Here is a 57671-nt window from a genome sequence, read left to right as displayed (position 1 = left end):
GGCGTTCAACGCCCTCGTCGACGAGCGGACCTTCGTCGCCGTCGACGAGAGCACGTACATCAAGGGGCCGCACGCCTCCCGGACCCGCCGCGTCACCGACATGTCGAGGCGGGCGCGCTACCGGGCCGCGTTGACGGGGACACCGTTCACTCAGGGCGTCGTGGATCTCTACGGGCAGATGACTTTCCTCAGCCCAAAGATCCTCGGCTACAATTCGTTCTGGAGCTTCGCCAACAGTCACTTGGAATACGATACGGATCGCCGGACCGGCAAGCCGACGGGGCGCATCGTGCGCTCGCACAACACCGGCTACCTCGCCGCCAAGATCGCGCCGTACGTCTACCAGATCCGGAAGTCCGAGTGCCTGACGCTCCCGGAGAAGCTCTACGAAGATCACTGGGTCCCGGCCTCGGCCGAGCAGCGGGACGCAGCCGATGAGGCCAAGATGGACGTCCTCGAAGGCGAGGCGACCTACGACAGCCCGCACATCGCGATCTTCCGGCTGTTCAGCAGGCTCCAGGCCATCGCGTGCGGCTTCCATAAGGGCGCACCGATTCGTCACAACCGCATCGCCGGGCTTCTCCATGTCCTTGAGCGGATCCCCGAGGGCGAGAAGGTCATCGTCTGGACGAAATACCGGCAGGGCCTCGACCACGTTTCGGACGCGCTTAGGGCGGCCTACGGCACCGATTCGTGCCGGGAGTTCCATGGCGGCCTCGACGAGCGCACCCGCGGCCGCGAGGTCGATGCCTGGCGCAGGGAGGCCCGGTTCCTCGTCGCCACGCAGCAGTCCGGCGGCCACGGCCTGACGCTGACAGAGGCGAGCTTCGCCGCGTTCTACTCGACGGGCTTCAAGTACAGCGAGCGCGCCCAGGCCGAGGATCGCATCCACCGAATCGGGCAGGAGCGGCCGTGCACGTACATCGATGTCGCCGTGGACTGCGGCATCGACCGCCGCATCATCGCTGCCGTTCAATCGAAGGGCGCCACCCTCGCAAGCTTTCGACAGGAGCTCGACGCATGCCGGAAGAAGGGCATGCGGGAAAAGCTTCGCGCGCTCATCCAGACATTGTGAAAGGCACCTCATGCCCGCGCTTCGCCCGTTCACGCATTTGACATGGATCACCGGTCACAGCGTGGTCCAGGACCCCGGCAGGTATCTCGAACCGGCGAGGATGCCGATGCAGGAGCATCTCGCCTCGCTGCTCGCCCACGGTCGAGCCGAAGTTCCGAACTTTCCGGGAAGCCATGTCCGCCTGCGATCCGTCGGCAAGGGCTTTCTCGCCTCGGTGCACACCAGTGACGCCAACCGCGACATCAAGGTGGTGACCTTCGGCTACGCGCCAGACGACATCTGCGCCGGCGCGATATGGCGCGAGGTCAGCCAGGGACCGACGATTTGGCCCAAGCCTAAGCGTCCCTCCGTGCCCTGGTGCACCGTGGAACTGCAGATGTCGGACCCCATCGCATCGATGGAGACCGCGGCTTGGGTCGGCGATTACCAGCGTTGCCTCGTATTTGCGTGGCAGGACCGCTCAAACGCACATTAAAGCTTGACGTTAACCATTTCGTGTCCCATAGTTAGGGACGTCGCGGGGGCTGGCATGGGCCGCCCGGCACGGAGGCGAAAATGGCAATCAAAATCTTCATGGACGTGGTCACTCCTAGTGCGCGCGGCCGGGATTTCTATGCGGAGATCGGTCCGTTCTTCATGGACGGTGCCGTCCGGCGCGAGCTCCCCTACCTGAAGGACCTTCCGACCAAGACCTGGATCCTGGCCAAGGACATCGACGGTCGTGTCCTCGGGTTCGCCGGCATCGTCCCGCACGCCAACGGCGTGTCCGAGCTCTGCTCCCTGTACGTCGTCCCCAAGTACCGCTGCGCAGGCATCGCCGAGGCTCTCGTCGAGAAGCGCCTCGCGATGGTCGAGGGCGCCCGGGTCATTCGCGCGGTCTGCGCCCCGACGTCGGCCAGCCTCTACGTCGACAAGGGCATGAAGCAGGTCGCCAAGCGCGGCTCCTACGTCGTCCTGGAGCGCAAGGCCGAGAAGGCGACCGCCTGATGATCGCCGCCCACCTGTCCCCCGACGCCGGATCCCGGCGCCGGGCCGTCGAGGGATTCCTCGCGGCCTCCGGCGCCCGCCAGGCGATCTACGTCTGCCCCGAGGCGTCCGCCTGGCGGGCCGAGGACCTGCGCGACCGCGCGTTGGTCGTGCCGTTCGAGCGCATGGACGACCGCGACACCTGGCTGACGCTCAACGCCATGGTCGGCCCCGGGACGGCGCTGCTGATGGAGTGCGTGTCCCGCTACCCCAAGATTACTTCGACCAAGTTCGTCAACCTGCAGCGCCTGTCCAAGCAGGTCGGCCACCGCATGACCGCCGACATCGTGCCGTTCACGCTCGGGATCGAGTACGTCTACACGCCCTACAGCTACCTCGACCGCGCCATCCTCGGGTTCGCGCACTGGTACGCCTTCCGCGAGGGCAACCTGGAGGAGGGGCTGGACGGCGACCCGGTGTCGTCCCACGACCCCGCCGCCATCGCCCGCAAGCTGGCGACGGTCACGACCTGCGACGGCGCGACGATCCTACGGGATCGGTCCGTTCTCGCGGTCAAATCCGACGACGGCGAGCAGGTCGGATACGCGGCCAAGAAGGCGGCGCTGTTCGCCGAGCACACGAACCCGCTGAAGATCGTCACCCGCCTCGCCGACCATGCCCATGCCTTCCGGTCCCGGACGGCCGCCATCGTCGCCCACGTCCGGGGCCTGCCCGGGCGTTCCCTGGTCCTGACGAACCTCGGGTCCTATGCGGACCGCCTCGGCAAGGCCCTGGCGAAGGCGGGGGCGGCCGCCGTGGCGACGTCCTTCGCCCTGGCGGTGGAGCGCCGCGACCTCGGGGAGTTCGATCACGTCGTCTATGCCGAGGCGCCGATCGTGAAAAGCTACCTCGCCCTCGATGTCGAGGCGGGCATGCGCAGGGACAGCACCGCCACCCTCGTCCGGGGCGACACCCGCGTAGACGCCTTACTCCACGACCGCTGGGGCCGCGAGACCGGCGCCATAGACGCCGTCACCACCGCACTGCTGGAGGCCCGCCATGGCGCGTAAGCTGTACGTCAACAAGACCGTCGACGTGGCCCTCGCCGAGCGCATGGCCTGGATCTTCGACACCTACGGCAAGGTCGTCGTCTCGGTCTCCGGGGGCAAGGACAGCACCGTCCTGCTCGACGCCGCCCGCAAGGAGGCCCTGCGCCGGGGCACGACCGTGTTCGCGTTCTTCCTCGACCAGGAGGCCGAGTACGGGGCAACCGTCGAGCACGTTCGCCACCTCATGGCGCTCCCGGGCGTCATGCCCGTCTGGATGCAGGTCCCCCTGCGGATGACGAACGCGACGTCCTACGAGGAGGCCTGGCTTCACGCGTGGGAGCCGGGCGCGGAGTGGATGCGGCCCAAGGAGGCCCACTCGATCCACGACCTGCCGGGCGCGCCCGACCGGTTCCACGCGTTCTTCGAGTGGTGGGAGGCCCGCTTCGACGCCGACACCGCCTTCCTCGTCGGCCTGCGCGCCGAGGAGGCCCTCAACCGCTACCGGGCGGTCACCAAGAACCCGGCCGTGCCCGGCATCAACTGGTCGTCCAGGACCAAGGGGCCGGCGGTCAAGCTCTACCCGCTCTACGATTTCACCTTCGAGGACATCTGGACCTACCTCGGGAAGAACGGCGTCCCCTACAACCGGGCCTACGACTGGATGTGGGCCAAGGGCCACTGGATCCAGGAGCTCCGGGTCTCGAACCTCATCCACGAGCAGGCCTTCCACAGCCTCTCTACCCTGCAGGAGTTCGAGCACGACACGTTCGAGGCCCTGCAGCGCCGCCTCAAGGGCGTGCATGCGGCGGCGCTCTACGCCGGCGAGCAGTCCGTCTACCAGACCCTCAAGAGGCCCAAGGCCTACCCGACGTGGACGGCCTACCGGGACTTCCTCCTGCAGACCCTGCCGATCGACGTCGGGAAATTCCGCACCCGATTCGCCCGGCAGCCCGAGGCGGAGAACGTGGCCCGCTCGCAGTGCCGGGCGCTCCTGCTGAACGACCACGAGGGCAATTTGCCCATCGACACCACGGTCAAGGACCCGCGCGCCTCACTCGCCAAGTGGATGGAGATCCTATGATGAACCGCATCGAAGCCCTCGCCGCCGCCCTCGCCGTCGAGATCGAGGCTCTGCCCCTCGCCGAGAAGGTCGAGGCCCTCAACGCGGCCCGGCGCGCCCTCCACGCGGTGTCCCCGTTCCGGTCCGAGCCGGTGGACCTGGTGACGTGGGTGCCGAACGACACCGTCGTGGCCAACGAGTACAATTCGAACAAGGTCGCCTCGCCCGAGATGGCGCTGCTGCACCGCTCGATCAAAGAGGACGGCTACACCCAGCCCATCGTGACGTTCCCCGCCGGCGACACCAGCATCGTCGTCGACGGCTTCCACCGGCACCGGGTCGGCAAGGAGAAGGCCGACGTCCGCGAGCGGGTCCACGGGTACCTGCCGGTCGTAGGGATCGACAAGCCCATCGCCGAGCGCATGGCCTCGACGATCCGTCACAACCGCGCCCGCGGCAAGCACCAGGTGGACCTCATGAGCGAGATGGTCGTGAAGCTCGTCAACCTTGGCCAGTCGGACCAGGCCATCGCCCGTCAACTCGGCCTCTCGGCCGACGAGCTCATCCGGCTCAAGGCGCAGACCGGCCTCGCCGCCCTGTTCGCGAACCAGCCCTTCAGCCGGTCGTGGGTTGCCATCGACGGCGAGGCCGCCCCGGCCGACGACACCATCGAGATGGACGCCTGAGATGGAGGTCAGGATCATGCACAGGGATCACCCGCAGTTCCCGGACGGCGACCGCGACTGGAAAGCCCTCGGGCTCGTGCCGATCGGCATCGTGCGCGACGGCGAGGACGACTGGCAGGCGCTGGCCATCGACGGCAAGCGTCGGCTGTTCTCGCTCGGCGCCGAAGCCGACGAGGCCGTCCTGCTCGACCGCGAAGCGCTTGGGCCACTCGTCTACGAATCCCTCGACGAGACCTGCCACTCCCTATGGGGGCACAGCTGGAACTCGTCCATCGGCGAGATCTTCCGGCTCAACCGCCGAACGACGCAGCGCGACCGGGTAGCTAGCTACCTGCTGCCCCCACGCGTCCTGCAGATCATCGCCTACGTGGCGAGCGCCGACGACCGCGAGGAGCTCGCGGGCATGCTCCTTAGCATCGCCCGGTACGCGGCTCGGTTCCCGAACGAAAAGCTCGTTCACCGCTACGTGGCCAACGCTCTCGAAATCTTCTTCGGGGACTTCGACGAACACATGGGCATCGAGGCAAGTCAGAAGGGGGAGCCAACGTCATAAGCCCACACCGATCCATCGAGGCCCCGGCATCCCCGGGGCCTTCGTTGTTTGAGGACGAGCCCTGCGCACTCGGACTCCGCGACGGCCGGACGCGAACGCGTTATCCGTCGACCTGCGGCGCTATTGGAACCGGCCACGGAATGCGTCAGCGTCTCCCGATGAGCGCGAAGCCGACCTACGAAATCCTGCTGTCCACCGACGTCGCCCGCCAGGCGAGCGACGGCCGGATGTCGCTCGCCGAGATCGCCGGCGACGACGAGCCGATGGGGCTCGAAACCGCCGCGTGGGCGCCGGAGCTCCGGTCGGGGCTGATGGGATTCCCGACGTTTTCGGTGGACGATCTCCGGGGCGCGATCCGCCGGGGCGAGCTCGGCCACCACCGGCGCGGCCGGTGCATCGAGGTGACGCGCCGCCAGCTGCGCGAATGGAGAGAGCGATGCCACAGCCCCGCAAGCCCCGAGCGGCCAAGCCCAAGTCCCTCGGCAAGCAAGGCCGCGGTCTCCCCTACCTCTGGTGGCGCCCAGGCCGCGTCGACACCGACGGCATCGAGCGAGGCGGCGTCTGGTGGATCGTCCACAAGGGCAAGCAGGTTCGAAGCACTGGCTGCGGTGCGGGCAAGGACGAGGAACGCGGCGCGCTCCAGGCCCTGACCGACTACACCGCCGGGCTGGCCGTCATCGCCCCGGACGAGACCGCCGGCGCCCGAAAGAATCGGCCGGCCAGCGAGGTCCTGGTGGCCGAGGTCCTCGACCGGTATCGCGACGCCAAGAAGGGGCGCATCGATCCCGCGACCGGCGAGGTGAAGGGCGGCGTCGCCAGGCATCACGAGCTCGCGCAGCGGATCTCCACGCTTCTGGACTGGTGGGGGACCCGCACCCTCGACGAGGTCGATAGCGCCACCTGCGCCGCGTACGTCACCTCGCGCGTCGGAACGCCGTGGAAGGCGCATGCCCGGGCCGGGCTCGGCCGGGACGGCGAGCCACGCGTGGGCGACGGCAAGCCGCTGCGCCGTGGCCACAGCAAGCCGGCGAAGGCCCGGGTCGTCTCCGAGGGCGGGGCCCGGCGCGAGCTTGAGGACCTGCGCGCCGCCATCAACGACGCGATCGACGACGGTCTGACGCGCGACGCCGTTAGGGTCACCCTGCCGGCCAAGGGCGAGGAACGGGACCGCTGGCTCCTCCCGACCGAGGCCGCCCGGATCCTGCTCGGCGCCTGGCGCAAGCGGGAGGTGCAAACCGTGCACGCCGGCCCCCGCAAGGGCGAGCGCGTCGTCGGCCGCCGCGTCGGCAAGCATCTGGCCCGATTCGTCATCGTGGGCCTGCGCACCGGAACGCGCTCCGGCCCCATCTGCAACGCGTCATTCGAGAAGGTCCCCGGCAAGCCCTGGATGGAGCTCAAGACCGAGAAGTCCATCGAGGAACGGGTCGAGCGGGTCGTGGTCGACGGTGTCGAGTACGAGCGCCGGATAGAGGTCCCGGTCGTGAAGCGGGTGGCAATATTCCACCGCAAGGCACTCGGTACCAAGGAGAAGGAGAACAAGAAGGCCCCGACGGTCCGGATGCCGGACAGCCTCGTCGCCCACCTCTGGCGCTGGCGCCACGTCCTCGGCCAGACGTACGTCGTCGAGTGGAACGGCAAGCCGGTGGGATCGACGAAGCGATCCTTCGCGAACCTGTGCCACGACCTCGGCTTCGGCGATGACGTCGTCCGGCACTCGCTCCGGCACACGGCCGTGACGTGGGGCATGCAGGCCGGCGTCGATATCTGGGAACTCGCCGGCTACGTCGGCATGACCGTCGAGATGATCGAGCGCCGGTACGGACACCATTCCGCGGCGCATATGGAGGGCGCGCGGGCGGCCCTTGGCGGGCGGGGTCGGAAGCGGGCTGCGTAAGGGTTTCGCGGTTAAGCGGTTGCGCGCATCTGCACCAACCTGTGGCCGAACCTGTGGCCGAACCTGTGGCCGGGCAGATGCTCTCTGAGCCGGGAAGACCGTTTCCCCTAGGGAAATTTGGTCGGAGTGGCAGGATTTGAACCTGCGACCCCCACGTCCCGAACGTGGTGCGCTACCAGACTGCGCTACACTCCGACGTGCCGGCGGGTTGCACCGGCGAGCGGACGTATAGCGAGCCCGGTCGGGCACCGCAAGCGGCGCGTCGCATTCCAAGGGATCGATTTTGCCAAGGGATCGATTTTGCCAATGGATAGATTTTGGTGGCGCGCGAACTTTCCAGCAGCGGTGCACCTCCGCTCCCGCGTCAGGTTTCTTCGGATCCGCGATACTCCAACGCGCTGGCATGCGGCCGAGCGGGCATCGATGCGGCACCTCCGATCGTATCCACGAGCCGGGCGAACCGCATCGTCTCGGAGCGCAGGCTGGTGTCGATACAGACGACCCTGCCCTACCGCGATAGGGCCTTCAAGTAGTCGTCGATACGTCCGACATCGGCGTCGGTGGCTACGCATGCCACGTAGCCATCCGGTCGGACGAGCCACAGACTGTCGTCCGCCAGTGGTGGCCGGAGGTCCGGCTCCAGCAGGTCGCCATGCTCCCGCAGCAGGTCGTCGATCGCCGGATCGGGACGGCCAAACAGCGCAAAGCGCGGCATCGCACCCTCTCCGATGGGGGCTTGATCCGGTATGGGACGCACACGCTCGCCAGGTGCCGGGCCGTCGAGCCCGTGGAGACCTGGCCCTGTGAGCGGGCTGTGCGGGTAGCCGATGGAGATCTCCGACAGGGTGTTGGCCATGGTGCGACGGACCGGGCTGAGGCCGAACAGCAGGCCGCCGATCCAGTTCCGGACCGCCTGGGCGGCGGGGTTCTTGATCACCGCGAGCGCCGTCATACGGCTCGCGGCAGTAAGCACCTGAGCCCCGACGGTGCTGCGTTCCACGCCGTAGCTGTCGAGCAGCCGGTCGCCCGCCACCGTGCCCCGGCAGATCAGCGCCAGTTTCCAGGCGAGGTTGAAGGCGTCCTGCATGCCGGTATTCATGCCCTGTCCGCCGGCCGGGCTGTGGACGTGGGCCGCGTCGCCGGCCACGAACACCCGCCCCGCGCGATAGGTCTCGACCTTGCGTTCGTTGATCCGGAAAGCGGACAGCCAGATCGGGTCGGAGAGATGCAGGCCATCGGGGCCGCGCCGGTCGACGATTCTCTGGACCGCATCCAGCGTCGGATCGGCGGGCGCCAGCCCTTCGGACCGGCCGACATCGGCGATGATCCGGTAACGCCCCGGCGTGATCGGAAACAGCACCAGCACGCCGTCCTCGTGGAAGTAGATCACGAGTTCGTCGAATGGCGTCTTCATCCCGGTGACATGCACGTCGGCCAGGATCCAGTCGCTGCGCAGCGTCTCGCCGCCGAAAGGCAGACCGAGCGTATGGCGCACCGTACTGTGGGCGCCGTCGCAGCCGATCAGCCAATCGACGGTCAGGGTCTCGGCCGATTCGTCCGCCCGAGTCAGGTTCGCCGTGACGCCTTCGCCGTTGTCGGTGAAGCCGGCCAGTTCGACCTCTCGTTCCACGCGGATTCCGAGGCTGGCGAGATGCGCTTCGAGCAGGCGCTCGGTTTCCGATTGCGGCAGCATGAGCGCGTACGGGTACGGGCTATCGATGGCCGCCAGGCTGACATGCCCGACGCGCCGGTCCCCCGCGATCAGGTTGGCGGCCTCGACCCGATGCCCGGCCGCGACGAAAGCGCCGCTGCAGCCGGAGCGATCGAGCAGTTCGAGGGTGCGGCTCCAGAGGACCAGCGCCTTCGATTTGTCCGTCCGCTGCGCCGCCCGATCGATGATTCGGATGCCGACGCCGTAGCGCGCCAGTTCTGCCGCCATCGTCAGACCCACCGGGCCTGCACCGCAGACGAGGACCTGAGGGTTCATGGGCGCCTCCGGAGATCAGCGACTGTCGGCATAGTAGGATGTCCGGTCAAAGAATGTGTCAATATTCATGGAGATTTATGACACGGTTTCCGGTCATCCTGAATTGCGGATCGTTGTCGAATCAATGCTCATCGGCCGAAGACGCGGGATAGTCGCTCGACGTCGCTTGTGCAGCGTCGGGCCGCGAAAAGCATCGGGGGAGCGACGGCCGTAGCTCCGAAGGCGCGATGCCGCCGGACGTGAGGGGCCGGCGCCGAGGATCGACAGCGGGACTGCCCTTCCGCTGGTGCGCCGCATGACGTAAGGGCGCAGGGCCTTTCCCGGCCCCCGTTTTCCAGCTCCCGTGGACGCATGATTCGCCTCGAAAAGATCGGCAAGCAGAACGGCCGGCAGATCGTCTTCATCGAGGCGTCCGCCGCTCTCCAGAAGGGGGAGAAGGTCGGGCTCGTGGGCCCCAACGGCGCCGGCAAGACCACCCTGTTCCGGATGATCACCGGCGAGGAGGAGCCGGACGAAGGTCAGGTCGCCTCCGATCGGGGCATCACCATCGGCTATTTCAGCCAGGATGTCGGCGAGATGGCAGGCTGCAGCGTCGTCTCCGCGGTGATGGACGGGGCCGGCCCCGTGAGTACGGTGGGCGCGGAACTGAAGCAGCTGGAATTGGGCCTCGCCGATCCCGACCGGGCGGACGAGATGGAGGCGCTGATCGAGCGCTACGGCGAGGTGCAGGCCCGCTTCGAGGAACTCGACGGCTACGCCCTCGAAGGCCGGGCCTACGAGGTTCTCGCTGGCCTCAGCTTCAGCCAGGAGATGATGGACGGCGACGTCGGCAAGCTGTCGGGGGGCTGGAAGATGCGCGTTGCACTCGCCCGCATTCTCCTGATGAACCCGGACGTAATGCTGCTCGACGAGCCGAGCAACCACCTCGATCTCGAAAGCCTGATCTGGCTGGAAGCCTTCCTCAAGGGCTACGAGGGTGCGCTCCTGATGACCTCGCACGACCGCGAGTTCATGAACCGGATCGTCACCAAGGTGGTTGAGATCGACGGCGGCCAGCTGACGACTTTCTCGGGCGATTACGGCTTCTACGAGCAGCAGCGCGCGCTGAACGAGACGCAGCAACAGGCCCAGTTCGAGCGCCAGCAGGCGATGCTCGCCAAGGAGATCAAGTTCATCGAGCGCTTCAAAGCGCGCGCGAGCCACGCCGCCCAGGTGCAGAGCCGGGTGAAGAAGCTCGACAAGATCGAGCGGGTGGAGCCGCCCAAGCGCCGGCAATCGGTCACGTTCGAGTTCCAGCCCGCACCCCGTTCGGGCGACGACGTCGTCATGCTGAAGAACGTGCACAAGCGCTTCGGCAGCCGCAGCATCTACGAGGGGCTCGATTTCTCGGTGCGGCGCAAGGAGCGCTGGTGCGTGATGGGCATCAACGGCGCCGGCAAGTCGACGCTGCTGAAGCTCGTGACCGGATCGGCGAAGCCCGATGACGGCACAGTGGCGATCGGCGGCAGCGTGAAGCTAGGCTATTTCGCGCAGCACGCCATGGACCTGCTCGACGGCGAGCGCACCGTGTTCCAGTCCCTGGAGGATTCCTTCCCCCAGGCCGGGCAGGGTTCGCTGCGGGCGCTGGCCGGCTGCTTCGGGTTTTCAGGCGACGACGTGGAAAAGCGCTGCCGGGTGCTGTCGGGCGGCGAGAAGGCCCGTCTGGTGATGGCCAGGATGCTGTTCGACCCGCCCAACTTCCTGGTGCTCGACGAGCCGACCAACCACCTCGACATGGGCACGAAGGAGATGCTGATCACGGCGCTGTCGAACTACGAGGGCACCATGTTGTTCGTCAGCCACGACCGGCACTTCCTGGCCGCCCTGTCCAACCGCGTGCTCGAGCTCACCCCCGACGGCATTCACCAATATGGCGGCGGCTACACCGAATACGTGGCGCGCACCGGGCAGGAGGCGCCCGGCCTGCGGACCTGACCGGCTCGCAGTCGGAGCACGCGAGGCCATCGATCGATGGCTTTGCTCGCCTGACGCGTGACCGCAGCGGCCATCCGTTGCGGTTCAACCCCATCCTTCGAGGGTGCCGAAACAGACAAATTGGGAAGAGGCGGCGACCCCGAGGGTATCGTAATCCTCCCGGTGGCCGTGCCGGTCGCTTGCCCATGGCAGGAAACCCATGCCGGGACGGGGACGCCCATGCACGTCGATGACGATGCCTCGAAAAGCGTCACCCTGCGGGAGCGCATCGCGCATCGCCTCGGCCGCCATGTTCCCCTGGCCGCCACCCGCATCAGGCCGTCGGAGCCCTTCGTCAGCCTCTCCTTCGACGACGTGCCCGACAGTGCCTGCACCATCGGGGCGGACATCCTCGATGGCTTCGGCGTCAAGGCGACCTACTTCGTCGCCACCGGACTGATGGGCCTGCGCACGCGGTACTGGCGGAACGCCGACCGCGCACGGATCGCGGCGCTTTTCGCAGATGGGCACGAGATCGGCTGTCACACCCATTCCCACCCGATCCTGACCAGCCTGTCCGCACATAGCATCCGAGCCGACATCGAGGAAAACCGAAGCAGGCTGGAGGCCATCGTGCCGGGGGCTCCCCGCTCCAGTTTCGCCTATCCGTTCGGCTACACCTCTCTGGCGGCCAAGCGCATCGCGGGCCGGACCTTCGCGTCGAGCCGCAGCGTGGTGCCCGGTCTCAACGCGGGCTTCACAGACCCGCATATGCTGCACGCCAACCCCCTGGTGGACGCCCGGCTCGACCCGGCGACCCTCGAGCGACTGATGCAACGGGCATTGGCGCGGCGCGGCTGGTTGATCTTCTTCGGGCACGACGTATCGGACGATCCTAGCCCTTATGGATGTACGCCGGGACTTCTGACCGCAGTGCTGGCCGCGGCCGCGCGTCGTGGGATCGCGTGCGTCACGATCGCCGAAGGCCTTCGCCGGTCGACCCTGGCGACGGGTGGAGACGAATCGGCTTCGGCCTGACGCCTGGCGTGGCTGCACCGGCCACTCCGCAGTGCGTCATCGCGCTGTTTTTCGCACGATGCTGTCGGCGAGCAGGGCGCGGCTTTTCCGCATCAGGCCCATGAGCCCGAAGCCCAGTGCAGGCCGGGCAGCGCGTCCCGTTCCGAGGGCGCCGGAGGCGGCCTCCAACGCGTGGGATGCCGCGACCGCCGCGCCGAAAAGCTGCAGCAGGGTTCGCGCCAGCATGCGCCGGTCGTGCAGGTCTTCCACCTTGGCCCGGCCCACCGCACCCTTGGCGTCGAGTTGCTCGGGAGAGGCGACGAGGGCCGCCTCCATCGCCCGCTCCAGCGCTTGGCCATCTCCAGGCGGGATCAGCCAACCACAGGTGTCGTCGAGGAGTTCTGGGATTCCGGCGATGCGTGTCGATATCACCGGGCGGCCCAGCGCGAAGGCCTCCATGATCACGATGGGAAGCCCCTCGGCGAAGCTCGGGAGCAGCAGCGCGCGGCTCGATGCCACCAGGGCGCGGACCTCGGCGTTCGAGGCCCAACCCTGTAGGACGACCCGGTCGCTGACCGCGTGCGCCCGACAGGCGGCCTCGATCTCGGCGCGACTCTCGCCGTCGCCCACGAGGATTACCTTGATATCCGGAAAACGGCCGCGCAGGGCGGCGACGGCGGCCGGGATCAGAGCCTGACCCTTGGCGGCGCATAGGCGTCCGACGCAGACCAGGAGCTGATTCCCTAGGTTGGGTCGGGGCTTAGCCTCGAACTCCTCGAGGGCGATGCCGCATCGCGCGATGCGGATTTTGTCGTGATCCTCCGGGCGCGCGAGGCCGACGAGCCGGGTTTGGCAATAACGCGAGATTGCAACGCAGAAGCGCGCATGCGCGATCTTGGCCCGGAAGCTCAGCCGCTCGGGCGCCGAGAACTCGTCCGGGCCATGGGCGGTGAAACTGTAGGTCGGCCCCCCCATCAGATGCGCCAACAGGGCGACCGCCGCGGCGTTGGTGGCGAAGTGCACGTGGATGTGGGTGATGCCATCGGCGTCCGCGCGTTGGCGGAGGTAGGCCGCCTGCATCAGGTAGGCTATGGGCCGGACCAGCCCGTTGCGGGCGTTCCAGCTCAGTCCGAACCAGGGTCCGAGACAGCGGGCGACCCCGAATGGATTGCCGGCGAGTTCGCGGATGCAGGCGCGCAGGAGCCCCCGGAGGTTGCCGGTCAGCAGATAGTGCGTCACCTCCCGCTCGGCGCGGTCGCGCGGATCCACCAGATCCTGGTCCCACACCCGGACGGCGTAGCGCTGAATCGGTTGACCCAGCGCCTCGATCGCCTCGATTTCCCGACGGATGAAGGTCGCGCTGGTCATCGGGTATGTATTCATCAGATACGCAAGCTTCATCGACGCATATCCTTCGAAACACGATCCGCGATGACGTGGAAAACGGTCACGGCCCCGGCCGATTCCGGGCCCGCTCAGGACTTGATCGGGCGCCCCGGCCCCGCCCGACGCAACGCCCCGAGGGTGGCGAATTCGATCAGGACGAGCCGCCCGAGCGGGAGGATCCGCAGGAGGTAGCGGCGCCACAGCCGCCGAGGCTCGGAGCCGAGGCGATGCAGCCATTCGAGGCCGGCGCGCTGCATCCAGATCGGCGCACGGCGCTTGCGGCCGAGCAGAAATTCGAGGGAGGCGCCGACGCAGAGGCCGATGCCCTTGGCTTCGGGATCGAGCGAGGCCTGGAAGGCGATCCGCTCGGAGCGCGGAGAGCCGATCGCGATGAAGGTGAAGCGGGCCGTGCTTCCGGCGACGAAGGCGGCACAGGCCGACAGGGCCGACGGATCGCGATCCACGTTCGGAGGCGCCACGAAGGCCTGGAAGTCGATGCCGGGGAAGGTAGCCTGCATGGTCGCGGCGATCTCCGCGTCGCCGACGACCAGCGCGATGCGGTCGCCCGGTCTGATCAGGTCGCGGAACAGAATCTCCGTGAGGGTCGATCCGGGCAGATGCAGGAGCTCGCCGCCCCGCAGGAGGCGCGACAAGGCGACGATGGGTTTGCTGTCGCACAGCGAGAGCCAGGCGCCTTCGTAGCAGGGGACCAGCGACGGGTCCTCGCTGAGGCGGACGACATGGTCGACATTGGGCGTGACGATGTAGCGGAATTGCGTCGGGCCCGTTCGCTGGGCCAGCAACGCGAGGGCGGTCGACCGTCCGACGCTGTCGAAGGGTGCGTTGAGGAAATGCTCACGGACAGTGACGGCACTGATCAATCCGACCGACATCGTGCGGCTCCTGAAATACAGCTCCCAATATGCCGATCGATTTCTAATCTTGATCGCCGCTGTCGCTATCGATCATGTGGTCGATCGTCGAATTGTCCGATCTGGAGTGGAGCCGCCCCATTTTAAAAAATATTCGAGGTTCGACTACTCAGTCCGGATAGAGGGACCTACGAAAGTTTGCTCGGCGCGCCGGCATCGAGGTCGATGTCCCACGCCCCTCAGGCAATATCGGTAAGCCCGCAAACCTTTGGAGACGGCGTTCCGCATTGTTTGCCCGCCTGTTCGGCGGAAGCCTGCGCGGGAGCGACGTCGGCGTACGACGGCTCCGCTCGACGAAGCGCACAAAGGCTCGTTGACCCGATGTCGTCACTCCTCCTCTTGCCGCTGTCCGCGCTTCTCTGCGTCGTCGCCTTCGTCCTGGCGGTTCCGGTTGCGATGTTCTGCCTCGAGGCCGCCGCCGCGCTCTGGGTGCGGGGACAACCGCCTCGCAAGCCCCAGGGGCGGATCGGCGCTTCGGCGGTTCGGCCACAGCTCGCCGTCGTCGTGCCGGCTCACGACGAGGAGCGCCAGCTCGGCGCGACCCTGCGGAGCGTGCTGTCGCAATTGCAGCCGGGCGATCGCCTCATCGTCGTGGCGGACAATTGCACGGACCGGACGGCGGAGATCGCAGAGCGGGCGGGTGCCGAGGTGATCGTCCGCGTCAATCCGATGGCACGCGGCAAGGGCTACGCCATGGACGCGGCGGTCTCGTACCTGCGCGCGGCACCGCCGGCGCTGGTGGTGTTCGTCGACGCGGATTGCCAACTCGGCGATCGCGCCCTCGACGCGCTGGCCGTCACCGCGCTCGCCCGCCAGCGTCCGGCCCAGGCCCGGTTCCTCTGTCTTGCCCCCCACGGTGCCCGCCACGCGCTCAAGGTCGCCGAGTTCGCCCATGTCCTGAAGAACGAGATCCGGCCGCGCGGCCTCACCGCACTCGGGCTTCCGTGTCAGTTGACCGGCAGCGGCATGGCCTTCCCCTGGCCGATCATCGCTGCGGCCCAGCTCGCCAGCGGCGAGATCGTCGAAGACCTGAAACTCGGGCTCGATTGTGCCCTTGCCGGCCACCCGCCGGTCCTGTGCGACGCCGCCGTGGTCACGACGGAGTTTCCGACATCGCGCCAAGGTGCCGACAGTCAGCGCGAACGCTGGCAGAGAGGGCATCTGCACCAGATCCGCAGTGCGCTGGGACCGTTCACGATCGGCCTGCGCCGGGGCGATCTGCCCCTTATGATGCAAGTGCTCGACATGCTGGTGCCACCCCTGACCCTGCTTCTCATGGCGAACGCGGCCCTGGGGCTGGTCGGTGCCGTGGCGGCGCTGGCGGGGGCCTCGATCCTCCCGGTCCTGATTGCGATGGCGAGCAGCGCGAGTCTGTCAGGCGCCATCGCGGCGGCCTGGTGGATGGCCAAGAAAGGGGGGCACGCGCCGAGCCAGGTCTCGGCCTTCGCGTCCTACCTAGGCGACAACGTCGCGCTCTACCCGCGCCTGATGTCCCGTGCGCCCCTGAGCTGGATCCGGACCGATCGCGGTGAGACGCAGTGACCGTTCCCGTCGCCGGCTCCTGATCGGCTTCATCGGCGTGACCCCGGTCAGGGCGGGGTTCGCGCAGGAGCGGGACACCGGGGAGGTCATGCCGCCGCCGCGAGCGCTCTTCCTTTCCGGGCACAGCCTGACCGTTCGGCCGATCCCGGCCGATCTCGCGGCGATCGCCGTCAGTCTGCCTCAGGCGAAGGCCACCAGGGATGGGTGGCGGGTGGGAGCGAGCGGTGCTGCCTCCGCCTCCGAGAGCTGGCGTTGAAGCCTTGCCGCGAGCACCCGGACGTTCGGCTCGAGCACCATGCTGTCATGGTCACCCGACACGCCGACGATATCGAGGTTCGGCGCGTAGGGCGACCAGCCGTTATCCTCCAGGATGAGCGACCGGTTCGCGTCGAGTCGGCGGCCGCCCGAGAGACGGTGCGCCACCTGCACCTCCGGCCGGAAGAGGACGATGCGACCGGAATAGGGGCGCATCGCGAGGTGGTCGAGCGCACGGCGGAACGCCGCCTCGATCGCATCATTGTGGAATTCCTCGCCGGTGGGCGCGGCTTGCGGCCCCATCCGGTCGCGCAGCCGGTTCGCCTCCCAGGTGGCGCGCCGCTTCACCCAATTGCCCAGGAACGCGCTGCGCTGCGCCTGCAGATCCTGCATCTTCATCGCGAGGCGGTCGGAGACGGACAGCGTCATGCGCTGGGGCACCGGTGTGTCGAGGAGAACGAGAACCGGGACGTCCTCGCCCTCGGCCTGAAGCCGCTGCGCCATCGCGTAGGCGGCGAGGCCACCGCCCGAGAAGCCGCCGAGGAGATAGGGCCCCCGCGGCTGAACGCTGCGAATCTCGGCGCAGTAATCCTGTCCCATCTCCTCGAAGGTCTCATGCGGCGCGTGCTCGCCATAGAGTCCCCGCGCCTGGAGGCCGTAGACCGGCCGCTCGGTCCCGAGATGCAGGGCGAGGTGGCGCAGGTTGAGCACGTTGCCGAACATGCCCGCACACAGGAAGAACGGCGTCCGGCCGGCATCGGTCCGGACCTGCATCGGGACGAGGTGCAGGCGCCGGGGTGTGGGTGGGGCCATGACGCCAGGCTCCGCCGCGGCGCCCTCCTGTCCAAGGCCGTCCGTCCCGTCGTCGCCGAGCAATGCGGCGAAAGCGGCGATCGTCGGCGCCTCGAACAGGACCGAGATCGGCAGATCCGTGGAGAACCGCTCCCGGATCTTGCGGAAGAGGCGCACCGCGATCAGCGAGTGGCCGCCGACATCGAAGAAATTGTCGTCGACACTGACCCGCGCGATCCCGAGGAGGTCCGTCCAGAAACCCGCGAGGGCGCGTTCGATCTCGGTTCGCGGCGCGACGAAGTCGGTCTCGGTCTCGGCCCGCTCGAACAGGTCGGTCCTGCCGGCCGGCCGTGGTGCCGGTGCGGCGGCGCGCACGCGCAGGGCGTCCAGATCCATCGAACTGACGATGACCTGGGACCGACCGGTTCCGATCGCCCGGAACAGGGCGTCGACGCCCTCGGCCGGCAGGATGCCCTGGCGGACGATGGCGGCGAGATTCTGGACCGCCGCCGCGGAGGCCGCCGGGGCCGCCTCGGCGTGGGGAGCCGCCATCTCGATCCCCGCTTCTGCGATGCCTCCAAGGCCTGCGGCGCCCCCCAGGCCGGCGCGGTCATCGAGACGCTTCACCGTGAAGTGCTCGACCTCCAGCACTGCGATGCCGGCCGGGTCCGTGATGGTGATGTCGAAGCTCGCAAAACCCTCGCCCTCGTCGGTCGGGCTCAGCCTGACCCGGCTCAGCACGGCCGCCGGTAGCGGGCGGTGGACCCGGACGCGTCCGTAGGAGACCGGCACCCAGAGCGCCGCCCCCGGCGCGTAGCCGGGCACGAGCTCCATGGCACAGCCCGTCGCGATGTCGACGAGGGCCGGGTGAAGCTGGTAGCCGGCGTCGAGATCCGGGTGGAAGGCGGGATCGAGGGCGAGGGTCGCCGTGGCCTCTCCGTCGGCGATTGTCATGGCGCGCAGGACGCGCCAGCGTGGGCCGAACCGGAGATGCGCCTCCTGAACCGAGGGCCGGGCAGGGGGGATCGGCGTCGCCGCGTCCGGCACGGCAAGAGGGGAGGACGGCAGGGCCGCCGGGCCGAGCAGGCGAATCAGACCCTGGGCGTGACGCCGGAACCCGGTCTTGCCGCCCGTTGCCACGAGGCTGCGGATGTCGAGGCGGAAGCCACCGGGTCCCGGTTCGAGGCGGACCTGCACCCGGCAGGTCTCGCCATCCGGCACGTGCAGGGGCCGTAGGAAGACGAGATCCTCGATCTCGAAGCCGCCCTCCAGGCCGTGCGCCCGAAGGGCCTGCGCGGCGATCTCGAGGTAGCCGGTGCCGGGCCAGATCGCCTCGCCCGAGCGCATGCGGTGCTCGTCGAGAATCCACTGGCTCGCGGCATTCCAGTGGCCTTCCAGGCAATGGCCGCCCGCACCGTCGTCGACCCAGGCCGCGAAGAGCGGCCCGCGCGGCGCCGGCCGCTGCGGCACGGCGCGCGGATGCGCCACGGCGCGCGCCGCGAGCCCGATCTGATTCCAGATGCCCCAGTGGATCGCGATGGTCAGGCAGCCGGTACGGCCGCTTTGCGTCTCCGCGAAGGCATTCAGGTAGGCGTTGGCCGCCACGTAGTCGACCTGTCCGGCCGGGGCGGTGTCGGTGCTGGTCGAGGAGAACAGCACGAACAGATCGAGGGGATCGTCGCGCAGCAGCGTGTGCAGGTTGAGGGTGCCCTGGATCTTCGGAGCGAAGACCGCCTCGATGTCCGCCTCGGACTTCATCGCGATCAGGCTGTCGCGGACGAGGCCCGCGGCGTGGATCACGCCGTTGATCGGCCCGAACGCGGCGCGCGCCGCGCGGATGATTCCACCGATCTCCTCCGGGTTGCTGACGTCGGCGTAGCCCTGGAAGACTTCGGCGCCGAGGCCTTCGAGGCGCCGGATGAGGTCGATCGCGTGGCCGATCCGCTCGGACGTCCCGTGGACCCGCAGGTGATCGTCCCAGACCCGGCGCTCCGGCAGCAGCGTGCGGCCGACGAGGATGAGGCGAGCCCGGAAGCGTCGCGCGAGGTCTTCGCAGACCAGTCCGGCGAGATCGCCGAAGCCGCCGGTGACGAGGTAGACGCCGCGGTCCCTGAAGCGGGCGCCGCCCGCCTCGGCTGCCGCGAGGGACAGCGGCGCAAATCCCTGCGACCAGCGCCGCGCGCGATGATAGGCGACCACCTCGTTGCCCGGATCGGCGAGGAGATCGTCCCACAGCCGATCGAGGTCGCCGCCCGGTGCGACCGGGCCGGTCGGCACCACGCTGAGATGGCGCCGCACCTGGCCGAGCCGCGACACCTGCGACGGCTCGGGCAAGGCGATGTCGATGGTGCGGATGGTGACGCCCGCCATCTCCTTCGGGATCACCTGGGCGGGGCCGAGGATCGTGGCCTTGCCCGGCGCCGTCGGCGCCCGGTCGGCAATGCGCTGCATCCCGTTCGTCACGATCGTGGCGTGTAGCGGGGTGGCATCGCCGAGCGCCTGCATCAGCCACAGGAGGCAGTGGAAGCCACGCTCCAGGGTCTGGTGGAAGGCGCTCGATCCGGGGCGGAAGCGCTCTTCCCGCGTCAGCAGCCAGAGATGCAGGACGCGGTCCGGCAGCCGGCCCTCCGCCGTGAGGGAGCGCACCAGGGCCTCGTAGCCGGTCCGGCCTTCCTCCGCGCAGAGGGTGTAGGTGTCCGGACCCCGCCGACCGAACTGGTCGCCTGGCACCACCTCGGTGACCCGGTGCCCGGCCGTTCGCAGCCGGGCGACGAGGCCGTACCCGATGCCGGTCTCGTCGAGGAAGACCAGCCAGGTCCGCCGCACGCTCTCGGTCTCCGCCTCGATGGGCGCGACGGATTGGCGCCAGACCGGCTGGTATCCCCAGGCCGCGATGTCGGCGTGCTTGGCCGGGACGGCCTCCGACGGGTCGGTGACGGTCCGGGCGACCGCATCGAGGAAGTAGCGCTTGTGCTGGAAGGCGTAGGTCGGCAGCACCACGCGCCGGCAGTGCCGCCCCGTCCACAGGCTGCCCGGATCCACCGGCAGGCCGGTGGCCCAGGCGCGGCCGAAGGCGGTGAGGAACGACACTGCGGCGTCGATCGCCTCGTCGGCATGGGGGAGGGTGTTGAGGATCGCGTTCGCGGCGATCGACCCCTGCGCCCTGGCGAGGGACGACAGGGCCCGGCCCGGCCCGGCCTCCACGTAGATTCGCGTACGATCGGCGGTCAGCCGAGCGAGTCCGTCGGCGAAGCGGACCGGCGAGCGCAGGTGACGGACCCAGTAGAGCGGATCGCAGGCCTGCGCGTCGCTGAGCCACTCCCCCGTGAGATTCGACACGATGGGGATCGCCGGAGGCCGCAGCCGCACGGTCCTGAGATAGGCCTCGAAGGCCGGCAGGATCGGATCGAGCATCCGGGAATGAGCCGCGATGTCGATGGCGACCGGCACCGCATCGATGCCGTCGGCGGCGAGGCTTGCGCGGAACGCCGCGATCGCCGCGGCAGGGCCGGAGACGACGCAGAGTCCCGGCGCGTTGATCGAGGCGAGGTCGAGGTCGTGCGGAAGCCGGGCGCGGAGAGCATCGGCGTCGAGCGCGACGCTGAGCATGCCGCCGCCCGTCACCGTGTCGAACAATTCGCCGCGTAGGCGCACCAGGCCGACCGCCTCGCGGAACGTCATGATTCCGGCGACGCAGGCGGCGGCGTTCTCGCCCATGGAATGCCCGATGAGGGCCTTCGGCGCGAGGCCGCGGCTCTGCCACAGCCGCGCCAGGGCCACCTCGACGATGAGGATGGCGGGCAGCTGGCGCGAGGGGCGCAACAGCCACGCCGCGGCCTCCGGCCCGTGCGACTCGGCCCCGAGCCAATGCGCCTTGATCTCCGCCGCCACCGGACCGGCCAGATAGCCCAGGCCCTCGTCGACGGAGGCCCGGAAACCCGGCTCTCCGTCATAGAGCGCGCGCGCCATCCCGGGATGCTGCGCGCCGCCACCGGGGAACAGGAAGACCGCACCCGAGGCGTCCGGCACCACCGCATGGGTGTGGACGCTCCGGTTCTCCGACGCATCGAGGAGCACGCAGGCTTCGGCCCGATCCGCCACCGCCAGCACCCGGCGGTGCTCGAAATGCCGCCGGCCGGAATAGAGCGTGTAGGCGACATCGGACAGGGGCAGGTCGGGGTTGCGCGCGAGTTCGCCCGCGAGCGAGCGGGCGGCCGCGTCGAGGGCCGTGCGGCTCTTGGCCGACAGCAGGATCAGTTCCGGTCCGGCACTCGCCGCCGAGCGTGAGCGTGCCCCTTGGGCGGGCACCTCTTCCAGGATGGCATGCGCGTTGGTGCCGCCGACGCCCAGCGCATTCACCGCCGCGCGGCGCGGACCCGCGCGGCGCGGCCACGGGGTGAGCCGGTCGGCGACGACGAAGGGGCTCCCGGCGAAATCGATCGACGGGTTCGGCTTCTCGAAGCCGAGGCTCGCGGGAATCTCCGCATGCTGCAGGGCGAGCGCCGTCTTGATCAGCCCGACCACGCCGGCGGCGGTATCGAGATGCCCGATATTGGTCTTGACCGACCCGACCCGGCAGAAGCCGGTGGCCCCGGTGCTCTGCCGGAAGGCCTGCGTCAGGGCGGCGATCTCGATGGGATCGCCGAGATAGGTGCCGGTGCCGTGGCATTCGACGTAGCCGATCGAGTCGGCCGGGATGTCGGCCAGCCCCTGCGCCTCCACGATCGCCCGCGCCTGGCCATCGATGCTCGGGGCGAGATATCCGGCCTTGGCGGCCCCGTCGTTGTTGATGGCCGTGGCCTTGATCACGCCCTGGATCGGGTCGCCGTCGCGCACGGCGTCCGAGAGCCGGCGCAGGACCACTACGCCGACGCCGCTGCCGAACACCGTGCCGGCGGCCCGGTGGTCGAAGGCGCGGCAGACCCCGTCGGGCGCCAGAATTTCGCCCTCCTGGTACAGGTAGCCGCGCCGGTGCGGCAGCTCGATGGTGACGCCGCCGGCCAGAGCCATGTCGCATTCGCGGGCGAGCAGGCTCTGACAGGCGGCGTGGACGGCGACGAGGGAGGTCGAGCATGCGGTCTGCACGTTCACGCTCGGACCCTTCAGGTCGAACAGGAACGAGGCGCGCGTGGTCAGGAAGTCCTTGTCGTTGCCGGTGTGCCGCAGCAGGAACAGCCCGGTCTGCTCCACGAGATCGCGGTGGCTGCAGACGTTGTTGTAGAAGTAGCTGCCCATTCCGCAGCCCGCGAACACCCCGATGGGGCCGGGCTCGCGCTCGGGCGGCCGGGCGGCGCTCTCCATGGCCTCCCAGGCGCATTCGAGGAAATGGCGGTGCTGCGGGTCCATGATCGCCGCGTCCTTCGGGCTCATTCCGAAGAATTCGGCGTCGAACATCTCCATGTCGGGCAGTTCGGCGCAGGACGGGACGTAGTTCGGCAAACCGTAGCGCGCCGGCGATTCACCCGCCGCATCGAGTTCCTCCGTGGAAAGCGTGCGGAACGAGGCGACGCCGCGTCTCAGGTTGTCCCAGAAGTCGCGCGGGTTGGACGCGCCGGGCACACGCAGCGCCATGCCGATGATGGCGATGTCGGTCTCGGACGCATCCGGCTCCGGCAGATGGGGCTCCGGCAGATCGTGGGCGGATTCGGCCATTGGGGCGTACGCGCTCCGGGTTGGTCATGTCCCTGCGGGCGCCGTCCCGGGAGGGGGTCAACCGCGCCGCGCCCCAGCGGCGGACGAAACCGCCGGCAAGGTGATGCCGGACAGTATCGAGAGCATCCTGGCGGGCCATCCGACCCAAAAAGGCAGGCAGCCTCAGCCAATGCGGAGGGGCGCCGTATCCATAAGGCTTAGTCCTCGGCCGATTGAGTGTGTGGAAGCGCGAGCTCGGCCGCTCCTAGACCTGAATCCGCGTCTCCACCGACGCGCGTCCCGGGAGCCGTCCCGTGGGCCGAGGACCGCCGACGCGGTCTGCACGCTTCGATCAGGAACCGATGCGATGAGGGCTTCTCCCGAGTTTCGATGCGTGCTCATGGGCGACCAGTCGCTGCTGGTGCAGTGCGGTCAGATCGCGCTGGCCCGCGGGCACCGCGTGGACATGGTGGTGACCGACAACCCGGCGGTCGCGGCCTGGGCGACCGGCCTCGGACTACCGGTGGCGGCCTCCGCCGGCGATTATGCGGGCCGCCTCGCGGACCGCACCTACGATTGGTTCTTCAGCATCGCCAACCTGCGCATCGTGCCGCGCGCGGTCTGGGGCCGGGCCACCGAGGGGGCCGCCAATTTCCACGATGGGCCGCTGCCGCGTTACGCCGGCCTCAATACGCCGGCCTGGGCGATCCTCAACGGCGAGACGTCGTACGGGATCACCTGGCATGCGATGACCGACGCCGTCGATGCGGGCGCGGTCCACATCGCGCGCACCTTCGATCTCGCCCCCGACGAAACCACCTTCACCCTCAACACCCGCTGCTTCGAAGCCGGGATCGCGGGCTTCTCCGAACTGATCGACGCGATCGCAGAAGGGCGGCTCCAGAGCCGGCCGCAGGATGCCGGCAGCCTGGCCCTCTTCGGTCGCAACCGCCGCCCCGACGGTGCCGGCCTGCTCCGCTTCGACCAGCCGGCGCCGAGCCTCGACCGGCTCGCCCGCGCGCTCGATTTCGGGCCCGGCTACGCCAATCCGCTCCTGACCCCCAAGATCCGGATCGGTGCCTCCACCTACAATGTCGCCACCTTGGTGGTGTCCGAAGTCCTCACCGTCTCCCAACCCGGCACGGTGCTGGATGTCGATACCACCGGTTTGACCATCGCGGCACTCGACCGGGCCGTGCGGGTCGAAGGGCTTCGCGACGCGGACGGGATGCCGGTATCGCCCTCCGACCTCGTCGGCGCCGGGGATTGCCTGCCGGTGCTCGGCCCGGAGGAGATCGACCGCCTCTCCGCCGTGACGGAGGCTGTGGTTCGGCACGAGACCTGGGCGCGGGCGCGTTTCGCCGATCTGTCGCCGCTGGTCCTGCCGGCGATCCGGCCTGCCGCAGCCGTCGAAGGCGCCCTGCGCACCCGCTCGGTCGCCCTGCCTGCCGGGCTGTCGGGAGATCGCCGGATCGCGGCGCTCGCGGCTTATCTTGCCCGCGTCGCCACCGAGTCCCGTTTCGACGTCGCCTATGCGGATGCGACCGTGGGGGCCTGCGCGCGAGACTATCCGGGCGTGTTCGCGCCGGCCCTGCCGCTGCGCATTCTGGCCCAGGATTCCACTGTGGGGACAGATGTGACAGTGGGGACGCTGGAGCGCTCCGTCACCGCCGCGCTCGCCGAACTTCGCGTGGTCGGGAGCCACCTCTGCGACCTGCCGTTGCGCTGGCCCGGCCTCACCGCGCCGCGCTACGGCGTCGGGCTGGTGCAGGCCGCCGCGCCGTCGCGCGCTCACGCGATCGCCGGCTGCCCCCTGACGCTGGTGGTCCCGGCGGACGGACCGGACCTCCTGATGGTCTACGCGTCCGAGCGACTGCCCGAAGACGAGGCCGAAGCCCTCGCCGATCGCATGGCGGTCTTCCTGGCTGCGTTCCCCGGAGAGTCCGACCGGCTTCTGATGGACCTGCCGCTGATGTCCGCCGCCATGCGGGAGCGGATGCTGGTGACGTGGAACAGCACTGCGGTCGCGTACGACGAAACCGCCTGCATCCACACCCTGATCGAACGTCAGGCCGACCGGACGCCGGAGGCGACCGCCCTGGTCTGCGGCCATCGGACCTTGAGCTTTCGCGAACTCGACGAGCGGGCGAACCGGGTGGCGCATGCCCTGCGCGCGCGCGGCGTCGGGCCGGACCAGCCGGTGGGGCTCTACGTCGCCCGCGGGCTCGACCTCGTGGTCGGCGCCCTCGCGATCCAGAAGGCGGGCGGAGCCTACCTTCCCCTCGATCCGAACTACCCGACGGACCGTCTCGCCCTCATGATCGCCGATAGCGGCCTGTCGGTGGTCCTGACGCAGCGCGCCCTCGCCGGCGCCGTCCCCGGCGATCCGGCCACCCTCCTGTGCATCGAGGATGCCGCCACGCCGGAGGCGCCGCGGACACGGGTGGTCTCGGGGGTCACCGCCGCGCATGCGGCCTACGTCATCTACACCTCGGGCTCGACCGGTCGGCCGAAGGGCGTCGTCATCGAACATCGCAACGTCGCGAACTTCTTTGCCGGGATGGACGAGCGGGTGGCGCGGCACGAAGATCCGAATCCGGTCTGGCTCGCGGTGACCAGCCTGTCCTTCGACATCTCGGTATTGGAGCTGTTCTGGACGCTGTCGCGTGGGTTCAAGGTGGTCGTCGCGGCGCCGCCTATCGGCGCGGGCGTGGCGGCGGCCGGGCCGATGGCGTTCAGCCTGTTCCACTGGGGCCAGGCCGACCGGGCCGATGCGCAGATGTACCATCTGCTGCTCGAGAGTTCGCGCTTTGCCGACACGCACGGCTTCACCGCCGTGTGGACGCCGGAGCGCCACTTCAACGATTTCGGTGCGCCTTATCCGAATCCGGCGGTGACCGGGGCGGCGGTGGCGGCCGTGACCCGCAATGTCGGAATTCGGGCGGGCAGCTGCGTCCTGCCGCTGCACCATCCCGCCCGCGTGGCCGAGGAATGGGCGGTGGTGGACAATCTCAGCGGTGGCCGCGTTGCGATCGCCTTCGCATCGGGGTGGATGCCCGAGGATTTTCTCCTGCGGCCCGAGAACGCGCCGCCGCACAACAAGGACGCCTTGCTGCGCGACGTCGAGACCGTGCGCCGCCTGTGGCGCGGCGAGGCCGTGCCGTTCGCCGCGCCCGGTGGCCTCACCGTCGACGTGACGACGCAGCCGCGTCCGGTCCAGGCGGAACTGCCGGTCTGGATCACCACCGCCGGCAACCCCGAGACCTTCCGGGAGGCCGCCCGCCTCGGGGCGAACGTGCTCACGCATCTCCTCGGGCAGACCATCGAAGAGCTGGCGGCCAAGATAGCGGCCTATCGCGAGGCGCTGGTGGAGGCCGGGCGCGACCCGGCGGATCACGCGGTGACGCTGATGCTCCACACCCTGCTGGGTACGGATCGCGAGACGGTGCGCACCCAGGCGCGGGAACCGATGCGGGCGTACCTGCGCAGCGCCGCCGGGCTGATCAAGCAATACGCCTGGGCCTTCCCGGCGTTCAAGCGGCCCGCCGGGATCACCCAGCCGATGGCCATCGACCTGCGGACCATCGACCCGGAGGAGATGGACGCGATCCTCGACTTCGCCTTCGAACGCTACTTCGAGGAGAGCGGGCTGTTCGGCACCCCCGACGACGCCGTGGCGCGGGTCGCGCAGTTGCGGGCCATCGGTGTCGACGAGATCGCCTGCCTGATCGATTTCGGCCTGCCGACCGCGACGGTCCTCGGCGCGCTGCCCCCGCTCGCCAGCGTGGTGGCGTCCTGCAACTGCCCGGCTGCGGAGGCCGATGAGGGGCTCGGGGCGCAGATCCGCCGGCATGGGGTGACGCATCTCCAATGTACGCCGTCGATGGCGACCATGATGCTGATGAACCCGGAAGAGCGGGCCGGGCTCGCGGGGCTGCGCCACCTCTATGTCGGTGGCGAGGCTCTGCCGGGGCACCTGCTCGCGGCGTTGCTGGAGGCCGGAATCGGGCAGGTCACCAACATGTACGGCCCCACCGAGACGACGATCTGGTCGTCGACGCAGGTCGCCGTGCCGGGGCCGGGCGTCGTGCCGCTCGGGCGCCCGATCGCCAATACGCAACTCTATGTGCTCGATGCCGGCCTGCGGCCGGTGCCGCCGCATTGCCCCGGCGAACTCTACATCGGCGGCGCCGGGGTGGCGCGCGGATACCTCCACCGTCCAGAACTGACGGCGGAGCGATTCCGCGACAACCCGTTCGTACCGGGCGGGCGGATCTACCGGACTGGCGACCTGGCGCAGTTCGATGCGGACGGCACCCTGCATTTCCTCGGGCGCATCGACCATCAGGTGAAGGTGCGCGGCTACCGGATCGCGCTCGGCGAGATCGAGGCCGCCCTGCGGGCCTGCCCGCGCATCCGCGAGGCGGTCGTCACCATCCGGGAGGACCATCCGGGCGACCAGCGCATCGTCGCCTACGTGGTCGCCGACGGGACCGCGCCGTCCGCCGAGGAGGTGCGTGCCGAACTCGCTCGGACGCTGCCGGACTTCATGGTGCCGGCCCACGTGCTCACCCTCGACCGGATGCCGCTCACGCCCAACGCCAAGATCGACCGTAACGCACTGCCGCCGCCCGGAACCGTCCCGGCCACGGCTCCGTCCGCAGTGGCCGAGCCCGATGGCGGCGTCGAGTCGGCGATCGCCGCGGTTTTTCGTACCGTGCTGGGGATCGATCACGTCGGGGCGGGCGACAACTTCTTCAACCTGGGCGGCCACTCGCTGCTCGCCGTCCAGGCGCATCGCACGCTGAAGGCCGGCATCGCGCCCCAGCTCGGCATCACCGACCTGTTCCGCTTCCCCACCGTTCGCGCGCTCGCCCGCCACCTCTCCGCGGCGAGCGGCGCCAATGCGGACCTCGCGGGCGTCTCGGACCGCGCCGCCCTGCGCCGGAACGCCATGCGGGCGCGCGGCAATCCGGTGCGCGAGGTCCGCGGCGCGGGCTGAGCGGCCCACCGACGGTTACGGCGGCTACCTCCCAGGCGGTAGGCGGCCGATGATTTTGGGGGTGCGCTCCCACCCCGTTCGATGCCCCGTTCGCGGAAGAAGCCCCGAATGGCGGATTCGAGCCGCGACCTTGGCCGGACCTATGGTTCCTCAGCACACGGGATCGACGCGATGGTTGTGATGAGTTCAGTGACGGACTGGGTTGGCCTCCTCGGCATTTGTCGGACACAGGCTGTCCGCTGCGCGAGGCTGTCCCTCCTGGCGGTGTCCCTGCTGGGGCCGGCCCCCCTCTCCGCCGCGGAGATGCAATACAAGCTCGGGGCGCAGGATCGGCTTCGGATCCATGTCTACGAGTGGCCTGCGCTCACCGGCGAATTCACCGTGGGCGCCGAAGGGCTCATTGCGCTTCCGCTGATCGGCGACATTCCGGTGATCGGGCTCCAGCCTTCGGAACTGGCCCAGGAGATCTCGATCCGCCTGAAGTCGCGGGCGACGCTGACGGAACTGCCCAATGCCGCCGTCGCCGTCACCCAGTATCGCCCGTATTACATCATCGGCAGCGTCGAGAAGTCCGGCGAGTACGCGTATCGCCCGGGCATGCTGGTCCTGAACGCCGTCAGCATCGCAGGCGGCGCCTACCGGCGGCCGGACATGATGAACTGGGCCTCGATCCAGGAGCGGATCAAGACCGAGGGCGAGTTGCAGGTGCTCGGCCTCAAGAAGAAGGATCTCCTGGCCAAGGAGACCCGCCTCAAGGCCGAGATCGACCAATTGGGCAAGCGCCCCGTCCAGATCGCCGGGCCGCTTCCCGAGGGGTTGAGCGTTTCCGGCGGCGAGAAGTCCCTGTTCCTCGCCCAGCGCGAGCACCAGCAGAACGAGGTTCGCGCGCTGCAGCAGGCGATCACCCTGCACGAGGACGAGATCCTGTCGCTCAAGGCCCAGCGCGATGCCGCCGACAAGCAGCGCATCGCCGTCCAGCGCGAACTCGGGGAGGTCCGCGACAACGTCGCCCGTGGCCTCGCCCCGACCAACCGGGTGCTGCCGCTGGAGCGCACCGTCGCCCAGATCGAGCGCGAGCAGAAGGAACTCGACACCCAGGTTCTGCGCGCGCGCCAGCAGATCAACACGGCGGAACGGACCATCGCCAGCGTGCACGACGACCGCACCATCGTGGTGATCCGCGACCTGCTGGAGGTCCAGACGCTGATCCAGGAGACCAACGGGAAGCTCGCCAGCGCAGAGCGGATCATTCAGGAAAGCGCGGCCTATAGCGGCGAGGGCAGTGGCGGCGCATCCGATCCGCCCGTCCGGTTCGCCTTCGCGATCGTGCGGGTCGAGGCCAGCGAGACCCGTGAGTTCGAGGCGTTCGAGACGACGCCGGTACAGCCCGGGGACATCCTCAAGGTCCACCTGCAGCGCCGTGACGAAGCACCGGCCCATCTCGCCCAGATGAAATCGTCGCTGCCGCGCCTCACCAACGAGGCCAAGGCGATGATCTCCGGCGACCGGGACCGCTGACGCCGCGCGATCCGCGACCGGGACCGCCGCTTCGCGGACCCCATGAAGCCAAACCTGGTCCCCCGAACCCACCGCGAAGGGGCGTCGGGGCCGGCGGACGAAAGACGGCAGGGACCGGAGGTGAACGCCGATGTTGCATGTCAAAGGGTCCCCGGCCAGCTTCGTGGGCAATCCGCTCCTTCTCGGTGCCGAGCCCGAGTTGATCGATTGGCGCTGGATGATGAGCGCGATCCGCCGCCGGCTCGGGACGATCATCAAGCTGACTCTCGTCTGCGCCGGGCTCGCCGCCGTCTATGTGGTCCTGCGCCCGGCGGTCTACACGGCCCACACCCATCTGCTCCTGACGAACCTGAAGCTGACCTTCAGCCGCGACGACGCGTTGTTCGCCGAATCCCTGCCGGACCCATCCTTCCTCGAGACGCAGATGCAGATCATGCGCTCGGAGAAGATCGCGCTTTCGGTGGTCGATCGCCTTCGGCTGAACGAAGCCGAACAGCCCGATTCCGAGGGGGTTCTCCAGCGCCTGCGCGCCACGGCCGTCGCCCAGGTGACCTCGCTCCTGTCCCGCGAGACGGCGCGGGAGGGCGAGGAATCCGGTCCCCTCACCGACATCCTCAGAAGTGTGGCGGGCTATCTCACGCCAGCCATGGCCGCCGCCGAGCAGGGTGAGGGCGAGGCGCGCCGCGACGCCATGCGGCGCCTGCAATCCGATACCAGTATCGAGCGCGTCGGCATGAGCAACATCGTCATGGTCCGCTACACGGCGGCGGACCCGGAGCAGGCGGCACAGGTCGCCAACGAGATGGCCCGCGCCTATGTCGACGATCAGGTCGCGGCGCGCATCGAGGCGGCGCAATCGGCCAGCATCTGGATGCGCGAGCGCCTGCGCGACGTCGGGCCCAAGACCCGCATCATTGCGCAGGCGGCCTCCCCGTCGGAGAAGAGCAATCCGCGCGGTCTCCTCATCATCGCCATCGCGGCCTTCGCCGGGTGCGGCTTCGGTATCTCGTTTGCGCTCCTCAGGCAGATGCTCGATCTGACGGTCCAGAGCCCGGAACTGGTGGTGAAGGCGACCGGGGTCGAGTTTCTCGGCGTCGTTCCCCTGCTTCGGGGCTGGCGGTTCAAGCAATGGCGCATGCCTCTCCGGCGCGACGGCGCCACGGTGCTGCGGACGCCGCCGATCACCGCCTACGCGTCCACCCATCCGCTCTCCACGGTGGGCCAGACCCTGAACCATGCGAAGGTCGTCATCGATGGCGTTCTCGGCAGCCAGACGCCGCGCCTGATCGGCGTCACCGCCACCTTCGCGGGCGAAGGCAGCTCGACGATCGCGGCCAACCTCGCCCACGTCATCGCGGCGCGGGGCGAGCGCGTCCTGCTCATCGATGGCAACAGGGTGGACGGTTCGCTCTCGTCCACGCTGCTGCGCCGGCCTCGCGAGGGCCTGATCGCCTGCCTAGCGGCCGGCCCGGATGCGCTGCAGGACCATGTCCAGGTCGATCCCGCGGACGGGATGCACTTCCTTCCCATCGGCCACACCTCCAAGCGCGGGACGGTGCCGCCGATCTGGACGGAGGCGATGCAGGGCCTTCTGAAGGCGGCGGCGGATTCCTACGACTACGTCGTTTGCGATCTCGCTCCGCTCTCGTCCGTCGCCGAAGTCCGCGCGGCGGCGCGCTACCTCGGCGGAATCCTTCTGGTCGTCGGGTGGAGGCAGGTCGAGGCGGAACACCTGCGCGTCGGCGTCCTGTCGGCCGGCATCGTCCGGGACAAGATTTTCGGGGCGGTGCTGAACAAGGTCGACGTCCAGGCCCTGCGCCGAACCGGCTCGCCGACGGGAGCCTTCCTGTGGCGGGCGACCGGGCGCGCCGGCGCGCGCGGCTGACCCCGACGTATCCGACCCGATCCGGTAGGCGAAGGCCGGCCGTTCCGGGCACGGTGCGGATTGCGCCGCGCGTTGGGCCGCAGGCCCGCTTCTCCGGCTGGTTCAAAGCAAGCCGATTCCGGGCGTGGTGAGTCTCAGCTACAAGCCCGAGCCGTGCTCAATGGTGCGCGCGACGCGATCTCCACCGTCATGGATCGGGGTTGGCCATCGTGGCGTGGTTTGCGCGCCGTCCGATCGATTCGGAACGCTGGCGATGAGGTGGTCGAACGGCGCTGGCGATCGGGTTTATATTATTTTCTGTTTTTTATTATTTGATAATTTGCGAAGTTGAGCTTGATAAGGGGCTGTCCTTTTGGAGATGACCCTCAAAAGATACGGATTAAGATCGGCTGGTAATCCCGAATCGATATTGGATGTGCGCAGGTTGCCGGCCCGGGTCTGCGGATCGCGCGTCATCGACGCCGCCATACTCTCGGATTAAGTCCAGAGACTGATCTTGCTGGCGTGCGGATTGGCGAATACGCAGAAATATCGGGACTCATCAGGAATGGCGTCAAAGCCTGGAGGCCAACGTGCCAGCGCGCTATTTTTTCGATCTTCAGAACGGCTTGGAGATGATCCGCGACGAGGAAGGCGTCGTGGCGGACGACATCGATCAGGCGGTGGTGCAGGCCGCCGTCGAAATCGAGGCAATGCGCCGGGGCGGTGAGCTGGAGGGAATGAGCGCGGGCTGGGAGTTCGTCGTGCGTAGTAACAGCGGCGTCCTGCGGAAGCGTTTGGCGCTTTGACGCGCAGAATGCGGCAACGGCCGCGTCGCAGCCGTGCCGCTCAGATGGCCGTGACGCGGGTGGGCAGGCGCCGGGATTGGATCAGCGCGCCATGCAGCGGGTGCTCGATCCAACGGTAGGCGTAGCCCGATACGGCGCAGCAGCAGGCCACGGCCAGCACGGTCCAGGCCCAGCCGAACCGGTGCGGGGTGCCCGCCGCGACGAGGGCGACGAAGACCCCGTCGAGGATCAAATTGTGGAGCAGGTACAGGGAGTACGAGGCGTTGCCGAGGGACGATAGCCGCCGCACGAACCCTGGGGTGCGCTGCTGGCGTTCCTGGACTGCCAAGCCGAGGACGAGCAGAGCGCTGGGCACGCCCCAGAGGATCACCGTCGGGATCTGCGCGACGTCGACGATGGCCGGTGCCACCAGGCCCACGATCCCGGCCGTGAGTGCCACAGGCGGAAGCAGCGCGGGAAACGGGCGATCGGTCGCCACGAAGACCGCGATCCAGACGCCCGCCAGAAACTCGATCAGCAGCGTGCTGGTGAGCACCTGGGAGACCGGTCCTTCGCCTTCGATCAGGCCGCCGAGGAGCATTGCCGCCAGCATCGATACGGTCAGCACTTTGAGCGAGGCGCGGGCGCCAAGTGGAATGCAGGCCGCGAAGCAGACGTAGAAATAGACTTCGTACGACAGGGTCCAGCCCGGACCGATGATCGCCGACGATGAGCCGGGGATCAGGAGGACCGCCTCCATCACCTTCCCGGCATCGAGGTCGTAGGGGCGCAGCACCGAAGCATGGAAGACCGCATAGAGCCCGCAATAGATCCAGTAGATCGGATAGATCCGGGCAAAGCGGCGGTAGAAAAACGTTCCGGCCGCTCGCCAGTCGCGCTCCGACCGTCGCGTCGCGTAGACCATGATGAAGCCGCTGATGACGAAGAAGATGTGCACACCACTCTTCCCGATCTCGGAGGCGTTCAACACGCCGTCGTAGGCGGGACCGAGGAAACCGTATTGCCGTGCCGCAAAGCCGGCATGGAATACCACCACCATCAGGGCGGCCGCGAATCTCAGGAACTGGAGGGAGTGGACTTCGCCGTCGAAAACGGGGCGTGGATACGCGGCTTCGGACAACGGAACCCCCTCTCGTCAGTGGTCGTCAGCCCCGCACGTGATCCAAGGCATGGCGTATCGCGCGGCCCGTCCGGCGAAGCTCGTTCTTCAGGCGGCGTGCGGTGCCGATCGGGCCGGTGAAAGCCGCAGCGCGGTCGAACCATTTAAGCCGCCCGATATCGGTGCGGGAGGCGCGCTGGTGGGCGAGCGGCGGCATGGCCGCATAGGTCGTGAGCCCGAGTTGCCGCCGCGCGATGTTCAGCGCGCCGTCGACCGGCATGCGTCCGCCCGCGGGGTGCCCGTGCGGCCGGGACAGGAACTCCTCGGCGGCGGCTACGAGCGCGGGAAGCGCCCGGGCGCTGATTCCGTAGCAATGCAGACCGATGAACTCCACGGACGAATCGATCCGCACGAGCCCGGTGTCGCTCCAGGTCCGCTTCAACTCCGGGAGCTGCATGTGGCCGGCATAGAACACGTCCCAATCGGGCGGCAGCGCGTCGATCAGGCCGGAGCGTTCCGTGAAATCCGGTGCGAAGGCGATATCGTCCTCGAGAACGAGGACCGAGCCCGTGTCGACCGCGGCTCGCCATACCGCGAGGTGGCTGAGATAGCATCCATACTCGCCCGGGGAGCCGAACCCCGCCGGAATCGAGGGCCGAATCGCGTCGAAGAACGTCGCGGTGTGCGCATGCCCGATGCGGGTCAGCTCGCGCTGCGTCTCGCGGCGGCGGTCGGTGCGATCACGCAGGTTGACGACGACGACGCTTCCGAAACGCTCCAGCATCGCTGCCCTCCGATCCCCGTGGCGACGGCGATCACTGTATTGGCGCGACGCGGAGCGCCGACCGGTAAATTCTAGTCTTCGGTCATACCAAAAAGGAGTAGATCAGAACCGACATGCAGCGGCGGCGGCAAGGCAGTTTTCCCGCGATGGTCGGCGTCGGAGGGATGCGGGCGACACCGCTTTGAGCCGATCCGGACGAGGCTTCGGCCACAGCCCGAAGGACATTCACGCATCACCATTTCGAAGCTTGGCATAGACGATCGAGCGTCTGCATAGATGTTCGATAAGTTTTTATTCTCTGTTCGCAAGGTTGAACGCCGGTATCGGCTCAGCTTGCAAAAACATCAAATGTTCGTTGCGACTCTCTCGCCGCAGCAACAAAATCGACAGAGAATTGAATTTCACCGAATACTGCGGATACCCCAAAGGCGGTAAAAATTGCAGTTTACAAGATGATTAATTTTCTGTTAATCAAGTTTCAAGACGTCGTGGGCGGCGCCTGCATTTGAGCATGTTTCGCTCCAGTGCAATCATAAAAACTCATGCATAAACTCGGGTTGACGGATTTTACTTCGCATTCAGCAGAGTATGCTCCCATGAATAACGTAGATGTCCGCCATCAGTACGACGATCCGAGCCAATCGCCGCTCGATTACTCGATCGATTGCAGGACGTCGAACGGCCAAAAGCCGAGCTTGCCGAGCGCCGAGGACGCCATCGTCCTTCCCAGCTCCGGGGGGGCAATTTTTCTCATCGATAGCCGCCCGCTGATCGGGCGATGCTTGCTGTCGTCGCTCCGCATCGCCGACGAAGGCTCGGCATTCGAGATGTATGCGAGCCTCCACGAGTGGAAGCACAAGGCCGCGCGAAAGTCCGCCGGTCTCCTCCTGCTCTGCACACCCGGCGGGTGGACTGCCGATGCGGAGGTGGCGGCCTTGAGCCGCGAATTGGACGAGGTCCGCAGCTGGAACTACGATCTTCCGATCATCGTGATGTCGGACAACGAGACCGCTGCTTACGTCGTCAAGATTCTCCAGCTCGGCGTGAAGGGGTACATCCCGACGAGCAGTTCGCTCGACGTTGCGGTCCAGGCCATTCGTCTGGTCCGGGCTGGCGGCGTCTACGTGCCCGCGGCCTGCATGCTGAGCGCCCTCACCACCCTTCCGAGCGAACCGCAGGTCGCCAAGGGGGACGACGATATCTTCTCGCCCCGGCAGTTGAGCGTCGCACGCGCGCTCCGGCGGGGAACTCCGAACAAGATCATCGCCTATGAACTCAACATGTGCGAAAGCACGGTCAAGGTTCATGTCCGCAACATCATGAAGAAGCTCAAGGCAAAAAACCGGACCGAAGTCGCCTATTTGACCAACAAGTACTTTATCAATGACTAGTATCGATCCGAAATCTATCCGACCGCTATGTATGATTTCGGCCTCGGCGGGGTGCCTATAACGGCACCCGGCCGATCATGTTATGGTGCTATCGACACGACATCGCTGAAGCGCGACGCCTCTCGCGCCGGATGTCCGCCCAACGCTGTAATCCCACATGTCGAGGACGGACCCAGCCTCCCGGTGTCGGAAGCCGGCGTCCCGTCGCCGCTATCCGACTGCGCGGAGTGGTGCGGCGCCTTCTTTCGCATCGGGTGCGATGAGCGCGCCGAACGCCGCATTGTGGAACATCAGCGGGCGATTGTCGGCAGTCCGGCTCGCGGTCTCGACGGCGCCGACGAACAGGAGGTGATCGCCGACCGGGATTGTCGCGTGCAGGCGGGTGACGAAATGGGCCTGCGCTCCGCGAACGATGGGCAAGCCGGCGACGTCATCGAAGGCCGGCACGGTGGCACCGCTGCCGCGGCCGGCGAAGTGCCACGCCAGATCGGCCATGTCGTCCGATAGAACGCTGACGGCGAAGCGCCCCGTCGCCTGAATCCGCGTGAGCATCCGGGCGCGCAGCCCGATGCAGATGCCGATCAACGGAGGATCGAGGGAGAGCGACAGGAAGGCATTGACGGTCATGCCGTAGTCGCGATCGGCCTCGCGGGTGGTCACGACGGTCACCCCGGTCCCGAAGGCCGCGCAGGCTTTCCGCAATTCGGCCGGTGTCACCATGGCGGCATCCCTCATGTGCGCGGTGTGATCGGAATCGTGCCGTCGCGCGGCCGGCCGGCGTTGGCCATGCTTGGCGCGAAGTGAGCCGGTATCAGTAGGCGTTCTTCGCGACGATCAGGGCGCGGACGGTCTGCACCATGATCCAGAGGTCGAGCCAGAAGCTCCAGCGTTCGATGTAGCGCAGATCGAACTCGACGCGGCGGGCGATCGCCTCTTCCGTCCGCGTCTCCCCGCGGAACCCGTTCACCTGCGCCCACCCGGTGATGCCGGGTTTGACGTGGTGGCGCATGGCGTAATCGGCGATCTGGAGCGAGAAATCCCGGTCGTGGATCATCGCGTGGGGCCGGGGGCCGATCAACGACATCTCGCCCTTCAGGACGTTGATCAGCTGCGGCAGCTCGTCGATGCTGCTGCGCCGCAGGAAGCGCCCGAGCGGCGTGATCCGCGAATCACCCGGTCGCGCCTGGACCACGGCGGCGCCATCCTCCTGCACCGTCATCGTGCGGAATTTGTAGATCTCGAACGGGTGCCCGTTGAAGCCGTTCCGGGTCTGCCGGAACAGGACCGGTCCCGGTGAGGTGAACCGGATCAGGATTGCGACGAAAGCCAGCAACGGGAAGAGTAGAAACCCGATGATCACCGCCATCACGCAATCGAAGCAGCGCTTCAGAGCCCGTTCCGCGGCGTTGAGCGGGGGCCGCTGGATCTCGAACGCGAAGGAACCGCCGCTCCGCGTGATCGGGCATTTCAGCAACTCAGCCTGGATCGGGTCGGCGACCAGACGCACGGGAAGCGGCACCTTGCGCAGGGCGTCGAGAAGCTCGCGGCACTCGCCGAGAGAGCGTCCGCGGCAGACGAGGCGGATTTCCTCCGCCCCCGAGGCGCGGATCCGCGCGATCAGGCGATCGCGGCTCCCCGCATCGAGGGGATTGAGCCAGCAGACGCTCGCCGCATCCGGCTGCTCGAAGAGGCCCGCCTCGCCGCCGCTGTCCTGGGATTCGGTGATGGTGAAGACGCGACGAAACCGGATTTGTCCGATGTCGAGCGCGCGCCGCGCCGCGCGGGAACAGGCATAGCGCTGGAGCAGAAGGAGGCCCGGTCCCGCCACGGCGAAGAGCGCGAGCCCTCTCAAATCGAGCGTGTGCGCGATCTTGAGCCCATGGACGAGAATCCAGAGAAAGATCAGCGCCCCGGTCCAGATCGGGACGAGGTGGCGGCCGACGCTGCCCGGCCTGGCCGCCGCGTCGGGATGATAGGCGCCGGCGAGAGACAGCAGCGGGATCGCCAGTGCGATCGGGATCGCCGCGATGGCGGCGAATCCGCCGGGTTCGTCGACGCCCGCCACCGTGAACAGGGTCGAGCTCGTCAGGCTGACCAGAGCGGCCGCGAACAGCGCCAGCATGTCGAGGACGACCAGGAGCGTGCCGAGATATTCATAGGAAATCACCCAAGGCCGCCGGCGCGCCGGGACGTTCCGCGTCGGTCCGATGACCTCGCCACTCATGACCGACCTCGACAGCAAAGCTCTTGCAAAGGCCGACGTTCGGTCGGTTGGTCCTTCGGGACAATTCGATCGAATGTAGTATAGCGCCAACAGATGCGAGGCTGAAAATTATCCGAATAGGCTTCGCGCCACAGGTCGAAAGTCGGGGCGGCGCCACGGCTCGGATCACTTGTACTCGATCAGGCCGGTGGATCGGCCCCGCAGCCAGTTTCCGTAGAACATCGCCATGCCGCAGAGTTCCGGCACCTTTCCCATGACGGTGAAGCAGGCATAGGACCAGGAACCGGGCCGCCGGACGCCACGCCGCAGGGCGATCCGGCAGATCTGGGCCGGGTAGAGCAGCGCGAGAAGCGCGGCGCCTGGATGCAGGAAAGTGCCAGCCAGTACCAGCATCGGCAGGCCCGCGCCCCAGAACAGCGCGCGCGGGATCGCGGTCCGCCAGATCCCGTATTCCGACCGGCGATGAAATCGCGAGACCTGCGCGAAGGCGTGTCCGCCGCGCATCATGCGGCGCCACCATTGGGAGAAGCGGGTCATCGCCGCATCGTGGAGCGCCATCTCGTCCGCGATGCGCCAGATCGTCCAGCCGCGCGCACGCAGGCGCACGCACAGTTCCGGCTCCTCGCCGGCGATGAGGCCGCCATCGAATCCGCCCACCCCCGCGAAGGCATCGGCGCGGACGAGGAAGTCGCCGCCGCATTCCAGGGTTTCGCCGGGCGCGCTGTCCCATTCGAGATCGCACAGCCGGTTGAAGATCGAGCGGTCGGGAAACCGTTCGCGCCGCCGGCCACAGACCAGTGCGACGGTCGGCGCATCGGCGAGGAACGCCACCGCGGTGGCGAGCCAGCCGACGGCGAGTTCGCAATCGCCATCCAGGAATTGCACGTGGGTGAGACCTGGCGCGAGGCGGCACAACGCGGCGAAGCCTTCGTTTCTGGCCCGTGCGGCGCTGAAGGGCTGCGCCATGTCGAGATGGAGCACCGACACGCCGAGGCGCGTCGCGATGGCGACACTGTCATCGGTCGAGCCCGAATCGACGTAGACGATCCTGTCCGCCGACGGGAACACCGCATTCAGGCAGGTTCGCAGCCGTTCGCCCTCGTTGCGGCCAATGACGACGATTCCGGGGGAGACCGACTGGGCGAGGGCCGATACGGCGCCGTCCGTCGTCATAGGTGCCATAGCCCGTCGAAGGGCGTCCCCAGGGAGAGCGCGTCCCGCAGGGCCGTCAGGGCCAGGAGCGTCGCGAACAGCGCCAGCGTGGCGAGCAGATCCTGCCTGCCGAAGCTGACCCCCGCCCGCAACTGGACGAACAGCAGGACGGCGTACCGCACGACATCGGCGGTCACGAGGAGCAGGATCGCCCCCAGCATGCCGCCGGACTGAAACGCCAGCGGCAGGCCGATCACCAGGTAGGCGAGCTTGAAACTGCTCGCAGCGGTTCCGTATTGCGGTTTGCCCCGGCCGATCAGGACGTATTCGTTGGTGGTGCAGAGAATGGTCGCCCAGGCACCGAGCAACAGAAGCGGCAGCATCGATGCGGCTTGGGCGTAGCGCGAATCGTAGATCGCCCGGATGACGAAGTCGCCACCCGCGGCGGCACAGCCGATGCCGATCGCCGCCGCGAGCAGGAACCCGAGACGCAGCGGGCCGATCTCCTTGCGAAGCCGCTCGTGCGAAATCTGGCCCGCCGCCGAAACGAGGGGAAACACCAGAGAATGGCCGAGCCGCCCCGCCAGCGCCGCGGGAAGGTCGGCCATCGTCCGCGCGATCCCGTAGACGCCGAGCAGACCGAGCGATGCGACGCTGCCGAGATACAGCCGGTCGAAGTTGATGCTCAGGAAGCCGAGCAGCGACCAGAGGAAGATCCACTTTCCGAACGAGAAGATCTCGCCAATGTAGCGCCGGTCGAGAATCATCCGGTTGCCGCCCTGCGGCAGCAGGAAGCTGCCGATGACCCGCACCAGCGCTCCGACGGTGTTGCCGAGGAGGATCGACCAGATCGTCGGGCTCCAGATCACGAACAACAGCATCGCCGCGGTGCCGATCACGTCCTGAACGAAGTCGAACATGTTCAGGGTCGCGAGGCGCAGCTGCTTCTGCAGCAGGAAGATCGAGGTCGACGTGGCGCCGAGCAGGGCCAGCGTGAGCGCGCCGAACTGAATCGCCGATTCCGGGACGTGGTAGAGGCGCGCGAGCGGGCCGGCGACGAGGAGGCACAGCCCGAACAGCACCAGCCCTCTCAGAAACTGCATGGTCCAGGCCGTGTTGTAGAATTCCGGCCGATCCCCGTTGGGATTGTTGACGATGTTCTGGCCGATTCCGATGTCGGACAAAAGGTCGGCCCCGGTGCGAATCGCCGAGATGACCACGACCATTCCGAAGATGTCGGGGGCGATGAGCCGCGACAGCACGACGTTCGATCCGAACCGCAGGATCACCGTCGCCGCGTAGGTGCCGATGGTCCAGGCGCTTCCGCTGAGGATCACCCCCCGCGGGATGGTCAGGGTGCTCATCGGCGCGAACCGGCGTCGAGACGGCGGGAACGCAAGGCGCGGCCGGCATTCGGGGCCGATGCTCGGCGCCCCATCGAGGACTTACGACTCAGCACGATTCTGCCCCGCTCTTCAGGCGCCATGCGACCTGGGCGTGACCCGACGGGCCCGGTCCGATCGCCGCGAGCTTTTGGTTCGTCGTGAGCATTTGGCGGCGCGCGAAACCTGTCATCCGCCGCGCCGCACAGGTCGGCCGGGGCTTCGGAACGCGCGCACCGCATGCCGACGAGGCCATCAGCCTAGGTGGCGGCCCGGTCGCCGATAACGCACCTCTTCGCGTGATGGGCCGGCGGGCAAAGCGGCGAAAGGCGTACGGGCTACCTCCTCCGGCGGGACGTGGGCTCCCCAATGGCGAAGGTGAGCCGTGTGGCCCCACTGCTAGGGTCGTGACCTCCGGCGACCGTCCGGGAAAACCGCAGACGCCAGACGCCGTGGGGACGACCGACCTTGCTCTCCGTGCTGCTCCTCATCGCCGGTGTCGGCACCCTCGTTCCCTTCGCCTTCTGGGCTCGGGGCGGCGCCGTCTTCGGCAAGCGGCTCTGGACGCTCATCGGCCTGTTGCCGTTCCTGCAGCCAGCACTTCCGCCGCTGGACTTCGCGCTCATCAGTTGGGGAACCGGCTGGCCCGGATTGGTCAGCGGCCTCGAGGTGACGGCCCTCGACCTGCTCTGCGTCACGATCTGGGTCGGCCTCGCGCGGCCGCGCTTGCACTCGCGGTTCTCCATCGTCCTCGCGCTGTATCTCCTCGCGGTGCTGCTCTCGATCTTTCAGGCGGACGAGCCCACTGCGGCGGTCTTCTATTTCTGGCAGGTCTGCCGCGTCGCCCTCCTGCTGATCATCGTCGCACGGGCCAGCACCGACCCGGTGGTCAGGACCAACCTCATCGAGGGCATCGCCCTCGGCGTCCTGCTCGAACTCGCCGTGACGGTCTGGCAGCGCTTCGCGCTCGGCGCTATCCAGACCCCCGGAACCTTCGCGCACCAGAACACGCTCGGCCTCGTGCTGCATTTCGCGATCTTTCCGCAGGTCGCGCTCCTGCTCGCGGGGCACCGCAGCTGGACCACGGTCCTGGTCCCCCTGGCCGGTATGGCGATCGTGATCCTGACGACGTCGCGCGCCGCGCTGCTCTATGCCGGCCTCGGCTTTCTGGTGATCTACGGCCTGTCGATCCTGCGGCACATGACCTTGCGCAAGGGCCTGCTCGGCATCGTCGGCTGCCTCCTGATCCTCAGCTTCGCCCCGTTGGCGATCAATTCCTTCGCCAAGCGCTTCGAGGTCGATCCTCTGCGCGAGCAGGAATACAACGAGCGGGCGGCGTTCGAGCGGGCCGCGACCGGCATTCTCCTCGACTTCCCCCTCGGGGTGGGCGCGAATCACTATGTCTATGTCGCCAAGAACTTCGGCTATTCGGACCGGGCCGGTGTCCTCGCCAACGAGGAGAACCGCAACAACCTCGTCCACAACGCCTATCTGCTGACGGCGGCCGAGACCGGCTGGTTCGGGCTGACCGCGTTCGTCCTGCTGCTGGCCTACCCGCTCGTCGCCGCCTTCCGGTTCGGCTGGCGGACAGGGGCCGGACCGGAGACGGATCTCCTGATGGGGCTCGCCGTCGGTCTCCTGATGGTCTGCCTGCACTCGACGCTCGAATACATCCTGCTCATTCGCGAGAGCCAGTATCTCCTCGCGATCACGATCGGTCTGGTCCTCGGCGCCGTGCGCCAGGTTCGAGTCGCGTCCGAGGCAGTCGACCTCGACCCGCTCCTGCCCTGGCCCCTCGTTCCGGCGCCGCGATGAGGGCGACGCTCCCGACTGCCATCGGTCGCACGGATGGACGCTCACGATGACGGCGAGACACAAGGTGCTGGTGATCGCCGAAGCGGCCAACCCCGAATGGGTCAGCGTTCCGCTGATCGGCTGGTCGATGGCCAGCGCGCTGCGCGCGGTCGCCGATGTCCACATCGTCACGCAGATCCGCAACCGGGATGCGTTCGTCCGGGCCGGGCTCGTGGAGGGGCGCGATTTCACCGCCCTCGACACCGAGGCCGTGGCGCGGCCCGCCTATGCTCTGGCCGGCCTGTTGCGCGGCGGCGAGGGCAAGGGCTGGACCACGCTGGCGGCCATCGCCTCGCTGACCTATCCGTATTTCGAGCGAGCGGTCTGGCGGCAGTTCGGTGCCGCGATCTCGGCGCATCGCTACGACGTGGTCCACCGCATCACCCCGCTGACCCCGACCACGGGCAGCTCCCTCGCGGCCCGCTGCGCGCGGGCCGGTGTGCCGTTCGTTCTCGGCCCCCTCAACGGTGGATTGCCGTGGCCGAAGCAGTTCTCCGCGGAGCGCCGGCAGGAGAAGGAATGGCTGTCCTATGTCAGGAGCCTGTACAAGCTCATGCCGCGCCGGATCGCGACCTTGTCGGCGGCGAGCGCGATCCTGGCGGGCTCGCGCCATACCGCGCGCGAGATCCCGGCCGACTTCGACGGCAAGCTGATCTACATGCCGGAGAACGGCATCGATCCCGAGCGCTTCGCCCAACCCCCCGCGCCGCCCGCCACCACACTCCTGCGCATGTGCTTCATCGGTCGCCTCGTGCCCTACAAGGGGCCCGATATGGCGATCATGGCGGCGCTGCCGCTGCTGCGGGCCGGCCGTGCGCATCTCGACATCATCGGGGACGGCCCGATGCGGGCGGATCTGGTCGGCCTCGTCGCCCGCGAGGGTGTGGGAGAGGCCGTGACCTTCCATGGCTGGGTTGCGCATGGGGCGGTGCAGAATGTCGCCTGCCGCAGCAGCGTCTTCGTGTTTCCGAGTGTGCGTGAGTTCGGGGGTGGTGCCGTGCTCGAAGCCATGGCGCTCGGTCTCGCGCCCGTCGTGGTGGATTATGGCGGTCCGGGCGAATTGCTGTCGGACGAGCGCGGGTTCGCGGTGCCGCTGGCCTCGCGCGAAGCGATCGTCGCGGGTTTGAGCGAGATCCTGTGGGATCTGGCCGCCGCGCCGGACCGTGTCGGCGCCGTCGGCAGGGCGGCGCGTGCCTGGGCGATGAGCCGCCTGACATGGTCGGCCAAGGCGAACGCCATGCGCGACGTCTACGATTGGGTGACCGGACGCCGATCCGAGAAGCCCTGTCCCTATTGATCGACACCGCCACGCCCTCCGCTTCCGCGCGGGCGATGCGCGAAATCCGCGAGACACTGCAGGAGATCGATCGTGCGCGTATCGCGGTGCAGTGCCGGGACCACGGTCTCCCGATGGAGGCCGGCAGCCTTGGGCCACGGCGTTCGGCCGCGCGCGCGGCGGCCATTCCTACGCGTCCTGGCGTTGGCTTGCCTGATCGTCCGCGCAACCGCCGCATCCGCAGAGGCCGTGATCGTCCAGGAGGTCACCGTGGCGGCGCCCGACATCGTCGCGGTGGAACTGCGTGATCCGCCCTTCGTGCCCGGTCGCATCCTCACCCTCGATGCGCCGCGCACGGAGCCGCAGGGAAGCTGGATTTGGCACGAGGGCCAGTGGGCGGAGGTGATCGGGCCGCTGCGCGACCATGTCCGCGTCAGCGATCGGCCGCCCGCCAGCCATCTCGACCGGACCGCCATCGACGCGGCTGCGGGATATGGACGGATCGGCGATCGTCGCGTGGTGGCGGTGTACCGCAAATCCACGCCCTACGATTCCGGCATCTATCGCGATGATGACGGCCGGACGCTGACGGGGGCGAGCTTTCGACATCAAATCTACCTGAAGCTCGACGGTCCGGTGCCGCGGGGCGCTTCCACCATTGTCTGGCCGGGCGGGCTTCTGGCGCTGACGCCCTTCACCTACGACGACCGCGTCACCCGGGCGATCGCCCTCCGGGCCACCCAACTCGGGCACGCGCCCGGCGACATCGCCAAGGTCGCCTACCTGGCCCTGTGGCTGCCGGGCGGTCCCGCCGCGGGCGCCGTCGATTTCCGCCCCTACGGGCTCAAGCGCTTCGCCGTCGTGGACGAGACCGGGGAGGCGGTATTCACTGCCGACATCCGCCTGCGTAAGGCGCCGGACGATCCCGAGCCCGGCAATAGTTTGCCAAAGCCCCTGCCCGATACGGTGGATGCGGCCTCCCCCCGCCGCCACGTCACGGCTTATGGTGCGCGCGACCGGCGGGTGTCGGCGCGCGGCCACGGCTTTCGCGATGGCGACCGCGTCGCCCTCGCGCAGATGACCGGCATCCAGGATACCCAGCCGATCTTCGCCACGGTCTCGAACGCCACGCCGAATTCGTTCGTGGTGACGGGGGCCGACCGGCCGCTGCCCGAATCCGATTGCAGCGGCGGCACGGTGGCGCCGGCCCATCTCGCGAACCGGGCCGGCACGTTCGTGTTCGCGTTGGATTACTCCGACTGGCGCCCGCGCAAGGCCGGCACCTATCGGCTCCACGTTCCGGGCCTCGGCATGTCCGACCCGTTCACCGTGGATACCGACGTCTGGCTCACCGCCGCGCGGACCGCCATTGGCGGCCTCTACAATCACCGCAGCGGCATCGCGCTCGATGGACGCTTCGGCTTTCGCCGGCCGGCGGCGTTCCGTCCGACGCCGGAGGCTCCGGTGCGCATGAGCCGGCTGCCGCTCGCGTGGTCGATCGAGGGGCTGGAGGGCTTCGTGCCGTTCACCGCTGGAGCGGAGCCACAATGGCTGAGCGGTCGCGACGCGCCTTCGAGCTTCTGGGGCGGCTACATGGATGCCGGCGATTGGGACCGGCGAATCCAGCATGTCGAGGTGGCGACCTTGCTGCTCGACCTCTTCGAGGGCCTGCCGGAATCCCTGCGAGAGGCCGATTTCGGACTGCCGAAATCGAGCGCGGTGCTGGACGACCCGATCTACGCGTCCGCCGATGCGATCCCCAACCTGTTGCACGAGCCGATCTGGCTTCTCGATTTCTTCCGGCGCCTGCAGGCGGCCGACGGCGGCGTGAGCGGCGGAATCGACAGCGCCGGTCCCCCGCTCCTCGGCGAGCCGAGTTTCCTCGAGCATCAGGCGGTCTTCGCCTACGCCCCCGATCCGATCGCCTCGTACCGGTATGCCGGCGCCGCGGCGCACCTCGCCCGGGTGCTTGACGGGCTCGGGCGGGCCGAACTCGCCGGGCTGTTCCGGGACAGCGCGGCACGGGCCTGGCGATCGGCGGAAGCCGGCTTCGCCGATCCGGATGGGGCTTACGCGGATGCGCTGTCGGTCGGGCGCCGGACGAACCTGTTCGGGGCCGTGGGCTGGGAGGCGCGGCGATCGACGATCCAGCGGATCACGGGGGAGTTCAGGGTCGCGGCCGCCGCGTCGCTGTTTCGCCTGGGGGCGGGGAGGGCGTTCGGGCGTATCTTCGAGGAGGCGTGGGCGGGCGGTTTCGGCATCGCCGATCAGCGGGCCGACATGGCGTGGGACTACGCGCAAAGCGAAGGCGCGGAGGCGGGTATCAAGGCGCAGATCGAGACCGCGATGGTGCGCGACGCCACGCTGTTCGCCTCCGTCCAGCGCGCCGCCGCCTATCCGAGCATGAAGCACCCCTACGCGCCGGTGGGCTGGGGGCAGGGGACGGCGCCGAGCAACAGCATGATCCGCCTGTTCATCCACGCCCACCGGCTCAGCGGCAACACCGAATTGCTCAAGCTGATGCAGATGACCGCAGAGGGCCTGCTCGGCGCCAATCAGCTCGGGGTGAGCTTCACCACCGGCCTCGGTACGCGCCAGATCCGGCATCCGCTGCACGAGGATCACCGCGCCATGGGCGTCGCCGTTCCGGGGGGCATCACGGTCTACGGGTTCGGGCCGCAGGCGCAGTTCAATCCGGAATGGCTGTTTGGCCCCACCTGGGCGATCTTCCCGGAGGATGGCGCGGCCGCGACCCGCCGCATCGACCCGACCCGCTTCTCACAGCCCTATTTCGAATACTTCATCGAGCATCCCGGAATGGTGATGCATCAGGAATATACCGTCCATCAGACCATCGTCACCACCGCCGCCTTGTGGCTCTACCTCGCGGCGCAGAAGGGTGGCTCGTCCCGCTGACGTGCGGGGTTCCGTTCCACCGCATGACGTCGGCTTGTCGATCGTAGGGCCTCTTGCCTCCTCTCCTTCCAGGAGAGGGATCGAGCGGAGGGGTCGGTATCAGACAATATCGCTGCTAAAATCGATCGATTGGACAAGCCTGATCCAATCGATCGGCGGCAGCCCTCAGAGTTCGCGAAACGCGCGGGTCATGCTGTCCTTGAGCGGCTTGATCAGATACTCGAGAAACGTCCGCTCGGTGGTCTTGATGTAGACCTCCGCCGGCATGCCGGGGGTCGGCGAGAAGTGCCGGAGCGACGCGGCCTCGATCGGATCGAGGCGGATGCGGGCGATGTAGGTGTCGCCGCTTCCCGCGGACCCGCGGCGGTCGTCCGGCAGCGCGTCGGCCGAGACGTAGATGACCTGTCCCCCCACCATCGGCGTGATCCGCTGGCTCAGTGCGGTCAGGCGCACGCCGGCGGATTGTCCACGCCGCACATGGTCGATGTCCTGCGGCCTGACATGGGCCTCGATGACGAGGTCGCCTTGCGAGGGCACGATCTCCATGATGCTCTTGCCGGCTTCCACCACGCCGCCCGCGGTGTGATAGCGAAGCTTGACCACGATGCCGGCCACCGGCGCGGTCACGGCGATGCGGCCGAGCACGCCCTGGGCCGAACGGATGCGCTCGCGCACGTCGTTCTGCTCGGCGAGGGTTTCGTGCAGTTGTTCGGTGACCGTCTTCACGGCGGTGTTGCGCGCACCCTGGATCTGCTCGCGAATGCGCGTGATGCGCTCCTGTGCGTCGCCGATGTCGCCGTCGAGGCGACCGATCTCGCCAAGCGCGTTGGCATGGGCCCGCTGCAGCGCCAGCACCTCGGAGCGACGCACCAGCCCGGCATTCAGCAGCGCCATCTTGCCCTCGAGTTCCTGCTCGAAGAGCTTGATCTGGCGCGTCATCGCGTCCCGCTGCACCCGCGTGCCCTTGATCTTCTGGTCGAGGGCGGTGATCCCGTCCCGCAGGATGGCGACGTCGCTGTCGAGGCTCTTGCGTCGGGCCTGGAACGTCAGGGTCTGGTGCGCGATGACGCTGGAGACGTCCGGGTCCGAGGCCTTGGCCAGCAACTCCGGCGGGAAGGTGATCTCGGACGCCTCCAGGCCCTCCGCCCGCAGGCGCGTCTCCACGGCGCTCAGGCGGTCGTGCCGCAGCGTCAGCCGGCGCAGCTCGACCTTCGGCGTGGTGTCGTCGAGGACTAGCAGCACCTGACCCGGTTCGACGACGTCCCCTTCCTTCACCAGGATTTCCCGGATGACGCCGCCTTCGAGATGCTGGAGCGTCTTGTTCTGGCCCGTCGTGACGAAGCTGCCGCTGGTCACGATGGCACCGGCGAGGGGGGCGGAGCCCGCCCACACGCCGAAGCCGACGATCATCACTCCCAGGAAGGAGAAGCCGAAGGTGGTGAGCCATCGGGTGTCATGCGAGACACCTACCGCCCAGACCTGCGCCGGCCGCTCATCGAGGGCGGGGCCTGCCCCGCGACCCGGGCCGTCCAGTGCTGTGGCCATGACGCTGCTCCTCCAAAATGCAGGGTCGCACCGCGGTCTCGTGGGTCGGAACCCAGGAGGCCCGGTGGACGATGGCCGCCCCGCGCTGGCGGGGCGGGAATGCGCGACAAGGGGCCCTCATCGCGCTTACGCCGCCGTCGGACCGCGTCCGACGATGAGCGGGATCATGTCCTGGCGCGGACCGAGCGCCTGGATCGCCCCGTCCTTCAGGATCATGATGCGATCGACGCTGTTGAGCAGCGAGGGCCGTTGCGTGATGGCGACGACGGTGGTGCCGCGCTCCTTCGCCCGCAGCAGGGCGCGCGACAGGGCCATCTCGCCGGGCGTATCGAGGTTCGAGTTCGGCTCGTCGAGGACGACGAGGCGCGGCTCGCCGTAGAACGCGCGGGCGAGGCCGATGCGTTGCCGCTGGCCGCCCGACAGCGGGCTGCCATCCATGCCGACGAGGGTTTCGTAGCCCTGCGCGAAGCCGGCGATGAGCTCGTGCACATCGGCGATCTCGGCCGCATCGAAGACGGCGGCGTCGGAGGCGTCCTCCTGCATGCGGGCGATGTTGGCCTTGATCGAGGCCGGGAACAGCTGGACGTCCTGCGGCAGGTAGCCGACGCTCTGGCCGAACTGGCGCGGATCCCAGTTGCGCAGGTCCATCATGTCGAGGCGCACGGCCCCGGCCGTCGGCATGATCGAGCCGACCAGCATGCGGCCGAGGGTGGATTTGCCGGTGCCGGAGGCACCGACGATGGCGAGCGACTCGCCGGGCTCGAGCTGGAAGCTGATCCCGTTGAGGATCACCTTCTTGCTGGGCGGCGGCACGTAGAGCACGCGTTCGACGGTGAGCCGGCCGGCGGGGCGGGGCAGCCGCAGGCGCTCCATGTTGAGCGGCGAGGATTGCAGCAGCGCCTTGACCCGGACATAGGCCATCCGGGCCTGGACGTAGCTGCGCCAGCCGTCGATGACGCCCTCGATCGGTGCCAGCGCGCGCCCGCCGACGATGGAGGCCGCGATCATCATGCCGCCGGTCAGCTTTCCGTCCAGGGCGAGGGAAGCGCCCCAGCCGAGCATCAGGATCTGCGTCGAGAGCCGCACGAACTTCGAGATACCGGCGATGATGATGTTCCGGTCCTGCGCCACCACCTGGGCTTTGAGAGATTCACCGGTCTCGCGTCCCCAGATCATCACGCTCTCGGGGATCATGCCCATGGCGTTGATGACCTGGCTGTTGCGCGCCATGGCGTCGGCCTGGAGGTTGGCGCGCGTCGCGTAGGCGCTGGCCTGCGCGAAGGGGATTGCGGTGATGCGCTGGTTGATGAGCGCCATCAGCAGGAGGACGGCACCGGTCGCGCAGACGATCCAGCCGAGGTCGGGGTGGATCAGGAAGATGGCGAGCAGGTAGATCGGCGCGACGGGCGCGTCGAACATCACCAGCAGCACCGGCCCGGTGATGAAGTTGCGCAGCTGCTGCAGGTCGGCCAGCGTCTGGAAGTCCCGGCTCGATCCGGCCTGGGACGCCTTGGCCGCCGCCGCCAGGACCGGTGGTCCGAGCCGGCTCTCGACCTCGACGGCGACCCGCATCAGCATGAAGCGCCGGACCACGTCGAGGACGACGTGGCCGAAGATCGCCCCGGCGATGACGATGGTCAGCATCACCAGGGTGTCGAGGCTGCGGCTGGTGAGCACCCGGTCCGAGATGTTGAACAGATAGATCGGCACGCCCAGCACGAGCATGTTCACGAAGAACGAGAACACCGCGATCACCACGAGCTTGCGCCGGCAGGCCGACAGCCCGGTCGTCAGGGTGTCGCGAAAGTTGCGGTCGCCGAAGCGCTTCTGCAACGGCGGAACCGGCCCACCCCCGCCGCCGCCGCGGCCTCCTCCCGGTCCACCTCCGCCCGGAGGCGGCGTCTTGTCCGAAGGCGGCGCGTCGGGCGTTTTGGCCGGAGGCATCGGCGTGACCGGACCGTCCACCCGCGACGGGGCTTCGGCGGTGGTGGCGTCCGGCTCGGTGGTGCGGATGGCGGGGTGTTCCGCACGCGCCACGACCCGAAGCGGCGGACGGGCCTCGCCTTCGACCCGCTCCGCGATCGGATCCTTGACGGGGATCGCTGCCGTCGCGGGCTCCACCTCCCGCAGGAGGGCCGGAATGGCATCGTCGCCGGACGTTTCGCCGATCGCCGGCGCGATGTACCGGGCGCCGGCGGTGGTCCGATAGGCTCTGTCGAGGACGCGCATTCGGGAGGACAGCGACTGGACCGGTTCCGGCGTCGGTTCCCGTGGGGCGGCCTGTGTCACGGATCGCGCCGCTCCGCCGCCTGGATGCCGGATCATCGTGTGTGTCTCCGCGGTCTTGCCGGCGCTCACGAGAGCATTCCGTGAAACAGATCCTGGTGGAACGCGGTGTCGACCGTCACCGCGGGCGGGCTCGGATGATCCACGGCGATCGCCGGTGCGGCGAGCCCGGTGAACGCGACGACCTCATGGGCGAGGGTTTGCGTGTCGCCGATCGTGACCCGGCTGCTGTCGCTGACGATATTCGTCTGGAAGAGCATCGCATCGTCGTAATGGGTCCCGCCGACGAACTGTGCCGTCGAGGTCGTGCCGACCGTGGTGATCGCCGCGAGATTGGACAGCTGGTTGTCGCCGGAATTCACCGATTGCGTCGAGGTCGTGTGCGCTCCGGTGGCGGCGAGCTGCGTTCCCGGATTGGGCGAATACTGGATGACGGTATCGACGTTCGAGACGATGTTGGTCTGCGAGATGGCGTTGATGTTGTAGAAGTCGCCGGTGATGAACAGGACGTTGAGGGTGTCCCCGTAGGCGGGCGGCAGGAGCGCCGCGAGCGCGGGATCGACGTGGCCCTGTGCCAGGTGGTCGACGGCGCTGCCGAGGGTGGTGCCGATCTCCTGAAAGTCCTTCGTCCCGTAATGGTTGATCGCGGCGGCATTGGAGAGCGCGTTGTCGCCGGTGACGATCGATTGCGAGGCCGTATCGGACCGTGCCGTGTAGGCGTCGACGACGGTGTCGTTGAGCAGGACGTTGGTCTGGAAGATGAGGTTCGCGGTGTGGTGGTCGCCCTGCACGACGATGAGGTCGTAGCGCCCGTTCAGGGCCGAGACCGGCAATTCGTTGATCTGGGTGTTGTCGCCGGTGCCGACCACGTAATAGGCGCCGAAACTGGCCTGGACGGTGACGTCGTGGTCGCTGAGCAGGTTGGCCTGCGTCAGCATCCGGACATCGTAGAAATCACCGTCGATGCGGTCGACCGCCACGTGCGTCCCCAACGACAGGTGCTGCACGATGGCGGTCCCGGTCGGGTGTTCGGCGATGCTCGCTGCGTTGTGGGTCGTGTTGCCATCGGTGACGATGCTGCGCGTCAGCGCATCGCCGGCGGCCTCGATCACCGACTGGCTCACCAGGACGTTGGTCTGGGAGATCAGGTCGGTGGAATAGGCGTTGCCCTGGACCAGGAGTGCGCCGTGCTCGGTGTGGTCGTCGAAGATCGTGGCGATGTTGATGCTGAGATTGCCCCCGGTCCGCGCCGCGAGGCCCTGATCGACCAGACCGTCATGTGATGCCTCGTCCGGCGCCTGCAGCGTCGGGACCGTGAAGTCGACCTTGGTGCCGTCCGCTTGGTGGAGTCCGTCGACATAGGTGCCGAGCCCGAGCGTGCCGCTGTCCGGGCTGGCCGCGTCGGGGCTGGCCCGAATCGACGCCGCATGGGCATCGACCAGATCGACCGCATTCTGCGTACTCCGTCCGTACAGCGCGAGGTCGGCCGGGGTCCCCCCTGCGGCGAGCCGCATCATCGCATCGAGGGTCGAGGCGGCGTCGATCGTGTGCAGGGCCTCGGGATGCGTGCCCGGCACCATCAGCAGGACGTCGTCGTCGTGAAGCTCGTTGAGCTGCAGGACCTGAACCAGGCCCTGATCCGGAGAGACCTCGATGGAGAAATCGTGGGCTGCATGGCCCGCGCCGCCGCCCCCACCACCATAGGTCGGCAGCGGGGGCGGAAGGGGCGCCTGGGGCTGCTGGGGCAGATGCGGCGCCGGAGCGGGGATATCGGGATGCGGCAGCTTACCGAAATGCGGAAACGTGTCGTCCGCGGATGGGGAGGGCGCCCGGTAGGGCTGGCTCGGAAGCTCGTCGAGCGGCCGGTCGGGGTTCGCCTCGGGTGACGGTCCCGGCATCCACGGCTGAATCCGGGGCAGGCGGGCCGGATCCTCCAACGCCTCGCGGAGGCGGATTTCGTCTGCGGGAATGTGGAGGTGCCCGGCGAAATGCGCGATGATATCGGAGACGCCGCCGGCCTGCATGACAACCCCCTGGGACGACGGCGGACCCCGGGCTTTGCCCGTGGGAGCGATGGCTCTGGTCGTCGGGATGGCCCGCGCCTGAGCGCGGGCCGGGAGCGACTAGGACCCGGAGAGGGTCGTGCGCGTCAGTGGTGGTCGACGGTGGCGTCGGAGATCGAATCCCCGCCGACGACGGAGATCGGCATCGAGTTGTACTGGATGTTGGCGCCCATCACGATGTGCTGCGTGAAGGCCTCGGCAGTGACGGCGTTGGCCGAGGAGATCGCCCCGGTGGTCCCATGACCGTCGATGTTGCCGTCGAACGACGTGGCACCGCCGGTCCCGGTCGCGTTCTGCACGAACGAGAAGCCCGGCGCCGAGCCCGATCCGGGATGACCCCCGTCGCGGCCGAAGGCATCCCATTCGCCGCCGCTGCTGCCGCCGAGGCTGAGGCTGACGCTGGCACCGTTGAGGGAGTCGTTGTCGACCAGGGTGTTCACCTGATCGAGGTTGAAGATGTTGCCGTTGCCATTCAACGTCTGCGACGAGAAGTCGGGCATCACCAGCATGGCGCCATCGAGATGATGGATGGTGAGGTCATCGAGGTGGATGACGTTCGTCTCGCCCGACGGGGTGAATTCACCGGAGACGGCGACGCTGACGGTGGTCGTCACGTCGGTGTGGACGGCGTTGGAGACGGCATTGTCGACGTGGTTGGTGACACCGTTGTCGAGCGAGTTCTCGTTGGCGTTGCCGTTGAGATTGCCGTTCAGGTTCCCGTTTCCATTCAGGTTCCCGTTGCCGCTGAAGTTCTCAGCGGAGTTGGTGGCGTCGTTCGACGCGTTCTGCGTCGCCGTCTGATTCTGGTCCTGGCCCTGTCCCTGGCCCTGAAGCTCACCCTGTCCCTGACCCTGGAGCTCGCCCTGGCCTTGGCCCTGGGCCTCGCCCTGGCCCTGTCCCTGGCCCTGAAGCTCACCCTGGCCCTGGCCCTGGAGCTGTGCTTCCAGCTGCGAGAGTGCGGCGGGGGTGGAGTTGTGGTCGTTCCGGCGATCGTTCGACATGGTGGTTCCTCCTGTTTCGGGTGAGGTCCATCCCTTCCGACCGGCGGCTCGTCGATCTTCTACGTCGTTGAGCCGTGTGTCGGTCCGGGTTCGGACGTGTCCGGAAGTGGCCTTGGCTCCGGTGTCGGAAGCGGCTGGTCTTCGTGGACAAGCGGACGATTGCATCGGCCGAGCTCAACGTCAGGGTTAAAAAACCGTTAACGTTTGTCAGGAATCGGTGAAGTCTCTGCTGGAAAGAAACCTGTTCATCCGTGCCCGACACAGGCGCGAAGTCTTTTCGAAGGCTCCAGAACACGCGCGAGACCATCGGAGTGTTTGCTGGAGGGTCGAAACGTCATGATCCCGGCTGCAGATCGGCCAGGCGTCCTCCGACATAAAGCTGCCAGAGCGAGATCGACTCGCTCCGCAGGCCGGCATCGGCAATGTCCGCCTGCGCCGCTTCCGCCGCGAGGGCGGAGGTGAACGTCAGCGCGTCGGCGCAGCCGGTCATGAACACCAGATCCCGCCCGAGGCTGAAGCGAATGATCCGCTCGGCGACGAGATCGCCCGGCACCCCCGTCAACGCGCTGTAGACCTTGCACTGGACGTGCCCGAGCCCGTCGCTGCTGAGGCGCGGCGCGGTGTTTCGCGCAATCAGCGAGATCGACGCGGTGAGAAAGCCGATGAGATAGGCGTCCGACCAATCGTCCGTCGCGGCTCGGACCGGGCGCGCGAGGTCCGTGATCCCCAGTGCCGGCAAGAACGGATGAAGTGCCGCGTGCGCCGTCACCGACGCGCGACGGCTGCGCCAAAGATCGCGAAGGGTGAGAGGCCCGGCCACGTCCGATCTCCGTCCGCTGACGACGATGAGCCGGTCCCTGCCAGTCCGACCTTCTGTTAGGATGCCAGCAATGTCCGGTGGCGTCACCGGGCGATTCTTCCATCATCGGGTGTCATCATGCCGTCCGCCCGGCTTCCGAGTGTCCCGGACTTCAACGCCGTCGAGCGGGCCGCTCCCGACTTCGCGGAACGTCAGCAATACGTTCTGATGCTGATCGGAAACCTTGGCCTCAATTGGTCCAACAACGAGAGCATGTTCATCTATGTGCTGATGGTTCTGCTCGAGATCCAGGAGGTCGAGGCCGCGATCATCTTCTCGACCCTGAACACGACCCGGGCGCGCCTCGACGTCGTGCGCCGCCTCGCCACCGTCAAGATTCGCGACGAGGCGGTCGCGGCGACTTTGAAGCGGCTGATCAAGCGCTTCGAGGCCGGCACGCGGCTCCGCAACGAGTTCAATCACTGCATGTACAAGCTCAATGCGCAGGGCGAGATCACCCATACGCATCTGATGCGTCCGCACGAGGACAAGGGCGTTCTGACGCTCGGGGCCTTGCGCGAGATGAACGACGAACGGATTCGCGAGATCATCGAGGCCAACCGGCAACTCAAGCGTCTCAACCGCGATCTGTGGACGTTCCTGCCCCAGCTCCGGGCCTCGGTGGCGGGCGCGACGATTCGGCGGCCCGATGGAGCCGACGACGCGGCGCTCGCCGTCTAGCTCGCCACCGTCACCAGCCAGCCGCGCAGGATGGCGTATTCGACGATCCCGGCCCGGCTGCGCAGACCGAGCTTTTCGGTGGCGCGCATCTTGTAGGTTTCGATGGACTTGGAGGAAATCGCGAGCCGCCCGGCGATCTCCTTGATCGTGTGGCCGAAGGCGATGAGCTTGAGGATCTGCTCTTCGCGTTCCGACAGGACACCGTTGTCGACGAAGGTCTGGCCGTTGGCGGCGGTCGCCCCATTGTCGACGACGCGAAGGTGGCTGCCGGCGATGACCGGATCGAGATACATGCCGCCGCCATGCACCGCCGTGATGGCATGCAGGAGGTGATCGGCGCCCGCGCGCTTGACGACATAGCCGCGCGCGCCGGCCGCCAAGGCCTGCTGGACATAGGCGCGTTCTTCGTAGGTGCTCAGGATGATGGCGCGCACGGGCCTGCCCTCGTCCCGGAGCCGGCGCAGAACCTCGATCCCGCTCCGTTCGGGCATGGCGATGTCGAGCACGGCGATGTCCGGAGTCAACTCGGCGATGAGCTTGAGCGCCTGCCCGCCGGTGGCGGCGCTGCCGACCACGTCGATATTGGCGGTATCCCGGATCAGGCCCGCGATCCCGGCAAGGAAGATCGGGTGGTCGTCCGCCAGGACCACGCGGATGGGGGCAAGTGCGTCGGCCATCATGCTGCCAGCTCCGTGCTTCCGATGCGGGCGTAGAGCGTCGTGCCGCCGCCCTCCGACGTCTCCACCTCGAAGGTGCCGCCGATCATGGCGATGCGCTCGCGCATCCCGACGATGCCGAACTTCTTCACGGCGAGAAGCCGCGCCGTCGTCATGGTGTCCTCGGAACACCCCGGTCCGTTGTCCTCGATGGTGAGCGAGATCGCGGTTTCGCGATACTGGACCGTCACGCTGACCCGGGTGGCGTCGGGCGCGTGCTTGACGATGTTCGTCAGCGCCTCCTGACAGACGCGGAACAGGGTGATCTCCACCTCCGAGGCCAGGGGCGGCTTGCGTCCCGCGGACTGGAAGTCGGTGAGGATGCCACAGGTCTCCGACCATTCCTCCACCAGGGTCCGGACCGCGATGGTCAGGCCGAAATCGTCGAGAGCGGCGGGCCGCAGCGCGAACGCGATCCGGCGCAGTTCCTGCGAGACATGGTCCAACTGGCCGCGAAGCCGGTCGATCTGGGCATGGCCTTCCGTCGTGCTGACGTGCCGCTCCAATTGCCGCAAGCCGAGGCCGAGCCCCGCGATGTGTTGCCCGGTATTGTCGTGCAGATCCCGCGCGAGGCGTAGACGCTCGTCGTGATTCGCGCGGTAGAGCCGCATCAGGACGACGTCGCGCTCCTGCTCGGCCTGGTCGCGCGCGGCCGCATGCGCGCACAGGCCGTCATAGAAGCGCTTGCTGCGGCGAAGTTCGCTGCGAAGCTCCCCCAGAATGTCGTTCAAGGCGCGAAACCGGCGATCGTCCCCCTCGGAGAGCCGCAGCAGGACGCGCTGGGCCGCCCCCTGCGCCTCATCCCTGAGAACCGCCCCATGGCAGCGGAACCGAACGAGCGGCCTGTCGTCGCCAAGAGTGTCGCCATGAATGTCACCAAGACTGTCGGCAATGTCCAAAGCGCCCGGAATCGCCCGGTTCGAGGCCATGCAGCGATCGAGATACGCGGCAAACTGCCGGGCCTTGTCATCCGCGCACGGCATGAGACTGGCGCCCGGGATCGCCAGAGGCAGGCGGATCGCGGCGGCACGATTGCGATGATCGACCGTACCGTCGCTCCTGAGCAGGAAGATCGGGACGTCGATGGCATCTATGGCGGCGAGCGCGTGCACGATTCGGCCATCAGTTCACGTCGCGACGAAAATATTCGATCCCGGCTCCGACGTCATCGGCGTCGGGGGCCAGGTGAAGTCTCACGCAGCAACGGGCGTCGCCCTCGGCGATGGTCTCCTGAAGCTCGACCCTGACGTAGCCGTAGGCTTGCGCAGCGATGTGGCCGAACACGTTCGAGGTCATCATGCAGAGCGACGGGCGACCGTCCACGGACCGTCCGAAGGGACAGATGTGATTCTCGAGGACGATCATCTCCTTGGTTTCCGCGACCACGTGGAAGTCCCCGTGAATGCGGCGCTTGAGATCCAGGAGCACGCCCGTCACCTGTCCGGGCGCCAGCCGGTCCGTCTGCAAGCCATCCAGGTAATCGCGCTCGATCTGCTCCCCCACCGCCCGCCCGACGATGCTGATGAAGCCGGCCGCCTCATCGAGGCCGACGACATCCTGAAGCGTGCCGCTCAACTCCCGGATGAGTGTTCGGAGAAAGATATCGTGATCGAGACCGATGTCGCAATGCAGTACGTCTGTAGAGGTATCATACCCTGGATCGATCATGGCATTCCTCCGTAAGTGTCCGTTCGACAGACATCTGCAATTTTGTCGTCTTATTGCTCAGTTTTGAAATGAAGCACCGACTGAAAAAATACTCAAGTGTCCATCACTGAAATTCATCGGAATAATCGAGATAGCGATCGCTCGCTATAAAGTTTCGTGGATTAACGATCCGATCCCGCGCCGGCCAATATTTTATTCATTCCAGTTTTGATGGTGTAGAGACGCTCGTGCTGCTGCTCACGCCCCATCGGCCAGCGTGCGCGTTATTTTAAAGGATGCGCTGCAGCGGAAGTCCGCTGTTCCGTCGCGAATTGACTGCAGGTACACGCGACACCGGTATTGGTCCGGCTGTTGGCTGTGACAGCCCCTGTTGCGCGTTGCCGACTGCTTGATCCTGAGGGTGACGTGCGGTCGTGAGGGGAGGGGGCCGGAAGGGCGAGACCTCCAAGCGCTACGGGCAGCGCCCGCTGCCGATCGCGAGAGGGATGGCCGCACCCGGACCCCTGGGTCGGCTCGCGAAGCCCCGAGATCTGAATCGCGAAAGAGCTGTACCGAGGCAGGCCCTCAACGAGGAAGGCCCGACCACGGTCTCGATGAGGGGCAACGATAGAGTGGTCGATTTTGTGGTTGACGGGTGCTCTGGCCCTCTCTAAAAGCCTGTTCATCGGCGGCGGCGAGCGGGACCTTCGGGTTTCGGGGCTGGCGCCGGTTTCACATTCGGCGATTTAGCGTTGGCTGATCCGGCTTCTGGCTGGGTGGGTCGGCGTTTGTGTCACTTGGGTGTGTTTGTGTCGGCCTTTGGT

The 57671-nt window shown here is 67.8% G+C and carries 38 protein-coding genes and 1 tRNA gene (1 of these 39 running past the window's edge); 20 read left to right on the top strand and 19 right to left on the bottom strand.

Annotated elements, in window-relative coordinates; genetic code table 11:
* The 8 genes from G3T14_RS15390 to G3T14_RS15355 all read left to right on the top strand — a co-directional run.
* Positions 1-1075, top strand: partial view of a DEAD/DEAH box helicase gene (locus tag G3T14_RS15390; protein ID WP_204262881.1) — the 3' portion only. It extends 317 nt beyond the left edge of the window; the window shows 1075 of its 1392 coding nt (coding positions 318-1392); the start codon falls outside the window, past its left edge; the stop codon is at positions 1073-1075.
* A 10-nt stretch (positions 1076-1085) separates the two neighbouring features.
* Positions 1086-1550 carry a hypothetical protein gene (locus G3T14_RS15385; RefSeq protein ID WP_163643420.1) on the top strand — a complete coding sequence of 155 codons (465 nt, stop codon included), beginning with the start codon at positions 1086-1088 and terminating at the stop codon, positions 1548-1550.
* An 80-nt stretch (positions 1551-1630) separates the two neighbouring features.
* Complete coding sequence (locus tag G3T14_RS15380; RefSeq protein WP_163643419.1) at positions 1631-2062, top strand: GNAT family N-acetyltransferase; 432 nt, start codon at positions 1631-1633, stop codon at positions 2060-2062.
* The gene (locus tag G3T14_RS15375; protein WP_163643418.1) at positions 2062-3111 is read left to right on the top strand and encodes a hypothetical protein; all 1050 of its coding nucleotides are present in this window, start codon (positions 2062-2064) and stop codon (positions 3109-3111) included. Before G3T14_RS15380 ends, G3T14_RS15375 begins: the two co-directional genes overlap by 1 nt.
* The gene (locus G3T14_RS15370; protein WP_163643417.1) at positions 3101-4171 is read left to right on the top strand and encodes a phosphoadenosine phosphosulfate reductase family protein; all 1071 of its coding nucleotides are present in this window, start codon (positions 3101-3103) and stop codon (positions 4169-4171) included. Before G3T14_RS15375 ends, G3T14_RS15370 begins: the two co-directional genes overlap by 11 nt.
* Positions 4168-4836: a ParB/RepB/Spo0J family partition protein gene (locus G3T14_RS15365; protein WP_246733364.1), complete on the top strand. Its 669-nt coding sequence runs from the start codon at positions 4168-4170 to the stop codon at positions 4834-4836. Before G3T14_RS15370 ends, G3T14_RS15365 begins: the two co-directional genes overlap by 4 nt.
* A 16-nt stretch (positions 4837-4852) precedes the next feature.
* The gene (locus G3T14_RS15360; protein ID WP_163643416.1) at positions 4853-5389 is read left to right on the top strand and encodes a hypothetical protein; all 537 of its coding nucleotides are present in this window, start codon (positions 4853-4855) and stop codon (positions 5387-5389) included.
* A 436-nt stretch (positions 5390-5825) separates the two neighbouring features.
* Positions 5826-7283: a hypothetical protein gene (locus G3T14_RS15355; protein ID WP_163643415.1), complete on the top strand. Its 1458-nt coding sequence runs from the start codon at positions 5826-5828 to the stop codon at positions 7281-7283.
* A 118-nt stretch (positions 7284-7401) separates the two neighbouring features.
* Here G3T14_RS15355 and G3T14_RS15350 read toward each other — a convergent pair.
* Together G3T14_RS15350 and G3T14_RS15345 are read right to left on the bottom strand one after the other, a co-directional pair.
* A tRNA-Pro gene (locus G3T14_RS15350) sits at positions 7402-7478 on the bottom strand.
* Between the two features lie 313 nt (positions 7479-7791).
* Entirely contained in the window at positions 7792-9270 is a 1479-nt protein-coding gene (locus G3T14_RS15345; RefSeq protein ID WP_163643414.1) for an FAD-dependent monooxygenase, read from the bottom strand.
* Between the two features lie 351 nt (positions 9271-9621).
* Between G3T14_RS15345 and G3T14_RS15340 the strand changes: the two genes are divergently transcribed.
* Together G3T14_RS15340 and G3T14_RS15335 are read left to right on the top strand one after the other, a co-directional pair.
* Complete coding sequence (locus G3T14_RS15340) at positions 9622-11244, top strand: ABC-F family ATP-binding cassette domain-containing protein (protein WP_163643413.1); 1623 nt, start codon at positions 9622-9624, stop codon at positions 11242-11244.
* A 219-nt stretch (positions 11245-11463) separates the two neighbouring features.
* Positions 11464-12261, top strand: coding sequence for a polysaccharide deacetylase family protein (locus tag G3T14_RS15335; protein ID WP_163643412.1), 798 nt, complete (start codon positions 11464-11466; stop codon positions 12259-12261).
* A gap of 36 nt (positions 12262-12297) precedes the next feature.
* Here G3T14_RS15335 and G3T14_RS15330 read toward each other — a convergent pair whose 3' ends face one another.
* The gene (locus tag G3T14_RS15330; protein ID WP_163643411.1) at positions 12298-13641 is read right to left on the bottom strand and encodes a glycosyltransferase family 4 protein; all 1344 of its coding nucleotides are present in this window, start codon (positions 13639-13641) and stop codon (positions 12298-12300) included.
* Between the two features lie 74 nt (positions 13642-13715).
* Entirely contained in the window at positions 13716-14519 is an 804-nt protein-coding gene (locus G3T14_RS15325; protein WP_163643410.1) for a WecB/TagA/CpsF family glycosyltransferase, read from the bottom strand.
* Between the two features lie 360 nt (positions 14520-14879).
* On the opposite strand from G3T14_RS15325, the gene G3T14_RS15320 reads away from it, so the two are divergent.
* Complete coding sequence (locus tag G3T14_RS15320; protein ID WP_163643409.1) at positions 14880-16100, top strand: glycosyltransferase family 2 protein; 1221 nt, start codon at positions 14880-14882, stop codon at positions 16098-16100.
* A gap of 180 nt (positions 16101-16280) precedes the next feature.
* Here the strand turns inward: G3T14_RS15320 and G3T14_RS15315 are convergent, their stop codons facing one another.
* A complete protein-coding gene (locus tag G3T14_RS15315; protein ID WP_163643408.1) occupies positions 16281-22799 on the bottom strand; it encodes a type I polyketide synthase in 6519 nt (2172 codons plus the stop codon).
* A 346-nt stretch (positions 22800-23145) separates the two neighbouring features.
* Here G3T14_RS15315 and G3T14_RS15310 point away from each other — a divergent pair, with 346 nt between their 5' ends.
* From G3T14_RS15310 to G3T14_RS15295, 4 genes are all read left to right on the top strand, one after another.
* Complete coding sequence (locus tag G3T14_RS15310; RefSeq protein WP_163643407.1) at positions 23146-27780, top strand: MupA/Atu3671 family FMN-dependent luciferase-like monooxygenase; 4635 nt, start codon at positions 23146-23148, stop codon at positions 27778-27780.
* Between the two features lie 180 nt (positions 27781-27960).
* A complete protein-coding gene (locus G3T14_RS15305; RefSeq protein ID WP_163643406.1) occupies positions 27961-29298 on the top strand; it encodes a polysaccharide biosynthesis/export family protein in 1338 nt (445 codons plus the stop codon).
* A 130-nt stretch (positions 29299-29428) separates the two neighbouring features.
* Positions 29429-31183 (top strand): Wzz/FepE/Etk N-terminal domain-containing protein, encoded by a 1755-nt coding sequence (locus G3T14_RS15300; RefSeq protein ID WP_163643405.1) that lies wholly within the window; start codon positions 29429-29431, stop codon positions 31181-31183.
* 614 nt (positions 31184-31797) lie between these two features.
* Complete coding sequence (locus tag G3T14_RS15295) at positions 31798-31971, top strand: hypothetical protein (RefSeq protein ID WP_163643404.1); 174 nt, start codon at positions 31798-31800, stop codon at positions 31969-31971.
* Between the two features lie 40 nt (positions 31972-32011).
* On the opposite strand, the gene G3T14_RS15290 is transcribed toward G3T14_RS15295, so the two are convergent.
* Together G3T14_RS15290 and G3T14_RS15285 are read right to left on the bottom strand one after the other, a co-directional pair.
* A complete protein-coding gene (locus G3T14_RS15290) occupies positions 32012-33091 on the bottom strand; it encodes an acyltransferase (protein ID WP_163643403.1) in 1080 nt (359 codons plus the stop codon).
* A gap of 25 nt (positions 33092-33116) precedes the next feature.
* Entirely contained in the window at positions 33117-33854 is a 738-nt protein-coding gene (locus tag G3T14_RS15285) for a glycosyltransferase family 25 protein (RefSeq protein WP_163643402.1), read from the bottom strand.
* Between the two features lie 542 nt (positions 33855-34396).
* Here G3T14_RS15285 and G3T14_RS15280 point away from each other — a divergent pair.
* The gene (locus tag G3T14_RS15280; RefSeq protein WP_163643401.1) at positions 34397-35245 is read left to right on the top strand and encodes a response regulator transcription factor; all 849 of its coding nucleotides are present in this window, start codon (positions 34397-34399) and stop codon (positions 35243-35245) included.
* 210 nt (positions 35246-35455) lie between these two features.
* Here the strand turns inward: G3T14_RS15280 and G3T14_RS15275 are convergent, their stop codons facing one another.
* From G3T14_RS15275 to G3T14_RS15260, 4 genes are all read right to left on the bottom strand, one after another.
* Entirely contained in the window at positions 35456-35980 is a 525-nt protein-coding gene (locus tag G3T14_RS15275) for a flavin reductase family protein (protein WP_204262880.1), read from the bottom strand.
* A gap of 76 nt (positions 35981-36056) precedes the next feature.
* A complete protein-coding gene (locus G3T14_RS15270) occupies positions 36057-37412 on the bottom strand; it encodes an exopolysaccharide biosynthesis polyprenyl glycosylphosphotransferase (protein ID WP_163643399.1) in 1356 nt (451 codons plus the stop codon).
* Between the two features lie 222 nt (positions 37413-37634).
* A complete protein-coding gene (locus G3T14_RS15265; RefSeq protein ID WP_163643398.1) occupies positions 37635-38642 on the bottom strand; it encodes a glycosyltransferase in 1008 nt (335 codons plus the stop codon).
* Complete coding sequence (locus tag G3T14_RS15260) at positions 38639-39985, bottom strand: oligosaccharide flippase family protein (RefSeq protein WP_163643397.1); 1347 nt, start codon at positions 39983-39985, stop codon at positions 38639-38641. Before G3T14_RS15260 ends, G3T14_RS15265 begins: the two co-directional genes overlap by 4 nt.
* Before the next feature lie 495 nt (positions 39986-40480).
* On the opposite strand from G3T14_RS15260, the gene G3T14_RS15255 reads away from it, so the two are divergent.
* The 3 genes from G3T14_RS15255 (at position 40481) to G3T14_RS15245 (ending at position 46049) form a co-directional block, all read left to right on the top strand.
* Complete coding sequence (locus G3T14_RS15255) at positions 40481-41818, top strand: O-antigen ligase family protein (protein WP_163643396.1); 1338 nt, start codon at positions 40481-40483, stop codon at positions 41816-41818.
* Between the two features lie 46 nt (positions 41819-41864).
* Entirely contained in the window at positions 41865-43154 is a 1290-nt protein-coding gene (locus G3T14_RS15250; RefSeq protein ID WP_163643395.1) for a glycosyltransferase family 4 protein, read from the top strand.
* Positions 43155-43283: 129 nt separating this feature from the next.
* Positions 43284-46049, top strand: coding sequence for a glycoside hydrolase family 9 protein (locus G3T14_RS15245; RefSeq protein WP_163643394.1), 2766 nt, complete (start codon positions 43284-43286; stop codon positions 46047-46049).
* A 165-nt stretch (positions 46050-46214) separates the two neighbouring features.
* On the opposite strand, the gene G3T14_RS15240 is transcribed toward G3T14_RS15245, so the two are convergent.
* The 5 genes from G3T14_RS15240 to G3T14_RS15220 all read right to left on the bottom strand — a co-directional run bounded on the left by G3T14_RS15240 (position 46215) and on the right by G3T14_RS15220 (position 53764).
* On the bottom strand, positions 46215-47594 hold the full coding sequence (locus tag G3T14_RS15240) for an HlyD family type I secretion periplasmic adaptor subunit (protein ID WP_163643393.1): 1380 nt from the start codon (positions 47592-47594) through the stop codon (positions 46215-46217).
* 126 nt (positions 47595-47720) lie between these two features.
* The gene (locus G3T14_RS15235) at positions 47721-49919 is read right to left on the bottom strand and encodes a type I secretion system permease/ATPase (RefSeq protein WP_246733363.1); all 2199 of its coding nucleotides are present in this window, start codon (positions 49917-49919) and stop codon (positions 47721-47723) included.
* A 29-nt stretch (positions 49920-49948) separates the two neighbouring features.
* Positions 49949-51904 (bottom strand): hypothetical protein, encoded by a 1956-nt coding sequence (locus G3T14_RS15230; protein ID WP_163643392.1) that lies wholly within the window; start codon positions 51902-51904, stop codon positions 49949-49951.
* 125 nt (positions 51905-52029) lie between these two features.
* Complete coding sequence (locus G3T14_RS15225; protein WP_163643391.1) at positions 52030-52944, bottom strand: hypothetical protein; 915 nt, start codon at positions 52942-52944, stop codon at positions 52030-52032.
* Positions 52945-53278: 334 nt separating this feature from the next.
* On the bottom strand, positions 53279-53764 hold the full coding sequence (locus G3T14_RS15220; RefSeq protein WP_163643390.1) for a hypothetical protein: 486 nt from the start codon (positions 53762-53764) through the stop codon (positions 53279-53281).
* A 117-nt stretch (positions 53765-53881) separates the two neighbouring features.
* Between G3T14_RS15220 and G3T14_RS15215 the strand changes: the two genes are divergently transcribed.
* The gene (locus tag G3T14_RS15215) at positions 53882-54484 is read left to right on the top strand and encodes a hypothetical protein (RefSeq protein ID WP_163643389.1); all 603 of its coding nucleotides are present in this window, start codon (positions 53882-53884) and stop codon (positions 54482-54484) included.
* On the opposite strand, the gene G3T14_RS15210 is transcribed toward G3T14_RS15215, so the two are convergent.
* The 3 genes from G3T14_RS15210 to G3T14_RS15200 are packed head-to-tail and all read right to left on the bottom strand — an operon-like array spanning position 54481 to position 56868.
* Positions 54481-55164, bottom strand: coding sequence for a response regulator transcription factor (locus tag G3T14_RS15210; RefSeq protein ID WP_246733362.1), 684 nt, complete (start codon positions 55162-55164; stop codon positions 54481-54483). The two genes, G3T14_RS15215 and G3T14_RS15210, sit on opposite strands and share 4 nt — an antisense overlap.
* Complete coding sequence (locus G3T14_RS25545; protein WP_163643388.1) at positions 55161-56312, bottom strand: sensor histidine kinase; 1152 nt, start codon at positions 56310-56312, stop codon at positions 55161-55163. The genes G3T14_RS15210 and G3T14_RS25545 overlap by 4 nt, the downstream gene beginning before the upstream one ends.
* A gap of 10 nt (positions 56313-56322) precedes the next feature.
* Positions 56323-56868 carry a methanogen output domain 1-containing protein gene (locus tag G3T14_RS15200; RefSeq protein WP_163643387.1) on the bottom strand — a complete coding sequence of 182 codons (546 nt, stop codon included), beginning with the start codon at positions 56866-56868 and terminating at the stop codon, positions 56323-56325.
* Positions 56869-57671 lie beyond the last annotated feature (803 nt).

Source organism: Methylobacterium sp. BTF04 (assembly GCF_010692745.1).
Taxonomy (GTDB): domain Bacteria; phylum Pseudomonadota; class Alphaproteobacteria; order Rhizobiales; family Beijerinckiaceae; genus Methylobacterium.
Note: the sequence above shows the minus strand (reverse complement) of the source record. Positions and strands in the feature narration are given on the sequence as shown.

What these genes read in the sequence shown, in the direction of transcription:
- G3T14_RS15200 (WP_163643387.1), bottom strand. Translation starts at nt 56,868, where the DNA reads ATGATCGATCCAGGGTATGATACCTCTACAGACGTACTGCATTGCGAC.
- G3T14_RS15225 (WP_163643391.1), bottom strand. Translation starts at nt 52,944, where the DNA reads ATGTCGAACGATCGCCGGAACGACCACAACTCCACCCCCGCCGCACTC.
- G3T14_RS15345 (WP_163643414.1), bottom strand. Translation starts at nt 9,270, where the DNA reads ATGAACCCTCAGGTCCTCGTCTGCGGTGCAGGCCCGGTGGGTCTGACG.
- G3T14_RS15235 (WP_246733363.1), bottom strand. Translation starts at nt 49,919, where the DNA reads ATGATCCGGCATCCAGGCGGCGGAGCGGCGCGATCCGTGACACAGGCC.
- G3T14_RS15300 (WP_163643405.1), top strand. Translation starts at nt 29,429, where the DNA reads ATGTTGCATGTCAAAGGGTCCCCGGCCAGCTTCGTGGGCAATCCGCTC.
- G3T14_RS15335 (WP_163643412.1), top strand. Translation starts at nt 11,464, where the DNA reads ATGCACGTCGATGACGATGCCTCGAAAAGCGTCACCCTGCGGGAGCGC.
- G3T14_RS15330 (WP_163643411.1), bottom strand. Translation starts at nt 13,641, where the DNA reads ATGAAGCTTGCGTATCTGATGAATACATACCCGATGACCAGCGCGACC.
- G3T14_RS15360 (WP_163643416.1), top strand. Translation starts at nt 4,853, where the DNA reads ATGCACAGGGATCACCCGCAGTTCCCGGACGGCGACCGCGACTGGAAA.
- G3T14_RS15210 (WP_246733362.1), bottom strand. Translation starts at nt 55,164, where the DNA reads ATGATGGCCGACGCACTTGCCCCCATCCGCGTGGTCCTGGCGGACGAC.
- G3T14_RS15295 (WP_163643404.1), top strand. Translation starts at nt 31,798, where the DNA reads ATGATCCGCGACGAGGAAGGCGTCGTGGCGGACGACATCGATCAGGCG.
- G3T14_RS15310 (WP_163643407.1), top strand. Translation starts at nt 23,146, where the DNA reads ATGAGGGCTTCTCCCGAGTTTCGATGCGTGCTCATGGGCGACCAGTCG.
- G3T14_RS15315 (WP_163643408.1), bottom strand. Translation starts at nt 22,799, where the DNA reads ATGGCCGAATCCGCCCACGATCTGCCGGAGCCCCATCTGCCGGAGCCG.
- G3T14_RS15375 (WP_163643418.1), top strand. Translation starts at nt 2,062, where the DNA reads ATGATCGCCGCCCACCTGTCCCCCGACGCCGGATCCCGGCGCCGGGCC.
- G3T14_RS15380 (WP_163643419.1), top strand. Translation starts at nt 1,631, where the DNA reads ATGGCAATCAAAATCTTCATGGACGTGGTCACTCCTAGTGCGCGCGGC.
- G3T14_RS15215 (WP_163643389.1), top strand. Translation starts at nt 53,882, where the DNA reads ATGCCGTCCGCCCGGCTTCCGAGTGTCCCGGACTTCAACGCCGTCGAG.
- G3T14_RS15260 (WP_163643397.1), bottom strand. Translation starts at nt 39,985, where the DNA reads ATGAGCACCCTGACCATCCCGCGGGGGGTGATCCTCAGCGGAAGCGCC.
- G3T14_RS15230 (WP_163643392.1), bottom strand. Translation starts at nt 51,904, where the DNA reads ATGCAGGCCGGCGGCGTCTCCGATATCATCGCGCATTTCGCCGGGCAC.
- G3T14_RS15320 (WP_163643409.1), top strand. Translation starts at nt 14,880, where the DNA reads ATGTCGTCACTCCTCCTCTTGCCGCTGTCCGCGCTTCTCTGCGTCGTC.
- G3T14_RS15280 (WP_163643401.1), top strand. Translation starts at nt 34,397, where the DNA reads ATGCATAAACTCGGGTTGACGGATTTTACTTCGCATTCAGCAGAGTAT.
- G3T14_RS15250 (WP_163643395.1), top strand. Translation starts at nt 41,865, where the DNA reads ATGACGGCGAGACACAAGGTGCTGGTGATCGCCGAAGCGGCCAACCCC.
- G3T14_RS15325 (WP_163643410.1), bottom strand. Translation starts at nt 14,519, where the DNA reads ATGTCGGTCGGATTGATCAGTGCCGTCACTGTCCGTGAGCATTTCCTC.
- G3T14_RS15340 (WP_163643413.1), top strand. Translation starts at nt 9,622, where the DNA reads ATGATTCGCCTCGAAAAGATCGGCAAGCAGAACGGCCGGCAGATCGTC.
- G3T14_RS15240 (WP_163643393.1), bottom strand. Translation starts at nt 47,594, where the DNA reads ATGGCCACAGCACTGGACGGCCCGGGTCGCGGGGCAGGCCCCGCCCTC.
- G3T14_RS15385 (WP_163643420.1), top strand. Translation starts at nt 1,086, where the DNA reads ATGCCCGCGCTTCGCCCGTTCACGCATTTGACATGGATCACCGGTCAC.
- G3T14_RS15370 (WP_163643417.1), top strand. Translation starts at nt 3,101, where the DNA reads ATGGCGCGTAAGCTGTACGTCAACAAGACCGTCGACGTGGCCCTCGCC.
- G3T14_RS15365 (WP_246733364.1), top strand. Translation starts at nt 4,168, where the DNA reads ATGATGAACCGCATCGAAGCCCTCGCCGCCGCCCTCGCCGTCGAGATC.
- G3T14_RS15285 (WP_163643402.1), bottom strand. Translation starts at nt 33,854, where the DNA reads ATGCTGGAGCGTTTCGGAAGCGTCGTCGTCGTCAACCTGCGTGATCGC.
- G3T14_RS15265 (WP_163643398.1), bottom strand. Translation starts at nt 38,642, where the DNA reads ATGACGACGGACGGCGCCGTATCGGCCCTCGCCCAGTCGGTCTCCCCC.
- G3T14_RS15355 (WP_163643415.1), top strand. Translation starts at nt 5,826, where the DNA reads ATGCCACAGCCCCGCAAGCCCCGAGCGGCCAAGCCCAAGTCCCTCGGC.
- G3T14_RS15305 (WP_163643406.1), top strand. Translation starts at nt 27,961, where the DNA reads ATGAGTTCAGTGACGGACTGGGTTGGCCTCCTCGGCATTTGTCGGACA.
- G3T14_RS15275 (WP_204262880.1), bottom strand. Translation starts at nt 35,980, where the DNA reads ATGAGGGATGCCGCCATGGTGACACCGGCCGAATTGCGGAAAGCCTGC.